Raw genomic sequence first — 56,680 nt, 5'->3', positions numbered from 1 at the left:
TGCTTGCAGTCCGCACTATCTTGCGCGCAAGGGGCGGCTGGAAACAGCGGCGGCCATCGCGGCGGCGGACCTGTTGCACGACGAGACGCGCCAGGGCTGGCAGGAATGGTTTTCCAAGTCCGGGGTCGAAGAGCGCGATGTCGGGAGCGGCCCGGTTTTTGCCGATTTCAACATACTGGCGACCGCGGTCATCGCCGGGCACGGCGTGGCATTGTGCCCGGTCGAGGTTTTTCGCGAGGAGCTCAGGCGCGGCGACCTCGTCGTCCTCTCCGATATTTCGACGGACGACGACAAGGGTTATTTCCTGACGATGTCGGCGCAGCCCTCGTCTGCCGAGGCCAGGTTCGCCGAATGGTTCCGCGATCAGGTATCGGTCAAAGCCGAGGCCTGACAGCAAGCCGGCTGGATATTCCGGCTGACGATCACGTCACGACGAAGCCATGCGCGAACGGATCGCGGTCGTCGATGAAGATGGTGTTGAGTCCCGTCATCCGCGCCCAGCCACCGATCGAAGGGATGATCGCCGGCTTGCCGGCAACGGAAACCTCTTTCTCGACCCTGCCCTTGAACAGCGACCCGATGATCGATTCGTGGACAAAACTGTCGCCCTCCTTGAGCTTGCCCTTGGCATGAAGCTGCGCCATCCGCGCCGAGGTGCCGGTGCCGCAGGGCGAGCGGTCGATCGCCTTGTCGCCATAGAACACGGCGTTGCGCGCATCGGCCTCCGCATTCCTCGGCTTGCCGGTCCACAGCATGTGCGACAGCCGGTTGATGCCGGGATTCTCCGGATGCACGAAGGAATATTTCTCGTTGAGACGCTGCCGCACGACGGGGCTCCAGGCGATGAGGTCGCCCGCCGTGTAGTCGGCCATGTCCCGGTAATTCTTCTGCGGCTCGACGATGGCGTAGAAATTGCCGCCATAGGCGACATCGACGCTGATCTCGCCGAGCACCGGGCATTCGACGGTCAGGCCCTCGGCATGGAGGAAAGACGGCACATTGGTGATGCGCACCTCCTCGACATATTCGCCGACCTGCTTGTATTCGGCGATGACGAGGCCGGCCGGCGTGTCGAGCCTGAGCACGCCCGGCGTCTTCGGCTTCACCAGACCATGCTCGATTGCCATCGTCACCGTGCCAATCGTGCCGTGGCCGCACATCGGCAGGCAGCCCGACGTCTCGATGAACAGGATGGCGATGTCGCAATCCTCGCGCGTCGGCGGATAGAGGATAGAGCCCGACATCACGTCATGGCCGCGCGGCTCGAACATCAGCCCGGTGCGGATCCAGTCATATTCCGCGAGGAAATGCGCCCGCCGTTCCATCATCGTCGAGCCTTGGAGCAGTGGACCGCCGCCGGCGACAAGGCGCACCGGATTGCCGCAGGTGTGGCCGTCGATGCAGGTGAAGGTTTTTTTGGCCATCATACTCTCTTTTCAGAAACGCCCTGGGCGGAAAGGGGTCAGATCGAGCGGCGGAGTCTGCCCGAGAACGAGATCGCGGATCAAGCGGCCGGTCGCCGCCGATTGGGTCAGGCCAAGATGGCCGTGGCCGAAAGCATAATAGACACTTGGCGCGCGCGCCGCGCCGATCACCGGCAGCGAATCCGGCAGCGACGGACGAAAGCCCATCCACTCGCGGCCGCCCGACGGGTCGAGCCCGGGCAGGAAACGCTTCGCCTTCTCCAGCATCGCTTTGGAACGGGCGAAATTGGGCGGCCGCTCGATGCCGCCGAGCTCGACGGCGCCGCCGACGCGCAAGCCCGTCTGCAGCGGCGTGATGACGAAGCCGTGCCCCGAAAAGATCAGCTGCCGCTTCACGTCGAAAGCCGATGCCGGCAGCGTCGTGTTGTAGCCGCGCTCGGTTTCGAGCGGGATCCGATCGCCGAGATTTTTCGCCAGGAGATGCGACCAGGCGCCGGCGGCGATCACAAGCTTGCTTGCCTTTCGCCTCGTGCCATCGGCCAGCACGATCGTCGCGCCGTTCGCGCCTGACTCCACGCGTTCGACCCGTGCATGCTCGAAACGGGCGCCAAGCCTTTCCGCATAGGCCCAGACCGCCTTGCCGAGCAGCTTGGGGTCGGCGACCGTCTTCCAGCCCGGCACGAAGGTGCCCTTGACGAAGCGCGGCGAAAGACCAGGCTGCAGCGCCGCCATCTCTTGGCCCTCGACATGGCGGAAACCGATGCCGAACCGCTGGCGCTCGGCCCAGCCGGGCAGCGAGGCACGGAACTCCGCCTCGCTCTCATAGAACTCTAGCGAGCCGTCCTCGCGCAGCATCGGCCGCGTGCCGGAGCGATCGAGTAGGCCCATCCACTCGGCCTCCGCAAGCTTCATCATGCCGGCCTGCGTTGCGAGGCTCGTCGCGTAATGCTTCGCCGCGCCCGCCCGCCAGAAGCGGATCAGCCAGGGCAGGAGTTTCGGCAGATAGGCCGGCGGAATGGCCAACGGCCCGAGCGGATCGGCGAGCCATTTCGGCAATTGCCGGATCATCCCCTTATGCGCCAGCGGCAGCACGTCGGAGAAGGCGAAAGCGGCGGCATTGCCGGAACTCGTCTCCTCGCAGATGCCGGTACGGTCGAAGACGGTGACGCCGCACCCGGCTTCCGAGAGCAGGGTCGCGGCGCAGATGCCGATGATGCCGCCGCCGATAATGGCAATGTCTTCCGCTTCCCCCCTTTCATGCAGGGAAGATGCCCGAAGGGCGGATGACAGGCCGCCCCCCTCCTCGGAATTTTGCTGCACGTGAAGGCTGTCCCTTATTCGGCCGCCACCAGCCTGTCCGTCGACCGAGGAGACGTCTGGAGCAACGGCAGCGTCGGCCGCAAAGCCAACGCGTCCCGGACGATCTTCTCGACCGCCTTGCGGCGTTCGCCCGACAGCGGCTGGCGCGGCATGCGCACGCGGTCATTCGTACCGATCGCCAGCACTTCGGCAAGCTTGATGTTTTGGACCAGATAGGTCGAGACATCGAGGTCGAGCAAGGGCCGGAACCAGCGGTAGATGGCCAGCGCCTCCTCGCGGCGGCCCTGCCGCATCAGCTGGTAGATCGCGACGGTCTCGCGCGGGAACGCGGTGACCAGGCCGGCGACCCAGCCGATGGCGCCGACCGACAGCGCCTCGAAGGCGAGATTGTCGACGCCGGTGAAGAGGTCGTAGCGATCGCCGAAGCGATTGATGATCTCGGTCGAGCGGCGGATGTCGTCGGAGGATTCCTTGATGGCGACGAAGCGCTTGTCGGTCGCCAGTTCCTCCATCAGGTCGACGGTGACGTCGACGCGATAGGCGAGCCGGTTGGAATAGATCATCACCGGCAGGTCGCCGGCTTCCGCTACGGCACGAAGGGCGGCGACGGTCTCTTCCGGATTGGTGTGGTAGATCGGGCTCGGCACCACCATAAGGCCGTCGGCGCCTTCCCTGGCGGCGCGCTTCGCGATGCTCGCCGCCTCACGCGTGCCCGGCTCGTTGACGGTCAAGAGCACCGGCTTCTTGCCGGCGACCTTCTGCGCCGTCTTCAGCACTTCGATCTTCTCGTCAGGCGACAGCATTGGGCCTTCGCCCAGCGAACCGCAGACGATGATGCCGTCGCAGCCGGCCTCTATCTGCAGGGTGTAGCAGCGCTCCATCTCGGCATGGTCGAGGCGGTCGTCGGCGGTGAATTTGGTCGTGACTGCTGGGAAAACTCCGGTCCACACGGCTTGTCTCTCCTCTGATATATCAGTCGTATATCTATTAAGAATTGGTGTGTCAACGCTGAATCCGTTATGATATATGAAAAATATATCAGGAGCCCGCCATTGATCTCCCCACTGATATCCGCTGATGCGAACGCCCCCTTCGAGCCGGCGGCAACCAAGGCCTATCGCGCGCTGGAGCACATGATCGTCACGCTCGAGCTGGCGCCGTCGAGCTTCGTCACGGAAGGCGCGCTGATCGATCGCCTCGGTCTCGGGCGCACGCCGGTGCGCGAGGCGATCCAGAGGCTGGCCTGGGAAGGGCTTCTCGACATAAGACCCCGCGCCGGCATCGCGGTCGCGCCACTTCACGCCGGCGACTGGCTGCGGGTGCTCGATGCGCGGCGCGGCATCGAGGTCGTGCTCGCCCGATCGGCCGCCCGCTTCGTCACACGCGAGGCCGCCGACCTGTTTCACGAGGCGGCTTTGGCCATGCAGAAGGCGGTGATCTCGGGCAACGTGCTTGCCTTCATCCAGGCCGACAAGGCGCTCGACGAGGCGCTGGCCATCGCCGCCGACAATCCCTTCGCGGCGCGAGTGGCCGCCCCCCTGCAGAGCCACAGCCGCCGCTTCTGGTTCCGCTACAAGGCCGACACCGGTCTTGCCGAATCAGCCGAGCATCATGTCGCGCTGATCCGCTCGATCCTCGACGGCGACGAGGAAGGCGCCGCCAAGGACGCCAAGAAACTGATGGCGCTGCTGCGCGGCCACGCCGAGGTCGCCGCGACCCGATAACGCCGTTAGTTCTCAGCCGGCTCTTTTTTCGCCGCCCACTTCAACAGGGCATCGAGAGCCGGGCACAGCGCCTGACCCCAGTCGGTCAGACAGTATTCGACCTTCGGCGGCACCTGGTGATGGACGATGCGGCGCACGATGCCGTCGGCTTCCATCTGCCTGAGTTGCTGGATCAGCATCTTTTGCGAGATCGCGGGAATGGCCCGCTCGAGGTCGGAGAAGCGCAGCACCTTGCCGCCGAACAGGTGAAACAGGATCACCAGCTTCCACCGGCCTTCAAGAATGCGCAGCACGTTCTCGACGCCGATCGCCGCGGACGAAGGCGTCAGAGGCTCGGGCTCACTTTCAGGTAAGTACCTTACTTTTTCGTCGGTTCTTGTCATTTTCGCAGCATACCTCATCTTAGCGGCCGACAACAGCTGCCCCCTCCTACAGACGGCGGCATCCAATTGGAGACAAACCGTGACCGTGACCCTTCCTCCGCCGTTGGCGGATTATTTCGCCGCCAACAACCGCCACGACATCGACGCGATGCTCGTGCCTTTCGCACCGGAGGCCATCGTCAAGGACGAAGGCGAGACCCATCGCGGAACCGAAGCGATCCGTCAGTGGATGCAAAGCACGACCGACAAATATCACGCGAAAGTCGAGGTGAAGGAGGCCGGTGTCACAGCCAACGCATGGCGGATCGCCGGTATCGTCTCCGGAGATTTCCCCGGCAGCCCGATAACGCTCCACTACAATTTCACGCTGGGCGGCGACCGGATCGCGAAACTGGAGATCGGCCTATGACCATCCGGCAGACATTCGCGATCGATGACCAGGAGTTCCGGGGCAAGCGCGTGCTGGTGACCGGCGGCACCAAAGGCGCAGGCGAAGCTATCGTCCATCGGCTTGCCGCGGCAGGCGCAAGGGTCGCGACGACCGCCCGTTCGCCCGACGCCGGAACACCGGCGGAACTCTTCGTGCAAGCCGACCTCGCCACTCTCGACGGTGCGGCAAACGTCGCCGCCGCCACTATCGACGGACTCGGCGGCATCGACATCGTCATCCACAGCGTTGGCGGGTCGAAAAGCCCGGGCGGCGGTTTCGCGGCGCTGTCCGACCGGATCTGGCAGGACGAACTCAACCTCAATCTGCTTGCGGCGGTGAGGCTCGACCGACTGCTGGTTCCCGAGATGATCAAGCAGGGATCGGGCGCGATCGTTCATATCTCGTCGATCCAGCGCCGCCTGCCCTTGCACGAATCCACCATTGCCTATGCGGCGGCAAAGGCCGCGCTCTCGACCTACAGCAAGGCACTATCCAAGGAACTCGGCCCCAAAGGCGTCCGCGTCAACGCCGTGGCGCCAGGCTGGATTCACACCACCGCATCGGAAGCCATGGTCAAGCGTTTGGCCGCTCATGCCGGGTCGGACGAGGAAACCGCGCGTCAGGGCATCATGGATGCGCTGGGCGGCATCCCGATCGGCCGGCCGGCATGGCCGCGAGAGATCGCCGAGCTGGTCGCCTTCCTGGTTTCGGATCGCGCATCGGCGATCCACGGCGCCGAATATGTCATTGACGGCGGTACGATACCGACGGTCTGAGCGGCGCCCTGCCGCCAGGCTCGCTGCGGCACAGCCTTCGTTCAGGCGCCCGGCATCGCCGCCCTGATCGTCGGACTGTCCCAGCCCTCGCCGACCGAGAGAACGCAGCTTTGCCCCTTCGTGTCGGAGGCAAGAACCGTCCAGCTGCCCTGATCGGAAACGAAAATCTCCAGCACGACGTTCGGATTGATCAGGCCGCGCCCGGCCTCGGTTTCGTGGAACTTGTCGCCCAGCGCCTTGATGATGTCCGCGCGGGCCGCGCATTGCGCGGCCGCGCTTGCCGGGGCAGCTCCAAGGGTGATCGCCGCTGCCGCCAACATTGCCGCCACAACAAATCGTGTCATCTGACACCTCCTCGCGCCAGACGAGAACCCCGGCTGCCACCGGCGCTGTTCGGTTGCCTGCACGCATGGCAGGAATACAGCCTAAGGCGGATACCGGTCTGTTGGTTCCATCACACGGCGATGGAATTATCGGGAGGTCCGGATGCTCTGTGGACGCGCTGTGCCGCAGACCATGTATCCGAGTAGAGCCGCCAACCCGTGAAAGCGGCAGTCCGATCGCCACATCCCGAACGCGGATCACTCCAAAAAAGAAGCGCGGTTTGCACCGCGCTTCCTCAATCTCAACTTAGACGACCATCCGGCTAGTTCATCGTCGAGCCCGCCCGCGCGCCCGCACCCGAAGGCGAGGACGCGCAAACAGGAAACCGTCAGGTTAGTTCATCGTCGGAATGACGAACTCGGCGCCGTCCTTGATGCCCGCCGCGCGCCCGCAGCCGCAACGCGGCGAGGACGCGCAGCTAAAGAAACCGTCCGGCTAGTTCATCGTCGGGATGACGAATTCCGCGCCGTCCTTGATGCCGGACGGCCAGCGCGAGGTGACCGTCTTGGTCTTGGTGTAGAAGCGGAACGCGTCCGGGCCGTGCTGATTGAGGTCGCCGAAGGAAGACGCCTTCCAGCCGCCGAACGTGTAATACGCGATCGGAACCGGGATCGGCACGTTGACGCCGACCATGCCGACCTGAACGCGCGAGGCGAAATCACGGGCCGCGTCGCCGTCGCGGGTGAAAATGGCGACGCCATTGCCCATCTCGTGGTCGTTGGCGAGCTTGATGGCGTCCTCGTAGCGCGGCGCGCGCACCACCGAGAGCACCGGCCCGAAGATTTCTTCCTTGTAGATGCGCATGTCGGCGGTGACGTTGTCGAACAGGCAGCCGCCCATATAGTAGCCGTTCTCATAGCCCTGCATCTTGAAGCCGCGGCCATCGACGACGAGCTTGGCGCCTTCCTTGACGCCGATATCGACGTAACCCTTCACCCGCTCCAGCGCCTGTGCCGTCACCAGCGGGCCGAAATCGGCGGAAGAATCCGTCGACGGGCCGACCTTCAGGCTTTCGACACGCGGCACCAGCTTTTCCATCAGCCGGTTTGCGGTGTCGTTGCCGACCGGGACCGCCACCGAGATCGCCATGCAGCGCTCGCCGGCCGAGCCGTAGCCGGCGCCGATGAGGGCATCGACCGTCTGGTCCATGTCGGCGTCGGGCATGATGATCATGTGGTTCTTGGCGCCGCCGAAGCACTGCACGCGTTTGCCGGAAGCCGTGCCGCGCGAATAGATGTAGTGGGCGATCGGTGTCGAGCCGACGAAGCCGATGGCCTTGATGTCCGGATCGTCGAGGATGGCGTCGACCACTTCCTTGTCGCCATTGACGACGTTGAGGACGCCCTCGGGCAGGCCGGCCTCGATGAAGAGCTCGGCGATACGCAGCGGCACGCCCGGGTCGCGCTCGGACGGCTTCAGGATGAAGGCGTTGCCGCAGGCGATGGCCGGCGCGATCTTCCACAACGGGATCATGGCCGGGAAGTTGAACGGGGTGATGCCGGCGACGACGCCGAGCGGCTGGCGCATCGAATAGACGTCGATGCCTGGGCCGGCGCCGTCGGTGTACTCGCCCTTCATCATGTGCGGCGCGCCGATGCAAACCTCGACCACTTCGAGGCCGCGCTGGATGTCGCCCTTGGCATCGGCGATAGTCTTGCCGTGCTCGCGCGCCAGGATGTCGGCCAGCTCGTCATAGTCGCGCTGGACCAGCTCGAGGAACTTCATCAGCACGCGCACGCGGCGCTGCGGGTTGGTGGCGGCCCATTTCGGCTGCGCCGCCTTGGCATTCTCGACCGCGGCGCGCAATTCCGCCTGCGAGGCCAGCGCCACCGTGCCGCGCACGGAGCCGTCCATCGGCTGCATCACATCCTGCTTGCGGCCGCTGGTGCCGGCGACACGCTTGCCGCCGATGAAATGACCGTATTCGATCATGGTTTCTCTCCCTGGATTTCGTGATGATGCCATTGTCCGCCTTTGCGGCGGCGATGGCAACGCGAGGAAGATCGCAACCGTTGTGCGGAAAATAGACAACGGCAGCGGAGTGTGCATTAATTGTCGCAAATGCCTGACGTGAAGGACTTCTCAGGTTGAGTTTTCTCGCGCCCCCCTCTGGCCTGCCGGCCATCTCCCCCACAAGGGGGGAGATCAGATGTCGCGTCGGTTTTCGCCAATCGCCGATGCAGGAGAAAGCGCTGCCGGCGACACTGCCAATCTCCCCCCCTGTGGGGGAGATGTCCGGCAGGACAGAGGGGGGCGCGACAGAACGCGGCCTTGATCGTTATTACCAGGACCATCCCCATGAACTGGGATGACGTCCGCATCTTCCTCGCCGTGGCGCGCGCCGGCCAGATCCTTGGCGCAGCGAAACGCCTGGGGCTCAACCACGCCACCGTCTCGCGCCGCATCGCCGCGCTCGAGGAAGCATTAAGGACAAAGCTTTTCCGCCGCCTGACCACCGGCAGCGAGCTGACGCCCGCCGGCGAGCGCTTCCTCGACATCGCCGAGCGCATGGAAGGCGACATGATCGCCGCGCGCTCGACCATCGCCGGCGAGGGCGACGACGTTTCGGGAACCGTGCGCATCGGCGCGCCCGACGGATTTGGCGTCGCCTTCCTGGCAAAACGGCTGGGCGAACTGACCGCTTTGCACCGCGAGCTCACCATCCAGCTTGTGCCGGTGCCGCGCTCCTTCTCCTTGTCGCGCCGCGAGGCCGACATCGCGATCACCGTCGAACGGCCCACCGAAGGCCGGCTGGTGGCGGGCAAGCTTGTCGACTACACGCTCGGCCTCTTCGCCTCGCGGGCCTATGCCGAAGCCAACGGCCTGCCGAAAACGCCGGCCGAGCTCGCCCGGCACACGCTGATCGGCTATGTGCCGGACCTCATCGTCAGCCCCTCGCTCGACTATGCCGCCGAGTTCAGCCCCGAATGGCGCACCAGCTTCGCCATTTCCTCGGCGCTCGGCCAGGCCGAAGCGGTGCGCTCCGGCGCCGGCATCGGCATCCTGCACACATTCGTCGCCCGTTCGATGCCGGAGCTGGTGCCGGTCGACATCGTCGCCCCGATCCGCCGCGCCTACTGGTTGGTCTATCATGAATCGGTGCGGCCGCTGCGCCGCGTCCAGCTCGTCGCCAACTTCATCACCAAGGCGGTGGAACGCGAGCGCGGCCTTTTCGTCTAATCCGCGTCGAGCACGAACGAGCTCACGATCTTGTCGGCTTGATCCGCAAGCGGCGCCCATTTGCGCGCCGCCTCTTCGGCGCTGTCGGCCGAAATCCCGCAATCGATGAAGCCGTAATGCGAGCTGCGTAGCGTCAGCGCGATGCGGGAATGGCCGTAGAAGCTGACGTTCTCGTCGGCATAGTGGAAATCCATGTCGGCGATCCGCACCGGATAGCCGTCCGGGAAATGCGCCAGCCTGTCCTGGCTGAAGCTGGCAGACTGATAGGCGACGCCGACCGTGGTCTGCCAGTTGCTCATCTGCCAGTCTTTCTCCATGAACGCCCTGACATCAGGCGGATTGTCCGGAGCAGTCGGGTCGTAGGCATTTTGCGACACCCTGCAGGCCAGGCCTTTTTCGCCGGATTTGATCTTGAGCCGGATGGTGTTGTCAAAGGCGGTTTCGCTTGCCCATTCCTCGGGATAGGTCAACGAAAAGCCGTGTTCCCTATCATGAACAGTCTTGTCCGCGGCCAGCGCCGACGCGGCGCAGGCCAGATATGCGGTCGCCGCCACTAGAAAAAGACGCATTGCAAAGTCCCCTCGCTGCCGCCGATCTTATCACAGGCAGTTGGTCCTGGCCGCCTTGCCTCCGCCACAAATTCAGCCACTGTGGCACCAGCGCGCCTGGCCATGCCGTGGCCGGGCGCCAGAGCAATTCTAGGAATTGCGTCAGAATAAAGAGATAGAGCGGTTCGCCGTGAAACGGTGAAACGCTCTGGGGGACAATCTTCGAAACACCGGCGGGGAAATGCGAGCCGTTCTTGCCATTCTTCCGCTACTTTTCCTGTCGGACTGCGCCAATCCCTGGGCAAAGGTTCCGGAGGCAGAGCTGCCGAAGCCGGTTCGCTATGCCATGTCGCGGCCCTCGCCTTTCGTCATCGGCAATTATTGCGGCCCGGGCACGCGCACCGGCGATCTGTCGGCAAGGCCCGTCGACCGCCTCGATGCCGCCTGCCGGGTTCATGACGCCTGCTACATTGCGAGGCGCAATCATTGCGACTGCGACGGCGCGCTCGTCGCTTCAGCGCGGAAAATTCGAGACGACAAGGCGGCGCCGCGCAAGATGCGAAACGAGGCCGAACTTCTGATCGCCACCTTCGCTTTTCCCGTCTGCCGGATCTTTCCGCAAGGCTTCCTGCCGCCACGCGACCCCGCCCAGCTCAATGCCGTGAACGGGGCCGCCGGATGAGCATCGGATCTGCCGTCGCCAAGGCATTGCTTGGACTGGCGCTGACGGTGCTGGCCGGCTGCGACGGCATGCACGGACACTCAGCCTGCGCCTTCTTTCCGGGCGACGACGCCTGCGACCGCCTGCCCGTCTCGGCGGACAGCAGCGGCGACGGCATCGCCATGGCGCATTACTTCGCCAGCGACGGCAACAGCGCCTACGAAAGGGAATTCCAGGCGCTGCTCGCCCAAAGCCGCCTCGATGCGCTCGACCGCGCCAACGGCACCGGCCGCTTCGGCCGCGACTGGCGCGATGTCCGGAACAGCGGCTTCCATGCGACCTATCCGGCGCTGCAACGGTTGGCGAAACCGCTCGACGACACGGAACTCGCGCCGACGCCAGGCAAGCCGGGCGAAGGCTATTTCGCGGGGCGCTGGCGCATGTCGCGCCAGACCCTCTATCTCGATGCCGCCGCGCGGCCCTCGGCGCCCAAGACCTTCAGCTTCTCCGGCCTGCAGGCGCGCTCGGTCGAGATCGTGCTGCGGCAGGCAGGCCAGCATACTGTCGACATCGGCGGCACCTGCAACGGCCCGCTCGCGATCCGCGCATCGGGCCGATCCTCCACAGTCGCCGCAGCCTCGCCATTCCATTTGAGCCTGCCGGTCGCCGAAACATCCGCCAGCCTGTTTCCGGACCAGGCGCTGACCCGCTGCGATCTGCGCATCAGTTCAACCCTGGCGCCGGCGGGCGCGCCGCTGACCTTGCTGCGCGAAGAGAGTGCCGACCCCTGGATCACGGCTCTGGACAGCCGCTACGACCGCTGCCCCGTGCCCGAGCCGGCGCGAATGGAGGAACTCGACCGCGTCTTTTATGCGAGCCGCTGGCTGTCGCAGACCTGCGCGCTGCCGCTGGGATCTCCGACCCTGCTGCGCAAGTCGCGCGACGGCTTCAATGCCAAGGTCGAGGCCCTGCTCGGCAAGAGGCTGCCCGACAGCGCCTTCGACAAAGCCGACCCGGAGCTGCCGCTCGATTTCTCCAACGCCCCAAAACTCAGGCTGATCTACCTGTCGTCGCTAGAATTCAAGGCGGATTTCTCCGGCCGCCTGATGGAGCGGCTGATCCGCCATCACGCAGCACTCGGCACCAAGGTGCGCATCCTGGTCACCGACGTGCTGGAGCGGGAGAAGGACGACGCCATGCTGCACCTGCTGGCGTCGGAATTCCCCAATGTCGAGTTGCAGGAATATCGCTGGCAGGCCGATCACGGCGCGCCGTTCGACGAGCAAATCTCACAGCTGCACAAGACCCATCACGTCAAGATGCTGGCGACGCTGGCCGAACAGCCCGGGCGCTCGCGCGTCATCATCGGCGGCCGCAACATCCATGACGGTTTTCTGTTCCACAGGCCGGTCGACCTGACCCGCTATCCGGGCCTCGAGCAATACGGCAAAACCGACGGCTTCTCGCTGAATTACTATTCCAACTGGAGCGACTTCGACATCGAGATCGCCGACCAGGCGACCGTCGAGACGCTGGCCGCGCATCTGTCGACCATCTGGCTGCGCGACGCCGACACCAATCTGTCGCGGCCGTTCTCGATTCCGGTCCGTTCCCGGGCGGCCCCGCGCGGCGTGGCGCGGCATTTCATTTCCGTGCCCTATGAGGATGGGCACGCGCTGGAGGCCTATTTCGTCGAGCTGGTCGACACCGCCGAGCATCGCATCGAGATCGTCAATCCCTATCTCAACCTGACGCCCGATATCGCCCGCGCCTTCGACCGGGCGCTGGCCAGGGGCGTGAAGATCGACGTCGTCGGCCGCATTGACCTCAAGGGTGATATCGGCGGCCGCTTCCTCACCGCGCTCAACAAGCTGTTCGTCGAGAAATATGGCGACCGCATCAACATCCGCGAGTTCAAGGCGCCGGATGTCGTGCTGCATTCCAAGATCATGATGATCGACGAAAGGCTGGTCGCCATCTCATCGGTCAACCTCAACAACCGCAGCTTCTTCCATGACTCGGAGAACGGCATGGTCGTGCTCGATCCGGCCTTCTATGCCAGGATGAAGCCGATCTACCAGGACTACGTTGCGCATTCACGGCCGGTCGCCACCAATGTCACGATCGGCTGGGCCTACCGTCTGCTGTTCAGCGACAATTGGGTCAGAGAGGCGTTCTGAGGGATTGAAGCGCGCCGTCTCGATTCCATACCGAGCAGAGCGCTTAAATAGGCCTCAGATACCGCTCTGGGCTGAGGTCGCGCGCGTTGATCTCCGGCACCCGGTTGGACATGATGTCGGCCAGCACCTTGGCCGAGCCGCAGGCCATGGTCCAGCCGAGCGTGCCGTGGCCGGTGTTGAGATAGAGATTGGCAACCTCGCTCAGTCCGACCAAGGGCGGTCCGTCCGGCGTCATCGGCCGCAAGCCGCACCAGAAGCTCGCCGCCTTGAGATCGCCGCCGCCGGGGAAAAGATCGCCGACCGAATGTTCGAGCGTGCGGCGGCGCGATTCATGCAGGCGAAGATCATAGCCCGAAATCTCCGCCGTACCGCCGACGCGGATGCGGTCGCCGAGCCGGGTGATCGCCACCTTGTAGGTCTCGTCCATCACGGTCGACACCGGCGCGGCCTCGGCATTGGTGATCGGCACGGTGATCGAATAGCCCTTGACCGGATAGACCGGAATGGGTCGTCCCAGCTTGCGCATGAATTGCGCCGAATAGCTGCCCAGCGCCATCACGAAGGCGTCGGCGGATTTCCATCCGCTGTCGGTGAGCACATTGGTGAGGCGGTTCCGGTTCCTGACGACTTTCCGGATGGTCGAGCCGTATTCGAAGGTCACGCCCCGCGCCACGCAGAGCTCAGCAAGCTTGTCGGTGAACATCTTGCAATCGCCGGTCTCGTCGCCCGGAAGCCTGAGGCCGCCGACGAATTTGTCGCGCACGGCGGCGAGCGCCGGTTCGGCGGCGACACAGCCGTCGCGGTCGAGGATCTCGTAGGGCACGCCGTATTTCTTCAGCACCTCGACGTCGCCGCCGGTGCCGTCGAGCTGCTTCTGCTTGCGGAAGAGCTGCAGCGTGCCTTTGGCCCGTTCGTCGTAGGTGATGCCGGTCGCCTCGCGCAGTGCCTTCAGCGTGTCGCGGCTGTATTCGGCAAGCGGCACCATGCGCGACTTGTTGAGCGCATAGCGCTCGGCCGTGCAGTTGCGCAGCATCTTCAGCAGCCAGGTCCACATATTCGGGTCGAACGCCGGCCGCACCACCAGCGGGCCGTATTTCATCAACAGCCATTTGACGGCTTTGATCGGAACGCCCGGCCCGGCCCAGGGCGAGGCATAGCCCGGCGACACCTCGCCGGCATTGGCAAAGCTGGTTTCGAGGGCCGGCCCCGGCTGGCGATCGTAGACGGTCACTTCATGACCGGCCTCGGTGAGGAAGTAGGCGGTGGTGACCCCGATGACGCCGCCGCCCAGCACGATGACTTTCATTCTATCTCCCTCAAAGGCCGTGCACGCCGAGGCGCTTTGGCTCGTTCATCTGTGTGCCGGATTTTGCGGCGCCCGCCAAGGGGCGTGGTCAGGCGCCGACGTAGCGGCGGTGAAAGCGCGCGCCCAGGCTGGTCAATATCTCGTAGCCGATGGTGCCGGCGTGGCCGGCCGCGTCGTCGACGCTTTGCGAGGGGCCGATGAGTTCGACGAGGTCCCCCTCGCCGAGCCTGCCTGCCGGAAGCGCCGAAATGTCGAGGATGATCGAATCCATCGACACGCGCCCGACGAAGGGCAAACGCACGCCCTCGAACCAGGCGGCCGAGGCGGCGCGCCGGTGCCAGCCGTCGCCATAGCCCAGCGAAATGGTCGCCAGCCTGAGCGGCCCGTCTGCCTGGTGGGTGTGGCCATAGCCGACGCCGGCGCCGGCGCCAATCTCACGCGTTTGCGCCACCTTGGCTTCCAGCCTTATCACCGGCAGCATCGGATTGGCTTCGTGGGGTGTCGGGTTGACGCCGTAGAGCGCGGCTCCGGGACGGGCAAGGTCGTAATGATAGGCAGGTCCGAGAAAGATGCCCGACGAGTTGGCCAAGGAGGCGGGCGCCGCGGGCAGCATCTTGCGCAACCGGTCGAATTCGTGCCGCTGCTTCTCGTTGGCCACCTGTTGGGGCTCGTCGGCGCGGGCGAGATGGCTCATCACGAAACGGATGTCGATGCCGTCGAAGGCGCCGGCCTCGCCCGCGACCGCCTCGACTTCTGCCGGCGCCATGCCGAGCCGGGCCATGCCGCTGTCGACCTGGATGGCGGCAGGCAGGCTCCGGCCCGCGCCCCGCGCGGCTTGGCGCCAGGCTTTCAGTTGGATGGCGCTGTTGACGACAGGGCAAAGTCCGGCCGCCAGGGCTTCCGGCTCCGAACCTGGCGGTAATCCGTTCAGCACGAAGATATCAGGTTCGGGACCGGTCGCCCTACGCAGCGCGATGCCCTCCCCGGGCAGCGCGATAAAGAAGATGTCGCAGCCCTCTTTCGCCAGCGCCGCCGCCACTTGGGCGGCGCCAAGCCCATAGCCGTCGGCCTTGAGCACCCCGGCGCAGCGAACGCCGCCCAGCCGCGCCTTCAACCGGCGATAGTTTTCCCGGATGGCGCCGAGGTCGATCGTCAGGATCGCACCGGCGGCGGCCTCGCTGACCGGCTGACCGCCGGTCGCGTGTCCCGTCAAAGCACGGCTGGCGTCGTCATCCATGGCGACTTCCCATCATTACGTCGAGCAACCGCTCTGAGGCTGTCGAGATTCAGGTTAGGCCGAGTCGAAAATGGTGGCTTCCGAGAACCGGAGCGCAGCGTACTTGAAGTACGTGAGCACCGGAAGCGCAGGAGGCCGCCATTTGCAGGCCGGCCTCACCTGAATATCGACAGCCTCAGGGAGCAAGATGCTCGAATGCCGCCACCACCTGCTCATAAACCTTGCGCTTGAACGGCACGATCAGCTCGGGCAGCTCGCGCATCGGCCGCCAGGCCCATTCGTCGAACTCGGCCGTGTGGCCGCCGGGCGGCGGATTGATCGCGATCTCGCTTTCGTCGCCTTCAAAACGGTAGGCGAACCATTTCTGCGTCTGGCCGCGATAGCGGCCCTTGAAGGCGACGCCGACCAGATGCGGCGGCAGGTCGTAATTGATCCAGCGCGGCGCCTCGGCAAGCAGCGACACGCTGCGCATGCCGGTTTCCTCATAGAGCTCACGGCCCGCGGCCTCGATCGGCTCCTCGCCCTTGTCGATGCCGCCTTGCGGCATCTGCCAGAGCTGCGTCGTGCCGGCGAACTCGCTGTCCGGCTCGGCGATGCGGTGTCCGACCCAGACCAGGCCGGCTCTGTTGAGGATCATCAGCCCGACGCAGGGACGGTAAGGCAGCGTTTCGGGATCGATCGTCTTGGCCATGAGTCAGCGTTCCAGGATTGAATGCAGCGAGGCGGGTAGCGTTAGCCCTTTTGCGGATCGATCGCCACAGCCGAGATCGGCACGATCTCGATGCCGCGCTTCTTCGCCTCAGTGATCCACGACGTGACCGTGTCGACGGTGATGTCGAAAGCCGAACCGATGCCGACCGCCGAGCCCTTGGCCCGCGCCGTGGCTTCCAGACTGTCCAGCTTCTTCAGGATCTCCCCGCGGTCCTGCACGGCATCGATCGCCATGTCGCCGGCGACGAACGGCACGCCGTCCTTCAGCGCCAGGTCAGGCGCGACGCTGCGCGAGGATGAGCCGTCATCGATATAGGCCAGCCCCCGCTTGCCGAGCTCGGCCATGAAAGGCTCCATCGCCGAGGCGTCGGCCGAGAAGCGCGCGCCCATATAGTTCATGACTCCAGTATAGTTCGTGGTCCTGGACAGCGCCCAATGCAGGCTCTTCAGGTTCTCGTCCGGGCTAGCCGACACCGTCAGCGTGTTGCGGCCGGGATTGACGTTGGGATAATCGAACGGCTCTAGCGGCACCTGCATGACGATCTCATGCCCGCTCTGCCTCGCCGCCTGCATCCATCGGCCGATGCTGTTGCCCTGCGGCGCGAAGGCGAGCGTCACTTCGGCCGGCAGCTTGGCGATGGCGGCTTGCGTGCCGGTCTGCGAGACGGCGAGCCCGCCAATGACGATCGCCACCCGCGCGCCGCGCGCCCCCGACCACGGCCGGGCATAGACGTCGAAGGGCCGCCTGCCGTCGGCGGAGCGGATCGGCAGCGGACCCGTGTCGCTGGCTTCGATCAGCGCCCTGTCCGGGATATGCGCGACCTTGAGGTTCTGGCCAAGCGTCGACGGATCGCGAATGACGATCGCCGCTTTCGGCGGGCTGTCGCCTTCCTCGGTCTGGACGTGGATGATCTGCGGCCCGCCGCTCTTCATCGGCGTGCTGGCCTGCGGCGTCGCGGCCGCAACCGGAGCCGGCGACGGTGCGGGTGTGGCGGGAGCAGCGACCACCTTCGGCGTGGAAACCGCCACGTCTTGCGGTTTACGGAACGGCTTGTCGCGCAACGCGATGGCGCCGGAAACGCCGATCACGGCTAGCACGGCCAGCACAGCGGCAAGCGTGCCGCCGCTGATGCCGCGCGAAGCACGCCGCTTGGGCTGGAGCTTCTGTCCAAGCGGGCGTTCGATGTCCTTGCCGATGTCTGCCAAGTTAAGTTCCCAACACGCCGTCACGTTAAACGTGAAATCCTGCGCAATCCTCGGCGCGATACCCCAGACGCGTGGCGCCTAACTCTTTGTTTTTACGCAATTCCGGACGAAAAACCGCTCACACTTTTCCTGGAATTGCTCTGGCCGCGGTCCCCGAATCAAACTGCCGGAACCTCGCGGTCCCGGCAGCATCGCATTGCTTCGCTTGGCCGGCCAGAGCCTTGCCCCGGCCGTGACGGCCTTACTGGTTCAGCACGGCCTTGTCCGGGTTCGGCGGGAAGGCCGGGTCGGTCTTCTCGCCGCGCAGCAGCTGCTCGGCATAGATCAGCTGCAGATCGTCCTTCGGATCCGGCGGCACATAGGCGGCCGACCCAGAACCGGTCGAGCTCTCGTCGGCGCCCTTGATGTGGCCCTTGAGGTCGGATTCGCCACGGGTCAGATCGCGGCCCTGCAGGTCCGGCGGCAGCGGCTGGTCGACCTTGATGTCGGGCGTGATGCCCTTGCCCTGGATCGACTTGCCCGACGGCGTGTAATAGAGCGCTGTCGTCAGCCGGAGCGCGCCATTCTCGCCGAGCGGGATGATGGTTTGCACCGAGCCCTTGCCGAAGGACTGCGTGCCGACCACCGTGACGCGGCGCAGATCCTGCAGCGCGCCGGCGACGATTTCCGAGGCGCTCGCCGAACCGCCATTGACCAGCACGATCATCGGCTTGCCGTTGATGTCGTCGACCTGCTTCGGCTTGGCGTCGAAGCGGGTGACGTCCTTCGGATCGCGGCCGCGCGTCGAAACGATCTCGCCGCGCTTGAGGAAGGCGTCCGACACGCTGACCGCCTGGTCGAGCAGGCCGCCCGGATTGAGGCGCAGGTCGAGCACATAGCCCTTCAGCTTGTCGTTCGGCACCTGCTTCTTGATGTTCTCGATGGCGTTCTCGAGATCGTCATAGGTCTTCTCGGTGAAGGAGGTGATCTTCATGTAGCCGATGTCGTTCTCGACCCGGTACTTCACCGCCTTGACCTTGATGATGTCGCGCACCACCGTCAGCTCGATCGGCTTGTCGGCGCCCTGGCGCAGGATGGTGAGCTTGATCGGCGTGTTGACCGGCCCGCGCATCTTCTCGACCGCGTCGTTGAGGGTCAGGCCGCGAACCTCCTCGCCGTCGATCTTGGCGATGTAGTCGCCGGCAAGCACGCCCGCCTTGGCGGCCGGCGTGTCGTCGATCGGCGTGATCACCTTGACGAGATCGTTCTCCATCGTGACCTCGATACCGAGGCCGCCGAACTCGCCCTTGGTCTGCACGCGCATGTCCTGCGCCTGCTCGGCGTTCATGTAGGAGGAGTGCGGGTCAAGCGAGGCCAGCATGCCGTTGATGGCGTTCTCGACCAGCGACTTGTCGTCCGGCGGCGTCACATAATTTGCGCGCACGCGCTCGAAGATGTCGCCGAAGATCGCCAGCTGCTTGTAGGTTTCCGAACCCGCAGCGTTCGCCGCCGAGCCCGGTGTGCCGTAGACCAGGCTCATTGCCGATGCGCCCATCAGCGCGCCGGCAAACAGAAGCGACAGTTTCCGCATCATTTCACGTCCTTCCAGAGAATCGATCCGCCCACCATGGGGCTGGATCGACGGGTTTTCCATCCTTGCGGAACTCTACATAGAGTTCCGACGTCGAATTTTCATTCCGCGAGGCCGAGGTGCTTGCCACCCGGGCCTCTCCCATCGCGCCGATCGGCTCTCCCGCGAGCACCGACTGTCCCGTCGCGACGCTGATTCTGCTCATCCCCGCCAGGACGACATGATACCCATCGCCCGCATTGAGGATCAAGAGTTGACCATAGGAGCGAAACGGCCCCGCATAAAGCACGTTTCCATCCGCCGGTGCGGTGACGATGGCCCCCGATTGTGTCGCAACCATGTCGCCCTGCATCGCCGCGCCATTGCCATCATCGGTGCCGAAACGCCGCTTGATCTTGCCGATGACCGGCAGCGCGATCTGGCCTTGCAGGGCCGAAAACGGCGCCGATCCCGTGAGGCGGTTGGCCTCGGGCACCGGCAGCGCGGCAAGCTCGGTCGTCGAGGCCGTCGTGTCGCTGTCGGTCGATTTCCGTTCGCCCGCCTTGGCCTGGTCCTGCGCCTTGCGCGCCTTGTCGGCTTCGAGCGAAGCGATCAGGTCCTTGAGACTGCTCGCCTTCGCCGCCAGCTCCTGCGAGTGCCGTTGCTCGGCCGCCATCGCGGTCTGGGTATCGGCCTGCAGCTTCTTCTTGGCCTCGAGCAGCATGGTGAGCCGCTTCTTCTCCGCCGTCTGGTCGGTGACGGCGGCGGTGAGTCGCGCCCGTTCCGCCTCGATCGAGGCTGTAACCCTGGTCTGCTCCTTGAGATCGGCCATCAGCCTGTCGGTCTGCTGGCGCAGTTCCGGCACGACAGCGCCGAGCAGGATGGCGCTGCGCACCGACGACAGCGCGTCCTCGGGCTTGACCAGGATCGCCGGCGGCGGATTGAGCCCCATGCGCTGCAGCGCGCCGAGCACCTCGGCCAGCACGTCGCGCCGCGAAATGAGCGAGGCGCGCAGCTTCTGCTCCTCGTCCTTCAGCCCTTCGAGCTTGGCGCCGATATCCTCGATGTCCTGGCCGAGCTTCTGCTCGGTCATCGCCGACTGGATCAGCGCCGCGGTGATCGAGGCATAATCCTTGCGCACTGAGGCGATGTCGGCGGCAAGCTTGGCCAGCCGCTCCGATGACAGCGTGATCTCCTTGGAGACCTGCTCGTATTCGGCCCGGCTCTGATCGGGATCCGGCGCCGCGTCCAGCGTGTTCTCGGCCGCCCGGACCGGCCCGAGCGCGACCACGGCGGCGACAAGGGTCAAGCCGCAGCGGCTGCGCCAGGTGCGCGTGATCGGGTACCAGCCTTCAGACATCAGGCCTCTAACCTATCCGCCGCTTCGTTAACGAACCATCAACCATGTTGGAAGCGCCCTACTCCAGCAGTGATGTTCAGCCTTTGAGGCGAAAATCCGAGCCGGGATAAGCAATCCCCAGCTTTTGGAGATGGCAAGCGCTCCTCACGACCGATGATAGGGATGACCCGCCAGGATCGTGGCAACCCGGTAGAGTTGCTCGCCCAGCATCACGCGCACCAGCTGGTGCGGCCAGGTCAGCGCGCCTAAGGACAGCACAAGGTCGGCCTGCTCGCGCAAGACCTTGTCATGACCGTCGGCGCCGCCGATGGCGACGACCAGCGCCTTGCGGCCGGCGTCGCGCAATTGGCCGATGCGGGCGGCAAGATCCTCCGACGAAAGCGACTTGCCGCGTTCGTCGAGCAGGATCAGAACGGTTCCGGCTTGCAACTGGGCCTGCAGCTTCTGGGCTTCCTCGCGGCGGCGCTCGTCGGCGTTCTGTCCGCGGCTCTCGGGGACCTCGACAATGCCGGCAAATTCCAGCCCGACCGGGGGCCCGCTCTTCGAAAAGCGCTTGAAATAGCGGTCGGCGAGTTCTCTCTCGGGGCCGGTCTTCATCCGGCCCACGGCATGAACGGTGATCTTCATCCTCGCCCCGGCGAGCTTGTCTAGCGCACACCGTGATGGTTCACGGCACGCGGATCAAGGCTCAGTGCAAGGTCTCTTCCTCGAGGTCCGGCGCCTGCCACATCTTTTCGAGATTGTAGAATTCGCGGACTTCGGGGCGGAAGACATGGACGATGATGTCGCCCGAATCGATCAGGACCCAGTCGGCGCTGGCCAGCCCCTCGACGCGCGCATTGCCGAGACCGGCATCTTTCAGCGCCTTGAGGAGATGATCGGCGACAGCCGAGACATGACGGTGCGATCGACCCGAGGCGATGACCATATAGTCGCCGAGGCTCGATTTTCCCTGGATGTCGATTGAGACGATGTTTTCGGCCTTGGAGTCTTCCAGACTGGCAAGGACTGTGTCGAGGGCGAGGGTCGCGGCGGCGTTGCCGCTGATCCCGGCCGGCGAAGGCATGATATCAGCCTTCTTCCGCAGTGCTGTTCTCAGTGTGTTTCCTTTCCCAACAAGAACAACCAAATCACCATGCAAATCAGGTGACACCACTTAGATAGGCAGAGTTCCATTGCACTTTCAAGACGACGGCCCCTTTTGCCTGGGCCGCGCCTGGTCCGGATCGCCGTTTTAGCAGTGTCTGAAAAGCGGGAACTGATCCCGGATGCGTGGGTTATCGGCGCACCGACCAACGGGATCCCTGCCATGCCCACCGACCCGCAAAGCGCCCTCATCACCATCCAGGCCGGGCTCGCGCAGCTCAGCACCTTGATCGTTTCCTATTCCTTCTCGGCCATCGGCGCCGTGATCCTTTTGGTTGTCGGCTATCTGGTCGCCGGGCTTGCCGAACGCTCGATCTATGCCGGCCTCGGCCACATCCACGGCTTCGACGAGACCTTGCGGCACTTCTTCTCGCAGGTCGTGCGCTACGCCATCCTGATCCTCGTCGTCATCATGGTGCTTGGCCAGTTCGGCGTGCAGACGGCCTCCATCATCGCCGCGATCGGCGCCGCCGGCCTCGCTATCGGGCTGGCATTGCAGGGCACGCTGCAGAACATTGCCGCCGGCATCATGCTCCTGGCGCTGAGGCCCTTCCGCATCGGCGAGAATGTCGAGGTCGGCGCGATTGCGGGCACCGTCGAGGAGATCGGCCTCTTCGCCACCAAGCTGCGCACCGCCGAAGGCGTCTACATACTGGCGCCCAACTCGACTTTGTGGAACCAGCCGGTGCGCAACTTCACCCGCAACGGCGTGCGCCGCACCGACGTGACCTTGAGCATCGGTTCGTGGAACGATATCGACCGCGGGCAGAAGACGCTTCTTGCCATCGCCGGCGCCGAAAGGCGCATCCGGCGCGAACCGCCTCCGATCGCCTTCATCGCGAGTGTCGGCGACGCGACGGTTTCGCTCACCCTGCGTTACTGGACATCGGCCGCCGACTATTTCTCGACCCAGATCGACATGACCAAGCGCGCCAAGCAGGCCTTCGACAGCCAAGGCATCTCGATCCCGCTACCGCCGCCGGAAGTGCCGGCGCCGGAAGCGCGCAAGCAGTAGCCGGCTCAATCCTGGCGGGGCTTATCGTCCGGCGTGAAGGCGAGCTCCACCGGCAGCGGCGTCTGCGCCGACATCGGCGCGAAACTGCCGCTTGTGGCCGCGGGTGTCGGCCGGCCCGCCGTCACGCGCCACAGCACGAACAGGCAGAAGGCCGACGCAATCACGATGCCGACATAGATAAAGGTCGCGGTGCCGAAGACGGCGGAAAGCGCCGTAACGATGCCGGGCACGATGAAGCCGGCCAGCGACCAGGCAAACAGCATCGAGCTCGACAGCGCCAGAAGCTCGTCCTTGGCGGCGCGGTCGGCGGCATGCGCGCTGGACAGCGCGTAGATCGATTCCGACGCCCCGTCCCAGATCAGATAGATCACCACCAGCGCCATCAGCGCGCCGCCGTCGAAGACGATGGCAAGGACACTGGCGACGGTCGCCAGCGCCGCAGCGCCGGCCAGCACGTAGCGCCGGTCGGTGCGGTCGGAAATCCAGCCGAGCGGAATCTGCAGGATCAGCGTGCCGACCGGCATCGCCGACAACAGCAGCGCCACATCGGCCTGGCTGTAGCCCTTGGCTGTGGCGTGGATCGGCGCGAAGCCGGAAACGATCATCGACAGGCCGCCGACCGCCAGCATGCCGGCGACGCCGACCGGCGAGATGCGCCAGGCGCGCCGCAGCGCCACCGACGCCGCCTGCGGCGCCGGCGGCTGCGCAAGCCTGGTCATGCCGACCGGCAGGATGGAAAGAGCGGTGAAGGTGATGCCGATCAGCGACGCGGCCGCCGAGTGGATGTCGACCAGGGCGAGCGTCGCGTAACCCACGCCCAGCCCGGCAATATAGGCGACATAGAACACCGCCATCACCCGGCCGCGGATCGAATTCGGCAAGGCATCGTTCAGCCAACTCTGTGCGACGATGAACAGTCCGCAGATGGAGAAGCCGTAAAGCGCCCGCGCGGCGATCCACAAAAGCGGGATCGGCCCGGCGCCGATCGCCGCGTTGGAAAGCGCGATCAGCGCCGAAAGCACCATGAAGGCGCGGGCGTGGCCGACGCGCCGAACCAGCGGCCCGGTCAGGATGCAGCCGGCGAGCCCGCCGGCCGAAAGCCCGGTGACGATCAGCCCGGCCCAGGTCGGGTCGAAGCCATCGGCGCCGAGCCGCACCGGGATATAGGCAAACATCAGCCCATTGCCGATCGCCATCAGCGCCATCGACACGATGACGCTGGCAATGGCGATCAGCGGCGCCGGTTGTTCGGCGCGGACGGCCTCGGTCTTGGTGGGGGTTTTCTCCAGCATCGCTTGTCAGCATCGCTTACCGGAGAGCAAAAGGCCGCCGCAAAAGCGACATCGCACGCCTTCCCTTCCCCCCTTGTGGGGGAAGGTGGATTGCCGCGAAGCGGCAAGACGGATGAGGGGTGTTCCAGCGGGGCGAGACGCCGGCGATTATGGCTTTGGACGAGCGCGTTGGCCAAGCCGGAGCACCCCTCATCCGTCTCGGCGCTGCGCGCCGATCCACCTTCTCCCACAGGGGGAGAAGGGAAAATCAGCGCTCAGCCCTTCGCGGCCTTGCGGATCGCCGTGGACGACAGCGACGAGCGCGGTCCGTGGATGAAGGTCCAGGCCGGCGCCTGCATGCGGGCAAGCAGGGGCGCGTCGCCCTCGTCGATGCGGGCATAGTCGAAGGTCTTGGCGACGACCGACGACAGGAAGGAGAGCGTCGCGCCCGGCCGGTCGATGACCGCGATCGGGAAGGTCAGCACGATCTCGCGCCAGCGCTGCCAGCGATGGAAGTCGCGCAAGGAGTCAGCGCCCATGATCCAGACGAAATCGACGCCCGGATTGCGCGCCTTGACCAGGGCCAGCGTGTCGGCGGTGTAGCGTACATGCTGCGCCGCCTCGAAGGCGGTGACCTTGATCCGGGGATTCCTGGTGATCTTTTCGGAAAGCTCGATGCGCTCGGCGAGCGGCGCCAGTTCCCGCGCGCTTTTCAGCGGATTGCCAGGCGTCACCATCCACCACAGCTGGTCGAGCGCCAGCCTTCTCAGCGCGATCTCGGCGACGAGCGCATGGCCGGCATGCGGCGGATTGAACGATCCGCCGAACAGGCCGACGGTCAGGCCCCTGGCGGCGTGCGGCATGCGAAAGTAACGCGAGGGAACCGTGGGCTGAAGGGACGAAAGCATGGTGCTAGGCCCCCCTCTCTGCCCTGCCGGGCATCTCCCCCTCAAGGGGGGAGATTGGATGTCGCCTTGGCTTTCGCCAATCGCCGAAGTCCAAGATCGGGCGCCGTCGGCGCAACTGCTGATCTCCCCCCTTGAGGGGGGTGAGGAGTGGTCCGCGCAGCGGACGGGAAGCCAATTGCTTGGCTTTCCGAACGACGAACGCCCGGAGCGACAGCGAAGGGCCGGGCCCGGCAGGCCAGAGAGGGGGGCCTGGGCGCAAGCTTCAGCCTCTTAAGGCAAGCGACATCAAAGCCTCACCTGTCCCGACCCGCGCACGCGGTATTTGAACGAGGTGAGTTGCTCGACGCCGACCGGCCCGCGCGCATGCATCTTGCCGGTGGCGATGCCGATCTCGGCGCCCATGCCGAACTCGCCGCCATCGGCGAACTGTGTCGAGGCATTGTGCAGCAGGATCGCCGAGTCGATCTCGTTGAAGAAGCGTTCCACAGCCTGCGCGTCCTCGGCGATGATCGCCTCGGTGTGGTGCGAGGAAAAGGTCTCGATATGCTCGATTGCGCCGGCGACGCCGTCGACCAGCTTCACCGCGATGATGGCGTCGAGATATTCCGTCACCCAGTCGGCATCGGTCGCCGGACTGGCTTCGGAAAAAGCCCGCAGCACCTCTTGGTCGGCATGGATCTCGCAGCCGGCGGCGCGCAGCGCTTCGAGGATGGGCACGAGATGCGTGGCGGCCACCGCGCGGTCGACCAGCAGCGTCTCGGCGGCGCCGCAAACGCCGGTGCGCCGCATCTTGGCGTTGACCGCGATCTTCACCGCCATGTCGAGATCGGCCGAGCGGTCGATATAGAGGTGGCAGATGCCTTCGAGATGCGCGAAGACCGGCACCCGTGCCTCGGTCTGCACGCGCCCGACCAGGCTTTTGCCGCCGCGCGGGATGATGACGTCGAGATTTCCCGAAAGCCCCTTCAGCATCTCGCCGACGGCGGCGCGGTCGGTGGTTGGCACCAGCTGGATGGCATCCTGCGGCAGGCCGGCGGCCTTCAGGCCTTCGACCATGCAGGCGTGGATCGCCGAGGATGAATTGAGCGAATCCGAACCGCCGCGCAGGATCACCGGATTGCCCGCCTTGAGGCAAAGCGCGCCGGCATCCGCCGTCACATTCGGCCGGCTCTCATAGATGACGCCGATGACGCCGAGCGGCGTGCGCACGCGCTCGATATGCAGCCCGTTCGGCCGGTCCCATGCTGCGATGACGTCGCCGACAGGATCCTTGAGCGCGGCGATCTCGCGAATGCCGTCGGCCATCGCCTTGATACGCGAGGTATCAAGCTTCAGCCGGTCCATGAAGGAGCCCGACAAACCGGCCTCCTCGCCATTCGACATGTCGATGGCGTTGGCCTCGAGGATCGCCTGCTCGTTGCGCAGGATGGCGTCGGCCATAGCGGCGAGCGCGGCATTCTTGGCCTTGGTGGAAGCGATAGCCAACGGTCGGGCGGCTGCACGGGCGCGGCGGCCGATATCGGCCATCAGCACAATCGTGTCTTCGCCGGATTTTTCATGCAGCTTCAGCATGGTCATCCTCCGCCCGTCGTCGTTCAATTCTTAGTCGTCGGCCAATACGTGGTCGCCGGCGACGCTTACCACAAGGTCGTCGCGATGGATCATCGCCGAACGCGCCTCATAGCCGAGCACATTTTCGATCTCGGCCGTCTTCAATCCCGCGATCCTTACGGCATCGGCGGCATCATAGGCAACAAGGCCGCGCGCGATCTCGCGGCCCTCGGGCGACAGGATCGCCACCGTGTCGCCGCGCGAGAAATTGCCGCTGACCAGCTTCACGCCCGCCGGCAGCAGCGACTTGCCCGATTTCAGCGCGCCGATGGCGCCGGCGTCGACGGTGAGCCGGCCGGCCGGCTCGAGCTGCCCGGCGATCCAGGTCTTGTAACCCTTCACCGGATTGGCGCTCGGCTTGAAGAAGGTCGCGCGCTCGCCGCGCTCGATCGCCATCAGCGGCGACAGCCTGGTGCCCGAGGTGATGATCATCGCCGTGCCGGCGGCATTGGCGATCTTGCCGGCGTCGAGTTTTGTCCGCATGCCGCCGCGCGACAGCTCGGACGCGGCGGCGCCCGCCATCGCCTCGATGTCGGGCGTGATCCGATCGACCACCGGGATGAATTTTGCTCCCGGGTCCTTGGCCGGCGGCGCCGTGTAGAGCCCGTCGATGTCGGAGAGCAGCACCAGAAGGTCGGCACCCATCATCGTCGCCACCCGCGCCGCCAGCCGGTCATTGTCGCCGTAGCGGATTTCCGAGGTGGCTACCGTATCGTTCTCGTTGATGACCGGCACCGCCTTCATCTTGAGCAGCGTCGAGATCGTCGCGCGCGCGTTTAGATAGCGGCGGCGTTCCTCGGTGTCGCCGAGCGTCAAAAGGATCTGACCGGATTTCAGCCCGTCCTTGCCGAGGGCATCCGACCAGGCGCCGGCAAGCGCGATCTGGCCGACGGCGGCCGCCGCCTGGCTCTCCTCAAGCTTCAGCGCGCGCTTGCCGAGGCTGAGAATGGTGCGCCCAAGCGCGATCGCGCCAGAGGAGACGACGAGCACTTCCGCGCCGGCATTGGCGAGCACTGCGATGTCGTCGGCAAGCGAGGTAAGCCAGTCGCGCTTCAAGCCCGTCGCGCGGTCGACGAGCAGCGCCGAGCCGATCTTGACGGTGATACGCCGGTACGATTTCAGCGATTTCATGGGTTTTGCCAACGCGTCTCGACGGGAGCCGGAACGGCGTCCCGCGATTCGGCGACGACCGCCATCAGCGCGCGCAGCACCGCCTCGACGCCTTCGCCGGTGACGGCCGACAGAAGCAGCGGCGCGCGGCCGGCGGCGCGCCTCAGCGAGGCCGCCTTCTTCTTGCGGGCGTCCGCGTCGAGGATATCGATCTGGCTGAGAGCCACGATCTCGACCTTGTCGGTCAACCCATGGCCATAGGCCTCGAGCTCGGCGCGCACCGTCTTGTAGGCCTTGCCCGGGTTCTCCTCCTGCGCCGAGACCAGATGCAGCAGCACGCGCGTGCGCTCGACATGGCCGAGGAAGCGATCGCCGATGCCGACGCCCTCATGCGCGCCCTCGATCAGGCCTGGGATGTCGGCCAGCACGAATTCGCGGCCGTCGATGCGGGCGACGCCGAGGCCGGGATAGAGCGTGGTGAACGGATAGTCGGCGATCTTCGGCTTGGCCGCGGTGACCGCCGCCAGGAAAGTCGACTTGCCGGCATTGGGCAGCCCGACCAGGCCGGCATCGGCAATCAGCTTGAGTCTGAGCCAGATGCTGAGCTCCTCGCCAGGCAGGCCGGGATTGGCGCGCCGCGGCGCCTGGTTGGTCGAGGTCTTGAAATGCTGGTTGCCGAAGCCGCCATTGCCGCCCTTGGCCAGCAGGAAGCGCTGGCCGACCACGGTCAGGTCGCAGATCAGCGTCTCATTGTCCTCGGCGAAGATCTGGGTGCCGGCCGGCACTTTCAGCGTGATGTCGGCGCCCTTGGCGCCGGTCATGTTGCGGCCCATCCCGTGCATGCCGGTCTTGGCCTTGAAATGCTGCTGGTAGCGATAGTCGATCAGCGTGTTCAGCCCGTCTACCGCTTCCGCCCAGACATCGCCGCCTCGCCCGCCGTCGCCGCCATCCGGGCCGCCGAACTCGATGAATTTCTCGCGCCGGAACGACACCGATCCGGCGCCGCCGTCGCCGGAACGTATGTAAACCTTGGCTTGGTCGAGGAATTTCATCGGATTTTCAAGTTTCTGCTGATGCCCATGAGCGATTGCTCTAAGGCATGCCTTAAACCAAGGCGGAGCTAAGGGCGAGGCCCGTTTTGCGACTAAAGCGCCTGATGCCCTTTAGCCGGGGACGCGGTAGCACTGTCGCGGGGAGTGCTGGAGGGGCACGGGAATGAAGATCGTCACCTACAACATCCAATACGGCATCGGCCTCGACGGTAGATACGATGTCGGGCGCATCGCCGACGCGGTGCGCGGCGCCGATGTCGTCGCACTGCAGGAAGTGACCCGCAACAACCCGCGCAACGGCGACCGCGACATGGTGGCCGAGATCAGCGAGGCGCTGCCCGATTATTTTGCCGCCTATGGCAGCAATTTCGAGGTCAATATCGGCTCGCGCCTGGAGAACGGCCGGGCCATCTCGACGTCCTTTCAGCTCGGCAACATGGTGCTGTCGAAGACGCCCATTCATCTGTCGCGCAATCTCCTTCTGCCGCGCAGCCGCAGCCTCGAGACCATGAACTTTCAGCGCGGCGCGCTGGAGGCGCTGATCGAGACGCCGCTCGGCTTCATCCGCTTCTACTCCACCCATCTCGATCACCGCAGCCCGGTCGAGCGCCAGGGTCAAATCCGTTTCCTGCGCCAGCGCCTCCTGAACTATGCGCTGGAAGGCGGCGGCCTGTCGGGCATTCCCGAGATCGGCCTTCCGGACCTGCCCTATCCGGAAGCCTTCATCGTCATGGGCGACTTCAACATGCTGCCCGGCTCGCCCGAATATGTCGAGCTGGCCGGCCGGCCGGATCATGAGTTCGGCATGCCGCTGACCGCCGACCTCGCCGTCGATGTCGCCCAGCGTCTGGCGGTCGCCGACCTCGTCACCTGGGTGGATCCTGAGCGGCCCGACGACAAGAGCCGCCACAAATGCATCGACTACATCTTTACCAGCGCCTCGCTCGCCAGATCGCTGCAGCGCCTGTGGTCCGACCGGGACGCCATCGGCTCCGACCACCTCCCGCTCTGGGCCGAACTGGACTGAGTCGCGGTACTCCCCCTCATCCGGCCGCTTCGCGGCCACCTTCTCCCCCAGGGGAGAAGAGGTTGGCGCCGGCGCTCGCCTGCTCCTCTCCCCTTGGGGAGAGGTCGGATTGCCCCGAATTGCCCTTCGCAATTCGGTTGGCAATCCGGGTGAGGGCGCGCCGCTCCACCTTCCGAAGCACCGATCAATAGTGGATCCAGTTGCGGAGACTGTTCCACGTCTTGCGATCCAAGCGATAACGCTCGACAGGCACCTGGCCGGCGACGATCGAATTCAGCATGCCCTGGCCGGCATACTGGAAGCCGCATTTGTGGATCACCCGCCGCGAGGCCGGATTGATCACCCGGGTCGAGGCATGCAGCACCTGGATCGAGGTCCGCTGGAAGGCGAGGTCGACCAGCGCATGCGCGGCCTCGGTGGCGTAGCCGCGCTTCCAAAAAGGCTCGCCGATCCAGTAGCCCAGCTCCAGGCCGCGATCGGTCGTGTTCAGGCCGGCGCAGCCGACGAAAGTGTCGCTGTCCCTGAGCGTCAGCGCATAGACGATGCCGGCGCGCCGCGACGCCGCCATGGCAAGGAAGGTGCGGCCCTCGGCCTCGCCATAGGGATGCGGCATGCGGGCCAGCATTTCGGCGACATGTCGGTTGTCGGCAAGCGTGACGAGTTGCTCGAGATCGCTCTCGCGCGGGGCGCGCATGACCAGCCGCTCGGTGGCCAGCGCCGGGCAATCGATCGCATAACTTTCGTCTTCGGTGTCTTCCGCTTCGGCAACCATTTTAGTCCTCCAGGGCAAGAAAAATGAAAAAGGAGAGAGGGCGAGCCCATCTCTCCTGATCCTTTTCCTGGCCTGGCCAGACACCGGCTCCCGAGATGGGCGCCGGTGTTATGGTGCGGAACCGGCTACTCCGCTGCTTTGGTAATCGGGTTCACCGATACGTAGGTTCGGCCGTTGGCTTTCTTGTTGAAGGTGACTGCGCCAGCTTCGAGCGCAAAAAGGGTGTGGTCCGTGCCCATGCCAACATTGGTGCCCGGATGCCATTGCGTGCCGCGCTGACGAATGATGATGTTGCCGGCGATGACGGCTTCGCCGCCGAACTTCTTCACGCCCAGACGCTTGGAGTGCGAATCGCGACCATTGCGCGACGAACCGCCAGCTTTCTTGTGTGCCATTTGACTAACTCCGATGCGCCCTGAGGCGCTTGAATGGTCTTATGAACGCGTTCGCGTTCCGTTTCAAGTCCGTACCGGCGACGATCGTCGCCGGAAAAATTACTTCTTCGCCAGTTCCTTGGCCTGCTCGCGCCAGTCCTTGATCTGGTCGGCGCTGAACGGCATGTGCTCGTCGATCTTGGCGACATCCTTGTCGGTGAGCTTGGCGAGCTGCGCGAAGGTGATGATGCCCTGCTCGGCGAGGTCCTTCGCCGCCACCGGGCCGATGCCCTTGATCACGGTCAGGTCGTCCGGCTCGCCCTTCGGCGCCTTGAACAGCGGCGCGGCCTTTGCCTCTTCGCCGGAAGCGGCCTCGGCCTTGGTTTCCTTCTTGGCCTTCGGCTCCTTCGCAGCCACCTCGGCCTTCGCCTCGGCGGCGACTTCAGCCTTCGCCTCTGCCTTGGCTTCCGGCTTCGCGGCAGCCTTCTTCGACGGCTTGGCGCCACCCAGCAGGATCTCGGCGATCCGGACGGTGGTCAGAAGTTGGCGGTGGCCGATCTTGCGGCGCGAATTCTGGCGGCGGCGCTTCTTGAAAGCGATGACGGTGCGGTTCTTGCCCTGCTCGACGACTTCCGCCGTAACCAGAGCCCCATCGACGAACGGTGCGCCGAAGGTGACATTCTCGCCCTCGCCATGGGCGAGCACATTGCCGATCTCGACGATATCGCCGACCTTGGCTTCGAGTTTCTCGATCTTCAGGAGATCGTTGGCGGCGACGCGATACTGCTTGCCGCCCGTTTTGATGACTGCGAACATTTTTTGCCTTTCGCTGTTCGGTCGGCCTCGATGAACCGCCTCGGGCGGTTCGGCCGTCTTTTTGTCAGTCTGCGGGTTCAAAAAACAAGCGGCGCGGAAGAGCCTCCACGCCGAATGCGGGCTGTCCCTAACCGAAGGTTGCGTTGGAGTCAAGGCAAACAGACCTGCCCCGGACGACACGCCGAGCCATGCCGCCGGCAAAGGAGGCGGGTGCGCCGTCGCCGCTGCTTTTCGCGGAAGCTGGAATTCGCTCGAATAGGGCCTTGTAACTCCGGCAGTCAGCCGTTATCTAGTGCGCCGCGCCGGCAACGGCCGACCATGACCTCGCGGAGAGGTGGCAGAGTGGTCGAATGCACCGCACTCGAAATGCGGCATACTCGCAAGGGTATCGGGGGTTCGAATCCCTCCCTCTCCGCCATTTAGCTTCCATAATAATCGTTTCCTTTCAAAAGCTTCCTTGTTGCGCTTGACCAGCGCGAAGCGAAACTTATCTTAGACTGTGTAACAAACTGTGTAACATTAGAGAAAGATAATGCGACGTTCCGCAGCGCCAAAGCCGCATAAACGTGAAGGCATCTGGTATCTCGTCCGCAGGGTGCCGAAGGAATTCGCGGCGTTTGATCGCCGCTGCCTAGTACGCATTTCCACGGGCGTCGCCGTGGCTGACGATCCCCGCGGTGTACGGGCGCGAGATGCAGTGCAAAGCCTCGGCGCGGGGCTGGAGGCGTATTGGCGTAGACTGCGGGAAGGCCAATCCGCCGAGGCGGGGCTGCGTTTCGAAGCCGCGAGGAAGCGCGCGCGGTCATTTGGATTGGCCTATCGCTCTAACGAGGAACTAGCAGCGGGGCCGCTCGACGAACTCATGGCCCGTATCAAGCTGCTCCTCGACAAAAAATCGATCGAGGACGCGCAGGACGTCTCGGCCGTCATGGGTGGGGAGAAGCGGCCAGCGGTCCGCCTGAGCGGTCTTATCAAGGAATTCGAGACGATCGAGCAACAGAACTTGCTGACCATGTCGCCTAACCAAATCAAGAAATGGCGTAACCCCAAAAAGCGCGCAGTTGCCAATCTGGTTGGAGTCATTGGCGACAAGGAGATCGCAAGCCTCACTCGGGACGACGCAATCGCGTTCCGCGAGTGGTGGCAAAAGCGGATCGTTGAGGATGGACTTGATATCGGTACGGCCAACAAGGACATCGGCCATGTTTCGAAAATGCTGCGCGTCGTCGATCTGACTCACCAGCTCAAGCTGGAGCCGGTTTTTCGAAACCTGCGTCTTTCCGGCGCCGTCCCCGGGCAACGCGCTGCGTTCACAGCGGAGTTCATTCAGGAGAAGATACTCGCTGAAGGCGCGCTCGACGGACTCAATGACGAAGCCCGCCATCTAATCTATGTGATTGCCGATACCGGACTCAGGCTTTCTGAAGCGGCAAACCTCACCACCGAAACAATCCACCTCGATCAAGAAATCCCGCATGTGCGGGTGCGCCCCAATGGCCGTCGCTTGAAGACCGGTCATTCAGCCCGTGACATTCCCTTGGTTGGCGGCGCACTTGCAGCCATCAAGCTCCATCCGGACGGCTTTCCTCGTTATCGCGACAAGGCCGCGTCACTTTCAGCGCTCGTCAACAAGGTGCTCGCCAGCAAGGAACTTCTGCCGACTTCCGAGCATAGTCTTTATAGCCTGCGACACACTTTCGAGGACCGGCTGACGGCAGTTGAGGCGCCGGAGAAGGTAATTGCTTCTCTGATGGGCCACAAATGGATCCGGCCCAAATACGGCGCGGGACCTTCGTTAGCGCAAAAGCGCGAGTGGCTTCAAAAAATCGCTTTTACCCCGCCCGGGCGAATGTGATTGCGGCGCCATCCAGGCCTTGAGAACCAACCTCACGGCTCCAGCTGTCCGAGCCATTTAGGTTGAGCGTGGCCAGCACGCGCTGCGCTCGCTCGCGATTTCCGAGCTTCCGCCGCATTTGTTCGACCTCGTATTCCAGCCTTTCGAAGGTCGGTATATAGGCATCTCCATGCCGGATGACCAAGTAGGCGGCAACAGCTAGACAGCATTCTAGCTCCGTGGCCGATGGATCGGAAAAAGGGGCGACGCCATACCAAGACGAGCAACGCCTCTCGAGGGCTTCCGAACTAGGCAAACGGCCAGCATGTGGCATGGGATACAAACCTATGCCTGATCGACGAACCTAAAGTGCTCACGAAGCTTGACCGGTACGCGGGCCATCGGAGGGTTCTGCCTAAAACCGCCAAAAATTTTGAAACACCCATTCATCCGGCTCGAATTCAAAGGGATCGGCGATTTTTGGGTTATGGCTTGCAAGCATAGTTCAGCCCAGACAAGAACGCCTGATATCTTGTCGTTCACTGTCACCCTGCCAAATATGGTGCCGGTGACAACGGCAGTTTGGCGAGCAGAAGAATTCCCGAGACTGAGACGTTCTACGGCTTGGCCCATGTTCGCGCTCCTCCTCGATTGGAGACAGGATGGGCCATATGGAAGCGAATAAAAGGAGGTTGGTGACGAGTCTCGGTAGTGGAGTAGAAACGGGTGGAAAAGCTTGCGCTATTCGCCGTCGGCGCCGCTAAGCGCATTTGAGAGAAGGGGCAACGATCGCCAAGAGATGACGTCCGATCGCAAGCCGGCTAGAAATGCGACAGTGACGCGCCTTTTTTGGCACGACCTTAGCACCCGATCGGGCCTCAGCTGGTCGTCGTTGCGCAGCCGATCGGGTGCGATTTTTATAAAGCTCTCTTGGCTTTAGCTTTGAGAGCCCGTCATCGAGACAAATGCAAGGGAACGGTCCCGCCCCCTGGGGACATTCGACATGCCGTGGCAGCTTCCTATGGTGAGCCAGCGCATTCCGATACACGTTTTCCGCGCTCTACCGTTGCTCCAGCACCTGTGCTGAGGCTGAGCGCTTGATCAGGACCCGACCGCTGCTGTTGCGGGATGGTGACTGGGTTGAGGTCGCGAAAACCTTGACCGCGGGTACGTTGTTCATCCAGATGAGCGCTGAGCCGAGAAGCAGCCAAGAACGCTTCCCGTAATCGAATCCTACGGGAACCGCGAAACCAGCGTCCAAGGGACGCAATTCTCCGACGTCGTTCACTCAAGCTCATCTCGCAACTTGAACGCTTGTATGAAGCCGCTGCATGTGCGCCGGTGGACCGGATTGCTGCTATCCAAACCACGTGCTCAGTTTCGCCCCCGTAATAACTCTACCGTCCGAAACGGCTTTCGCGCGTCAGGTCCACCCCACATGAAAGTTCCGCGAGCAGCACGGACGGAGAGGCCGGTCACAACTCCTTCGCGTGCTCTTTTACTACCGAATCAAGTGCCAAATGGAGAGGCACTGCCTTAGAGAACAGGAAGCCCTGCGCGGTTCTGCAGCCAAGCTTGTACAGAGTTTGCCGATCTGCCTCTGTTTCAACGCCCTCGGCCATGACCTCGATCCCGAGCGTCCTACCAAGGTCAATCACCGCTTTGACAAGCAGCCGATTCTCCCGGGACTTGGCTAAGCCGCGAATGAAGCCCTGATCTATTTTCACTTTCCTGATCCGACTGTCCTTGAGCGATGCCAACGTCGAAAAACCGGTGCCGAAGTCCTCGAGCGCGATAGAAATGCCAGCATGTGAAAGCTGGCCGAGCTTTTCATCCACTCTGTCCGGATCCACTGGGGCTTCTTCGGTAATCTCGATGTCGAACATCGTTGCAGGGAGGTCTTTTGCCGCCAGACCATTAAGAATCATCTCGTCAATATCGCCAGCTTCCAACTCGCGCGGTGAAACATTCATCGCCACACGAACATCACGACGGTCAGCTTTGACCAAGCCCTCGATAAGAGCGCAACAGTCGGCGAATACCGTTTGAGTTAGCAGCTGAAGCATTCCAGTTTCGCGTGCCGCTGTCATGATCTCGGGCGGAGAAATGGGACCGTGAAGCGGGTGAGACCATCTTAGCAAGGCTTCAAAACCGACGACGCTTCAGTTTCGAGTCTTACGATTGGCTGAAACCAAGCGACCAAGCTTCTCATCGTTATCGCCGAATGAAGATCGCGTTCGATTGACTGGCGGCGTTGCAGTTCCCGGGCTAGCTCGGCACCGAACAGACAAAATTCATTCCTGCCGCGGCGCTTAGCTGTGTAAAGGGCGATGTCGGCCCGCAACAACATTTCCGTCAGTCCGGGGTTTTCAGCCAAGTAGATTCCTATAGACGCTCCAATGCGGACGGATGCGATCCCAGGATAGGGGCGAGCAAGCTTGGCTATGAGATTGGACGCGAGATTGGTGGGAGAAGGAGAATTCTTTCGCGAAGAAAAAACCAGCACGAATTCATCCCCACCGATGCGGGCGAGCGTTGAGCCCTCCGGTGCTTCTTCCTCTATTCGGCGGGCGATCCTGGCAAGCAGCTCGTCACCCGTTCTGTGACCGTAGGTACCGTTGACAGATTTGAACCCGTCCAGATCAATCAGCATGGCCACAAAGGGTCCATCGGTGTTCTCAAACTGATCGATTGCATGTTCGAGGCCCCGCCTGTTGAGGAGCGCGGTAAGATGGTCCTCCCTGGAATTGCGCTCCATTTCCGCGGCAAGCCGCTCGGCTTGATGTCTCAGGCGGCTCGCGTCACGGAAGCGCGCTTGTCCAACGAACGAGGATCGAACCAGGCCGCCCTCGAAAAGCAGGACGGCAAAAGCCAGAATGTAGTTTTCCGGGGCTCCCTTCGTCAGCAAACATGCGGCGGCAATGAGGAGTGGCGGTGTGATGAAGCATATCGCTGCCGCAGCATATGAGCTGCCGTACGTGACCGCGCCAGCTGAAATGCCCGCCAGAATTATTAGATGCAGCGATGCTTGAGACGTCGTGTATCCAGCCGTTAGGATGGCAAGGAATGACCAGGTGAATCCCGCCAGAAGAGCAAGCCTGCCAAACCAGCGAAGCCGCAGCCAAACCCGTGTCAGATCATCCTGGACTCCGGGTTCCTTCAGCTGATGACGGGCGAGTGCAAGGCGGGCGGCATTTATCGCATTAACGACCGAAAACCAGGCCGCGCCAGCAAGACCGTTCCCGGAAAGGGCCTGCACGGTCAAAATCAGCCCGGACAGCACAATGCTTATCGGCATTGAGACGAAAAGGCCTGCCCTCAGATCAGCGAGCTGGTCCTGAAGGATTCTCGCCTCCAGCGGATCTTCTTTTCCAAGGCTGGACGGGTCAGCTTGCTTACTCCTGCTTGTCCGCAGCCTATGCAGCCCCCCTGAAGGACGGGTTAATTCTTCAATCGGAGATCAGCGTCGGGGAGCAGGATTACTCCGGTGCATCATGCACTCTCTCCCATCGCTCGCCCAGCACGCGCAAAAATGCGACTGCTGGTGCAGTATCACCGCTGGAGCTCCGCCGATATCCCATGCCGGACAAGGGGAACATGTTGGGCAAAGCGAAGCCCCAGATGCCTTGCAAGCCGTGCCGCCAGGTGGTCTCTGGAGTAGAGTCCAATCAATATGTTCGTTGCATGGTAGAGCGGCGCCGCCGACAGGCGCAGCCGCCTTTCGTATATATGCAGCATGTCGGGGTCGCCAACATTGCGGCCGTCGCGGCACGCAGTCATGATTCCACGGGCGAGTTGCTTCTGGCTGCTGAGACCGATGTTGAATCCGTGAGCGGTCACCGGGTGCATGCCGATGGCAGCGTCGCCGATGAGTGCGGCGCTCGGCGCCCGGAATTTGTGCGCCCAGGTCGTGACCAGCGGATAGGTGTGGCGCTTGCTTGCCAAGGTCATTTTTCCAAGGCGCCCTCGACACCGTTTCGTCAACTCCGACAGGAACAAATCATCATCGAAGGCAAGCAGTCTATAGGCCTCGTTTGAGCGCAATGTGAGCAGCAGCGACGACATGCCCTCCGCGAGGGGCAACATCGCTATCGTCTGATGGTGATCGAACCATTCGATGGCGATCTGGTGGTGGGCGCGCTCGTGCCTCACTCGGCAAATCAGCATCGAGTGGCCAAGCCGGTTGATATCGGCGCCGATGCCTAGCAGATCACGCGTGGCGGACAAACGCGAATCCGCGGCAACAACCAGCCGAGCAGTTAAACGCGCGCCATTAGAGAGCGTTACGACTGCTCCTTCTTGGCTGTTTGTTGCATCGACGACCGAGTGGCCGCACAACAGCCGGGCGCGATCCTGCAAGCGGACGATTTTGAACAGCGCCTCGCGGATCCGGCAATTTGGAACCAAAACCCCAGCGGTTCTCCAGAGTTGCTGGGAGGATCGAAACGAAGAGCGAATGCGCTCGAGCCGTTGAGCACGCGCGCGCCTTGAAGTGCTGATTTGTCCGAAGCCGGGATGACATCCCAGGCGCCGAGCTCGCGAAGGGTTCTGATCGAAGCGTTGGTCAGCGCGATTTCGCGACCATCGAAAGCCGGATTCGCCAGACTATCGAATGTGTTCTGTTCAACAACTGCCACCTTGAGTTCGCTTTGGGCAAGCGACGCAGCGAACGAAAGGCCGACCGGGCCGGCTCCAACGACAACGATGTCAAAATTATCGTCAGAGCCCATCAGCGTGCCGCCATCCGGTCGCCTATCCTCGTGTAACGGTGGAACTGAGCCGAGTGACATGAGCTCCGTGGCCGCCGCATTGCCTAAAGGCGCTGGGCCGGGAGATTCGCATCGATCGGCAACGAAGCACTCAAAGCGCTCAGAGGTGGATGCGGCTAACCGATCCCGCCCTTTGGCCGCGCAGCCGCGCAGATCGCCGCCAGCAAGCGAGACACTCGCGACGCTGGTCAGCCACGGCCGCGCCGCATCGATCGCCACATTCCACCTGGAACCCTTGCGCATACTACTCACGCTCCACGACGTCGAAGCGGGCTCTCTTGCGAGGGTATCGAACGTAGCGCTCTCTCTCGTCATCCCAGCCAAGGTAGCGGAAACTTTTATCCACGACCGCGCATATCTCATCAAGAACCTGCTGCATGGCTTCGATGTCGATGTCCTTGCAATTCAGTCGCCGATAGAGCAAAGCCCACGCGGCGACATAGTCGTCGAAATAGCGCGCGTCACTCGAACCAATGATCAACTTCGGACGGTTGATCGATCTCGAAAACGCACGTCCCAACCCCGATGATGCTCCGCAGCACGTTGACATCACGAGGATCTTCGGCGCTGGATGCGAGCCCTGGAACATTTCTACGAAGTCAGCCCAAAGAAGGCCACTTTCGACGCACACAACCCATCAAAGGCGAAAGCTGTTGATCGGCCCCCGTGTCCGCGCAGCCACGCGGATGGTCAGCCAGCAAGCGAGATACACACGACGCCGGTCAGCTAATGGCTGCGCCGTAAGCACAAGGCATGGCCGACCACACGACAGAAAACCCAGAACCGTGAAGGTGCTGATAATGACGACCAATCTTTCCGTAAGTCATGCATTTCTCCGTCGAAGACTGGTCAATAGAACACACCGATGAGTATGACCCTGATCTGGATCAGCCAGACATGACCAATCGGCACTGGCGGTTCACGGTCAGGTGATCGACCGTGACGTTCCACTTTGGAACCCGTGCGCACATGGCCAAGCTCTCGTCCGGCCACGCGAGGTACTCTCGTGGCATCAGCCGCCTCATACTGGGTGCAATGGGAGGCAGTCCTTCGCACGACAGAGGCTTTTCACAAATGTAGTGTGCAGCTTAGGTCAAGATGGTCATGGAGCATGGAGCATGGAGCATGGACAGCTTGTTCCCGACCGAGCCGGCTCGACTGACGAGCGCGATCCGCGCATCTTATGCACAGCGGATTGAAATCAGCGTTCCGGTTTGTCGTCCCGATCAATTAGTATCCGCTCGGCGGCTCCGTCGAGATCTTCGTATTGACCGCTTCGCAATGCCCAGACGAAGCCGGACACACCCAGTGCACCCAGAAAAAGGGCCACTGGTATGAGATAGAGCAACGTCGTCACGAGGATTATGCCGAATAGCTGACTGCGGAGCGTCCGACTTTTTGAATAACTTGCAGCGTCGCATTCGCCCCGAAGCCGTGCAAGCGCAATGCGTTTCCAATAACAAGCACCGATGAGGCAGACATGGCAATCGCCGCTAACAAAGGCGTGGCGTGCCCGAGGATGGCGATTGGTACTGCCACCGCATTGTAGACGATCGCAATCGCGATGTTCTGGCGGATCAGGTGTCCCGCCTTGCGCGAGACGTCCAGCGCGAGAGGCACTGCCAGAAGGCTTTCGCGCAGGAATACGAAGTCGGCGGCATTGCGGCCAATGTCGGCGGCGGTAGCTGGAGCGATCGAGACATGCGCCGCGCTGAGCGCCGGCGTGTCGTTGAGGCCGTCGCCAACCATCAGAACCTTGTGTCCGTCTTTCGCCAGGGTCTCGATGCGCTCGACCTTGCCGGATGGCAGCAGGCACGGAACGAAGTCCTTGACACCCAGCATTTCTGCGACTTCACCGCAGGCACCCGCAGTATCGCCCGACAGCATTTCCACTGACACCCCGGCATGGCTCAATTGCCCGATCGCCGCCTTGGCGTCTGCGCGCAGCGCGTCCTCAAAATCGAAGGTCGCGACAATGAACCCGTCTTTTGTCAGCACGGTTCCGCCATGTTTGCCTTCACCACCGGTCCGGGCTCTCCATCCAGCCCATCCGCGTCGGCCTAGCCGCCAGGTGCTTCCGGCTCCAGTGGCTTCGATTCCAAACCCTGGATGCTCGGTGACGGCATCAAATTTGTACTGCCCGCCGGGATGGGCAAAACCGGCTATGGCCTTTGAAAAAGGATGGCGGGAATGCGTAGCCATGTCTCCCGCGACTGCCAGCATGGCCGGATCGATCGACGATGCATTGACCAGCCGGGGCTGGCCGAGCGTGAGCGTTCCGGTCTTGTCGAACACCGCTGTATCAATCGTCGCCAGGCGCTCCATGGCAGAACCGTCCTTTACCATGATGCCGTTCTCAAACAGGCGCCGCGCGGCGACCACCTGAACGATCGGTACGGCGAGGCCGAGCGCGCACGGGCAGGTGATGATCAGAACGGCAATGGCGATGGTTATCGCCCGGTGCCAGTCGCCGGTCACCGCCATCCAGCCAAGGAACGTCGCGAAGGCTGTGAGATGAACCACCGGGGCATAGAGCGCTGAAACGCGATCGGCGATCCGGCGATAATGCGCGCGGCCGCCCTCTGCGGCTTCCATAAGACGAACCATTTCCGCCAGAAACGAATCCTTCGCGGCGGCTGTCGCCTCAATCGTCAGCGGGCCGGTAAGATTGAGCACGCCGGCCTGAACTGCTTCGCCCGGCGCCACGTTTTTCGGCGTGCTTTCGCCTGAGGCCAGCGAGCAGTCGAGATCCGACGTTCCCTGGATGATCTTGCCGTCGACGGGGATCCTCTCACCGGCTGCGATCAACAACCGCATGCCTGGTTCGATCTCGCCGACCGGCAAATAGTCGCGCGCGCCGTCGCTGCGCAGCACCATGGCGCCATGTGCGGCCAACTGGGACAGGCCTTTCACAGCGGTCCGGGCACGTTCGCGCATCACGTGATCCAACGTGCGGCCGATCAACAGGAAGAACAGCAGCGATACCGACGCGTCAAAATAGGCGTGATCGCCATGGTTGATCGTCTCGTAGAGGCTCATGGCGTAGGCGAGCGAAACACCGACCGCGATCGGCACGTCCATATTCATGCGGCCATGGCGCAAAGCATTCCAGGCCGAACGGAAGAAGATGCCGCCGGCGAAGGCGAGGGCAGGAATGGCGATCAGCGCCGAGACCCAGTGAAACAGGTCGCGGGTAGCACCTTCGGCGCCGGACCAGACCGAGACCGAAAGCAGCATGATGTTGCCCGCCGCAAAGCCGGCAACCGCGACCGCGCGGATCAAATCCGATAACGTCCTGTCCTTGTCGCCGACCTCGGAAGGGAAGAGATGCGCCTGGTAGCCTAGCCGCCCAAGCGCGACGACGAACGGTGGGACCTCGTCACCACGCCACCGGACAGAGACCCGTTTCGTCGACAGGTTGACGCGGGCGCTCTCGACGCGATCGAGCTTTCCCAGCGCCGTCTCGATCGTCTGGATGCAGCCTGCGCAATGAACCGTCGGTACTGAAAGATCGGTCTGGTGAAGATCATCGCCAAGCGATCGGCTCGCCAGCCTGATCTCCTGGCTGGACGGCAGGACCGATCCGGTGTTGACCAGATCAAGCGCCATTTCGGCGCCCGGTGCACAACAACTCATTGCAGCGCTCCATTGGAAATCATGATCCGGCGGACGTCGCGATACGGTTTGTCCAGACCGGCGTCGGCGTCGACTTCGACAATCCAGACGCCGTCCTTCGGCATGTGCTGGGCTGCGAATTCCTGGCCCGAGGCGGGTGCGAGGGTGACCGACTTGTCCTCCTTCTCGTACGCGGGATGGCGAAACAGCACCTTGACGCCGTGCAAGGGAACCGGCTTGCCGGCGACGTCGGCGAGGCCATAGCGAACTTCGCCCCATGCGATGGTCAGCTTGCCGGTCCAGCCAAGTGCTGCCTGCGCCCGTCCTTCCTCGGCCTTCTTGTTGAATTGCTGGCTCGCCACATAGGTGTTTTCGACGACGAGGCCAGTCCAGCTTGTGCTGGCGAGCGTTGCCATGGTCAGATTGACTGCGATGACCACGCCGAAAAAGGCCAGGATGATGACCAGCATGTGCCTGCCGGTGAATTCACGAGGCTTTTGTACATTGGCAGTCATCTGAGGGGCTCCGGCGCGTTGAAGGTGGCGGTGTACTCGTTCGACTCAAAGCTGGCTCTGTCCTCGACGCGGAACTTGAAGGTCTGTGCCGGAGCGCGGATCTGGTCCGCCGGCTGGCGAACGAAGACCCTCAGCATTTTCAGGCGGTCGGGTTCGACCGGAATGGCGAAGGAACGGCCTGCGGGGATGTCGTCGCCGACGACGACCATGTCAGCGCCTTCAAGGCCCTGCATGGTTACGACGATCGTCCTCGGCTCGGGGATCATGTTGAGCAGCTTGACGGTATAGCCATTGCGGATGGATCCGTCGGTCAGCGTGACGAACTGGGGATTGCGATCATGCAATACGTTCAGTTCGAGCCGATCGCGCGTCAGCAGCGAATAGAGCAGGCCGAGGCCGATCAGCGACCACAAGCCCATGTAGACGTAGGTGCGCGGCCGAAAGATCTTGCGGATGTGAAAATGCGCCACCTTGTCGGAGAACAGGCCATCAGCGGTCCTGATCAGCGATGGATTGACTGAGCTGGACCCGCCTGCAGTCGCCAGCATCATGTTGGCGTTGTAGTCGGAGAGCGTCGCATAGGCGATCAGCCCACGCTCCTTGCCGAGCTTGTCCATGACGCCGTCACAGGCGTCGATGCAGAGCGCGCAAGTGATGCATTCGAGCTGCTGGCCGTCGCGAATGTCTATCCCCATCGGGCAGACCGCGACACAGGCATTGCAGTCGACGCAGTCGCCCACGGGCTGGCCTGCGGCCAGCACCTTCTTGGCGTGGCGCGAACGCGGTTCGCCGCGCCAGTCATTGTAGGTGACAGTGAGGGAATTTTCATCGAGCATGGCCGCCTGGATGCGGGGCCACGGGCACATATAGGTGCAGACCTGTTCGCGCATCAGACCGCCGAACGTGTAGGTGGTAGCCGTCAGGACGGCGACAGTGATGTAGGCGACGGGCGCCGCAGTGCCGGTGAAGAGCTCGCCGAGCAGCGTCGGTGCATCGGCAAAGTAGAAGATCCAGGCGCCGCCAGTCGCCGCCCCTATGACCAGCCAGATGGTGTGCTTGGACACACGCAGCATGAGCTTGCGCGCGGTCCAGGGACCTGCGTCAAGTTTCATGCGGGCGTTGCGGTCCCCCTCGATCGCACGTTCGACGACGAGGAACAGATCGACCCACACCGTCTGAGGGCATGCATAGCCGCACCAGGCACGGCCGACAGTCGAGGTGATCAGGAAAAGACCGACGCCCGCCATGACCAGGAGGCCGGCCACATAGAAGAATTCCTGGGGCCATATCTCGATGAAGAAGAAGTAGAAGCGCCGGTTCGCGAGATCGAGCAGGACTGCCTGGTCCGGGGCAAATGGACCGCGAGCCCAAGGCAGCCACGCAGCCAGGTAGTAGATGCCAAGTGTGATCGTCATCACCAGCCATTTGAAGCGACGAAAGTTGCCCGAGGCGCGCTTCGGAAAGATCTTTTGACGCGCGGCATAAAGCGGCTTGCGGGTTTTGGCGGAATTGACAGTTTCTGTTTCGAGCCGTGTCAACTGCGTCTTATCACGCATGTGCAACTCCACTTTCCCAGCCAATGTCAGGGGCACCTGTCGTAAAGCCTCGCGGTAGGATAGCCTTGCCGGGTTGTGCAGATCGCATTAGGGATGGTGTCGAGGCCCGGCTCACGCCGGGCCTCGTCCGCTTGGCAGGGGGACCGAAGAATAGGACTTCCATTCCTATTCTCCGCCGCCAAGCGAATGGACATAAACTGCAAGTTCCTTGACCTTGATCTCGCCGAGACGGCCAACCCAGGCCGGCATGACGCCCTGTTTTGGCGCACGGACCTGTGCGGCGATGGCTGTCTCACCGGATCCATAGAGCCAGATCGCATCGGTCAGGTCGGGGGCGCCGAATTCCCTGTTGCCTTTTGCATTGTCGCCGTGACAGGCGACGCAGTTCTCGGCAAAGACCTTGGCGCCGGGTTGGATCAGACTTGCATCGCGGACCTTGCCGGAAAGGCTGGCCACGTAGGCGCTGACTTGTGCGATCTGGTCGGCGGTAATGATGTCGCCGAAGGCCGGCATTTCCGACAGGCGCGTGTCCGGATCGGATGCGAAGCGGATGCCGTGCGTAATCGTCTGCTGGATCTGCTCGGCCTTGCCGCCCCATAGCCAGTCGTCGTCGTTGAGATTGGGAAAGCCCTTGGAACCTTGGGCGCCGGAGCCGTGACATTGTACGCAATTGACCTTGAAAGCGGCGCCACCGGCGGCGATTGCGAATTCGCGCAGGCCGTCGTCCGCGGAGATCTCCGAGACGCTCTTGGACTCCACCGCCGAGATATATTTGCCCTTGGCGGCCTCAGCCGCAGTCAGCTCGTTCCTGACCTCGTTGCGGCTGGAATAGCCGAGCACACCCTTCGTCGCCGAGTGCAACAGAGGCCATGCTGGATAGGCGATGGTGTAGCCTATCGCCCAGACAATGGTGACGTAAAAGGTGATAACCCACCATCTGGGAAGCGGGTTGTTCAGCTCCCGGATGCCATCCCATTCGTGGCCGGTGGTCGAGACGCCAGAGATTTCATCGATATGCTCGTCGCTCATGATCACTCGTCCTCGAGCGGAATGCGGGCCGCTTCGTCGGCCAGCCTTCGGCTGCCGGGGCGTAGGGCAAAGGCGATGCACCCCACGAAGAACAGCGCCATCGCAACCAGGCCCCAGCTGTCGGCAAACGCCCGCATCAAATTGTAGGTCATCAGCGTTCTCCTCAGCGGTAGCCGGCGGCTTCGTCGTAATTTTTGAAGTCGACCAGTGTGCCAAGCATCTGCAGGTAGGCGAGCAGGGCATCCATTTCGGTGACCTGTTGCGGGTTGCCGTCGAAGTCGCCGATCTTGGCTTTTGGGTAACGCGCCTCAAGGCCTGATGTGTCGGCATTGGGATCGGCCTGCGCCGCCAGATCCGCATTGGCGTGGACGATCATGTCATCGGTGTAAGGGACGGCTACAAGCCTGTTGGCGACCAGATGCGTTGAGAAATCCTTCACGTCGATCGGCGTGTCTTTCAGGAACCCATAGCTCGGCATGATCGATTCCGGCACCACCGAGCGCGGGTCGGTAAGATGCGCGACATGCCATGCATTCGAGTAGCGGTCGCCAACTCTGGCGAGATCCGGCCCGGTGCGCTTCGATCCCCACTGGAAGGGGTGATCGTACATGGACTCGGCAGCTAGGCTGTAGTGGCCATAGCGCTCAACTTCGTCGCGGAACGGCCTGATCATCTGGCTATGACAGAGGTAGCAGCCCTCGCGCATATAGATGTTGCGCCCGACAAGTTCGAGCGGCGAATAGGGGCGCATGCCTTCCACCTTCTCGATCGTATTGTCGAGATAGAAGAGAGGCGCGATCTCGACGATGCCGCCGACCGTCACCACGAGCAGCGAGCCAACGAGAAGAAGCGTGGCGTTCTTCTCGATGATTGCGTGTTTGTCCATCAAGCCCATTACCTGGCTCCTGATCGCGCAGGTCGGATGGCGACGGGGCTCGGCATCGGCTCCTCCTCGCGCTGGTGGCCGAGGATGGTCCTGGTGATGTTCCAGGCCATGATCAGCGCGCCGGAGAGGTACATGGCCCCACCGATGGCGCGCATGACATAGTAGGGGTGCATGGCGGCGACGGTCTCGGCGAAGGAGTAGACCAGGAAGCCCTGCTCGTCGTATTCGCGCCACATCAGGCCCTGCATGACGCCGGATACCCACATCACCGCGGCGTAGACAACGATACCAAGTGTCGCCAGCCAGAAATGCCAGGTGACCAGCCGCAACGAGTAGAGCCGTTGCCGGTTCCAGAGCTTCGGCACCATGTAGTAGATTGCGCCGAACGAGATCATGCCAACCCAGCCGAGCGCGCCCGAATGGACGTGGCCGATCGTCCAGTCGGTATAATGCGACAGCGAATTGACCGCCCGGATCGCCATGATGGGGCCTTCGAAGGTCGACATGCCATAGAAGGCGACGGCCATCACCATCATGCGTATGATCGGATCGGTGCGCAGCTTGTCCCAGGCGCCGGACAGCGTCATCAGGCCGTTGATCATGCCGCCCCAGGACGGCATCCACAGCATGATCGAGAACACCATGCCGAGCGTCTGCGCCCAATCGGGCAAGGCGGTGTAGTGCAGGTGATGCGGCCCGGCCCAGATGTAGAGAAAGATGATCGCCCAGAAATGGACGATCGACAGCCGGTACGAATAGACTGGCCGGTTCGCCTGCTTGGGCACGAAATAATACATCATGCCGAGGAAGCCGGCGGTGAGAAAGAAGCCGACCGCGTTGTGGCCGTACCACCATTGCGTCAAGGCGTCCTGGACCCCTGAAAAGGCGGAGTAGCTCTTGGAGCCCAGGAACGAGACTGGTATGGACAGGTTGTTGACCACATGCAGCATCGCGATGGTGACGATGAACGACAGGTAGAACCAGTTGGCCACGTAGATATGCGGTTCCTTGCGCTTCAGGATCGTGCCAAGGAACAGAATGAGGTAGGCGACCCAGACGATGGTCAGCCAGACATCCACATACCATTCGGGTTCGGCGTACTCGCGGCCCTCGGTGATGCCGAGCAGGTAGCCGGTCGCGGCCATGACGATGAACAGCTGGTAGCCCCAGAAGACGAACCAGGCCAGATCACGGCCGAAGAGGCGGGCGCGGCAGGTGCGCTGCACGACATACAGAGACGTGCAAAGCAGCGCGTTGCCGCCGAAGGCGAAGACGACACCGGATGTGTGCAACGGCCGCAAACGACCGAAATTGAACCAGGGCTGGATGTTGAGATCGGGGTAGGCGAGCTGCAGCGCGATCACCACGCCGACCAGCATGCCGACGACACCCCAGAACACGGTGGCGATCGCGCCGTAGCGGATCGGACCATCCATGTAAGCGGATGGGTCAATCGGAGCTGCTGGCTTGAACTCCGTGTTGCGCAACAGGATCGCAGTGAAACCAGCCACTGCGAAGAACAACACCCACATGTGTCGGCGGAAAGGTTCATCCACGCCGAAGCCGGCGGCCACCAGGGCCGCAAAAGCGAACACGCTTAGAAGGACGATCTCTGTGCCGAATTTCATTGCAGATCCCGATCTCGAATCTGGTGGATGCCAAATCCGCAGCGCACTAATCGCGCAGCCGCCGCCCCCTCGCCCTGATCTATGTCAGGCCGCAAGATTTTGTGTCGGCGGCGCAATCAGCAGGTGGCGAATGAACGAGGAACGCAGCGCGGGCTCACCCCCCTCATGGAAGGCGTTCCCTGGGTTGGGCGGGCGCAGACGCGATCGCTGAGGCGAAAGCTGAGGCCCTGCGCGCGTTGGATGCTATTGCCGATGCCCTGCCAAACGTTGTTCGGATCCCATTGGAAACGAACGCGATCGTTCCGCCGAGCCGTGGCAGATTAAGGACCATGCTTCGCCGGTATGTGCCGAAACACACCTGGCGATTGGTCACGTTCCTATCAAAGCCCGAAAGCTGTTTGTCTCGACCGTGACGCCGCTTCGTCGAAGGCGCGGCAACATCGCATTAAAAGGCAAACACGGCCCGCCCCGGAGTCATGCGACATGGCCTCGCCGCTTAGGGCCGCTCGCGTCCGCCGCCACAGCGCTTCTCCAGACGGCTTATGCTGTCCACCGTCACATGGCGTGCGTTCTCAATCCGAATCACCCCGTCAGCCCGCAATCGCGTCAGTTGGCGGCTCACGGTCTCGTTGGTGATTCCAAGGAAATCAGACATTTCGACACGCGTCAGCGGCAGATCGAAGGACGCCGACCCGGAAGCCGCATCGAGACTGGAATCGATATTCCGGGCCATCATGAGGAGAAAAGTCGCTACCTTTTCCGGAGCTGTCTTGCGCCCCAGCGTCACCATCCACTCGCGCGCCTCATCGAGTTCATTCAGCGTCTGTTTGAGCAGGCGATGCTCGAATTCCCGTGACGCCTTCATCATCCGTTCGACGGCCGCTCGCGGAAACGAACACAGCGTGACTGCTGTTGCCGCTTCCGCATTGATCGAGCTTTCCACCTTGAAAGGACGTCCCAGAAAATCCGGTGCAAACTGGAGACCGACGATCTGCTGGCGCCCATCCGACAGGCTCTTTGATAGCTTTACAACGCCTGAAAGCACGTTGGAGTAGCTGTCGACGTTCTGTGCCTCGCCGGTCAACTCCATTCCTGACTCGATCCGGCGACGCGAGCAAGTCTTGGCGAGCCCAACCAAATTGTCTGGATCGAGCGCACCGCAGACACCGCGACGCCGTGCCTCGCAAGGGAAGCAAAGAACAGGAATGCCGGAACTATGAATGTCTTGCCGAAAGGTCATGCGTTCGCCTTACCCGATCCTAACTGCCGGCAGGATACCCATCCAGGGTAGAGAAATCCTGCGGCGGTTTGTCCATGAGCGCGGCTGATCGAGATCAGGGTCTGCTTCAGCGATGCGTGCAGTGTTCCGGCGGGCAACACGGTGAACGCGAGATGCAATCGGAAATAGCTGTCAAACTCAGCGAGAACGTCCCACGCTACACCAGCTATCCGACGGCGCCGCATTTCCATTCGGGGATCGATGCTGCCATTTACCGTGGCTGGTTGGAGACGCTGGAAAGCGGCGACGAAATCTCGCTGTACCTGCACATTCCTTACTGCGACAAGCTCTGCTGGTTCTGCGCCTGCCACACCAAGCAGACGCACCAATATGAGCCGGTGGCCGCTTATCTGCGCTCGCTGAATGCCGAAATCGTCACGATTGCCGGTCTGCTGAGCGGCAAGGCACATGTCCGTGCAATCCACTTCGGTGGCGGTTCGCCAACTATTCTGAGGCCCGATGATATGGTTGCTCTTGGAGCGGCCTTGCGGGACAGCTTCGACTTTCTCCCGGATGCTACGGTCAGCATCGAAATCGAAACCAACGACATGGACAAGGCGCGCCTTGATGCACTTGCTCAAATCGGCGTAACCCGGGCGAGCCTCGGCGTGCAGGATTTCGATCCGCAAGTGCAAAAAGCAATTAATCGTGAGCAGAGTTTTTTGCAGACCAAGGCAGTCGTCGACGGGGTTCGTTCGCGGGGCGTCGAATCGGTCAATCTGGACCTGCTCTACGGGCTCCCGAATCAGACACGCGAGACGATCTGTTCCACGGTGGCGCAGGCACTGACCTTGGAGCCAGACCGGATGGCCCTGTTCGGCTACGCACATGTGCCCTGGTTCAAGAAGCATCAGACGATGATCGACGAGGCATGGCTGCCGAGTCCCACTGAGCGTTTCGCCCAATCTCAACTCGCGGCGCGGGCAATTGTCGCCAAGGGATATGAGGCAATAGGACTCGATCATTTCGCGAAGCCCGACGATGCGCTGGCCATAGCGGCCCGCGCAGGGGTTTTGCATCGCAATTTTCAGGGCTACACTGAGGATCGCTGCCCGACACTGATCGGACTTGGCCCTTCGTCCATCGGTCGTTTTCGCCAAGGCTACGTGCAAAACATGGCTTCGACTGCCGGGTACGGGCGCATGGTTGCGGATGGCGGGTTGGCTGCCGTCCGCGGCGTTGCCCTTTCCGACGACGATCGCGTCCGTGGCTGGATCATCGAGCGGCTGATGTGTGATTTTGCCTTCTCGGCAGTCGATCTGGTGGAGCGGTTCGGCAAAGCCGGCGAGCAGCTCCTTCATCGCTCGAGGTCCATCGCACTCCACGATCCTGCCCGAGCGCTTGAATTCGATGGTGACAGTTTCCTCGTACGGACTGAAAGTCGCCCCTTCATTCGAACCATCGCGGCCAAGTTCGATACATATTTCAAAGGGGGAACGGCGAGGCACTCGGTGGCGGTCTGAGCAAAGCACAGTGCGCTCGCCGTTTGGTCGATCGGCGAACCAGCTGCGTTCGTTTTGACCGCTCATAGGCGACTACCGCATCAAATCGAAAATGCAAACTTAGGCTGTTGCGCGGTATCTCCTTCCACATCCTCTCTTGCGCATACCTACATTCCAAGGGGTTTGATCCTATGCTTCGCGAGGAGCAGGTAGGTCGCGACAGCTAGGCAATGTTCCAGCTGCCCTAGCGGAGGAGTCACGATTTTCCGGCAAGCTCCGTCGGCAGACGTTCTTTTCTGGCCCTGGCAAAGGCTCGGTCGCCTTCCAGAAACGCCGCCAGCATGAAAGGGATGAGTTCTGCCACGGTTTCAGACTGACCATAGGTCTGACGGTAAAGTGCAGCATACTCCTTGAGTGTTTGGCTCAGCTCCGCGCTGACGGTAATGGTGATCTTCGAAGCTGTTCGGTCCGGAAGTTTTCCAAGTTTCAGGTCAGCCATGATAACTCCTGCTCAACTGGCGTATGGCCGCAGCACGATGTCCTTGTGCACGATGACGCGCAGTGGCCAACCTGGGCGGACGACGATGGTGGGCTGGATATTGAGGTTTTTTTCGGTGATGCGCTGGCCGGCTCGACTGGCGTTCTGCTGGGCTGATTCCCGGATCGCCTTGACCAGATCGCTCTCGTTTTCGCCGAGGCTGAATTCTGTGCCGACACCGAGCAATGTGGCAAGCGCCACTCCCTTGATCATCTGCCAAGTGTGGAAATCGACTTTGTCTTCCAGCCCTGCGTAGCCGGCGGTGTCGCTCGCGGGCAGATTGTCGATTTCGGCCGACGAGCCGTCGGGCAGCAGAATGCGCTGCCAGACCAGCAGCGCTCGCTTTTGCCCGAACGCGACGACGCTGTCGTAGACGCCGATAAGACGTGAGCCCTGCGGAATCAGCAATATGTTGCCCGTGACCGTGTCGTGCACATTTTCGGTGACTTGCGCGACGACAAGGCCCGGCAAATCGGAATTGATGCCGGTGATCAGGCTGGCGGCAATCACGCTGCCAGCCATCAGTTGATATGGCGAGATCGGCGTCTGAAGCGCATGCGGATTGTAGATCCCGCCAGTGCTCCGCTGGCTGAGAAAATCAAGCTTTCGCTGCTGATTGTTCTGGTCGCCTTCCGCCGCCGCCACCGAGGCTGACGCGCGTCCTGCTTCGGATTGGGGAAGCGCCTCAAATGGATGCTGAGCAGTTTGCACGCTCTCTCCGACATCTGTCTGTTGAGCTCGATTTTCGACGCGGAAAAGCACCCGCGATTCACGCGCTTCGATCGCCTGCTGCGCTAGACGCTGCTCCTCGGCCGAGATGTCTTGGCCCGGCACGATGCCGAGCTGGCGCTGCCGCTCGAGGATGGGGCGGCCGAGGTCGCCCGGCAAAGGTAGCCCAAGGACGGGAGGCTTTGGCTTCATGCCGGAATAGTCATGGGGAAGCGTATCGAGTCCCTCGGCGGTTGGTTTGCGCTCAGTGTTGTAGAGATCTTCCGCCTGATCCCTGATGCGAAGGGCCGGCCCCTGGAGGGCGATCATGGTAACGCCGAAGACAGCGCCGGATCCGAGCGCTGCGATAGCGATGATCACACCGCGCCTGAACCGCACCACGCGGCGGGGAGAGGCCCGAAGCTGCAGTTCCTCGGGATCCAGTTTCGGCGGGATGCCAGAGCGGGAATTTTCGATCATGAGCCCTCACCTCGCCGGCTGCCGCGAAAGAGCGAGATCCGCCGTTGCGGTTGCCTGCCGTCAATCCTGCTGATGCGGATCACCTGCTGCCGCTTGGTGCCGAGGCGAAGTTCGGCCGCGGCGAAGAGCCGATCGACGATGTAATAGTTGCCGCGCACGCGATAGTTGACGAGCTCGCTGCTCCCATCTGCGCCGACGATGAAGAGTGGTGGCGCCTCGCCCTGATCTATGCGACGAGGGAACTCAATATAGACCTTGCTGCCGTCGTCGAAGGCTCGCGTCGGTCTCCAGGGCGGTGTGTCGCCACTGATTGAGTAGCGAAAGCGAAGGTTTTCGAGCGCGATGTTCGACGCGACCGGTGTAACTGCCTCGGCTTGAGCATTGCGCTGGCGAAGCGCGATGATCTGGTCTTGGCTGTAGGTCCAGGAGATTGCCGCCATTGCGGTCTTCTCGGTGCTTTGAAGCTGCAAATGATAGGTCCGCCGGTCCGTCGTAATGACGACATTGGTGGCAAGACCCGGCGCGAAGGGTTTTACCAGAACATGGGTGCGCTGATTGTCACCGGTGCCGCTTGCGGTATCGCCAATGACCCAGCGCACGGTGTCGCCAGCCGACACGGCGGTTAGTTTCTCGCCCGGCTGCAGAGCGATGTCGGTCACGCGCTCCGGCGCGGCATAGAGTTGATAAAGCGCGCCATCGGTGAAGGGGTAGACTTGCACTGCATTAACATACCCGTACTTGGTGGGTTGCTGGGTCGCGGCTTTGTTGGCATCAGCGACGCGTTCTTCAGGAGGGCGCTTGTCCTCGGCCTTGCCGGGCTCGGGCTGCATTTGGCCAGGCAGCGGCAGTGGTTTTGGCACCTCGACAATTCTAATCGGCCTCTCCGGCGCTTTTTCGATCGCGGCCGGTTTGAAGTCGGCAGCGTCATAGGAAATCTCAGGCGGCGGCACCTTCTTCGATGCACAAGCGGAAACGACCGCTGCCGACACCGATAGGATCAGCACGGCACGAATCGGTGACATTTTACCTTTCATTGGTGGACTCCGTCGGAGAAAGGGGGGCTGGGACGGCGCTGTCGAGCTCGCGTGACCAGTCAATGGCATTGATGAAGACGCCGAGCGGATTCTTGCGCAGCTGATCCGTATTGCTTGGCGAGCGGATCACGATCGTGAGGATCGCAGTCCAGCGCATCGTGCTGGCAAGGCTTCCGCGCTCAAACACCTGCTCGGTCCATTTGACCTGGAATGAACTTTCGGAGGCTCTGACCACGCTGGTGACCTGTACCGAAACACTGCGCGTTCCGATCTGACCGAAGGGGTCGTTCGCCTTGGCGTATTCGTTGAGGAAGAGCGCTGCGCGATCGCTAGCAAAGTCGTACGCTGCCAACCAGTTCTGCCGAACCAAAACCGGATCGGTGGAAACGGAACGGACATTCTGGATGAAGCGGCCGAGATGCCAGGCGATCTGAGCATCCGAGGGCTCATAATTCCGGACCGCCGGCGCGACGGCGCGCGTCTCGCCGAAGCCATCGACCTCGACGACATAAGGCACGACACGGCTTTGCATCGACTGCCATACGAGTCCGCCGGAAAGCCCGGTCGCCAAGGCCAGGCAGCCAAGGGCCATGATCCGCCAGTTCCTGGCCTGCAGTCGAGATGAGCCGATGCGCTCGTCCCACAGTTGGGCGGCTTTTTGATACGGCGTGACCGGTTCGGGTGTTTTGCCGTAACGGTGCACGGGTCGCTTGAAGAGCATCTAGTCATCCTTGTCGTTGAGAGAGGGGTTGGCGCTGCCTCCCGGCCGGTCTCCGTCTCGGACAGCTTGCATGGCAGCGTGGCGATTTGCCCGGGCGGTCTGTTCAGAACGTAGGCGCCTTGCCCACGTCGGCGCCGAAACAGTGGCCGAACCGGCAGAGCGTTCGGTCATTGACGCTGTCGGCGCGCCGCCGGTCGCGGTCCACGCGGCATCGCGCCCGGCATCGGCGTTGCGCCCAACACTTGCAGTGGCGGATCGCGCTATGCGTATAGCGGCGCCGCCAGCTGCACTGGTTACACCATGCATTCCAGCAGCCACACCGGAGAGGCCAGCGTCGGGCGAGGTTGCGCGCCCGATCTGCCATGACGTGGAAGCAGCCGATCCCATTGTTGTGCCGGCTCGGATGGCGGCGAGACCGCCGCTGGTTGCCATACGCGCGCCAGCAAATGCTGTGCCTCCAGCAACGAGTGATACACCCGCTGCCGCCGCGGTCGTGCCGAGGGCGGCGCCCGCCCCAAGCTGCGGTGCGCCTGAGACAAGACCCGACGCGATCCCCGGCCCAAAAATGCCAAGGCCAAGCAGTGCCAGTGCGCCCAGTACCTGGGACATGGCACCGGCAAGATCCGGCTCCTTGCCTTGCAATGCGGAAGCGAACTCCCCGAAGAGCGTGGAGCCGATACCGACAATGACGGCGAGCACCATCACCTTGATGCCTGACGAGATAACATGGCCGAGCACGCGTTCGGCCAGGAACGCTGAACGGTTCCAAAGTGCGAATGGAACCAAAACAAAACCTGCCAGCGTGGTGAGCTTGAACTCTAGGATGGTGATGAAAAGCTGGATGGAAAGGATGAAGAAGGCGATGATAACCAGGAACCAGGCCATCAGCAGCACGAAGATGGTCAGTGCGTTGCCGAAGATTTCCGGGAAGCCCAGGAGCTGACTGGCTTGGTCAAGCATTGGCCAAGCACCTTCGAAACCGGTCGCGGCAATGCGGCCCGGGCGCAAGAGATTGTCTGCCGACAGATTGCCGGCCGACGCCTTAATCCCGAGACCGGCAAAAGAACGATAAACGATATCGGCGAGGTTCTTGAAATTGTTCAGAATGAAGGCGAAGACGCCAACATAGAGCACCTTGCGGACAAGCCGGCCGAGAACGCTGGTTTCGTCGCCGAGCGCCCACGCCAGGCCGGCAAGTGTGATGTCAATGCCGATCAGAATGGTAGTGAGGAAGGCGAGGTCGCCCGATAGCAGACCGAACCCGCTGTCGATGTAGCGGATGAAGGTCTCCATGAAGCGATCGATGACGCCAAGGTCGTTCATGCCGCTGCCTTTCTCGTCGTGATGAACTCGTGATTAATTGCCGGGATAAGCCGAGCCGGTACCCAAGAACCGCTTCGTCATCTCGCGGGCGGCTTCGTCTGACTGGGCCTTGCGGGCGGCATCCTCGGCCTCAGCTCGAAACTGCGTTGCGAGCAGCGTCTGGATCTGCATCTGCTGTTTTGTCGAAAGCGCCATCAGCTGGTTGGTGGCCTGGCTTGCCTGAAGCGCACCGGCCGCCCCTTGGCTGCGGTTGACGAGATCGGCGAGCAGATCGCCGTCGGCGCGGACGTTCTCGACGATTTGCGACTGGACACCCATGGTCTGGCGGAACGCCTGCATGGCGGTTTGCCAACGCTCCCGCGCAGCACTCGCCACATCGCTGACTTTGATCGTGGCGTCGTAGCTTTCCGGATATTGGCTGCGCCACTGGTCTTGAAGCTTGCCCAGATCAAAGCTGAGGCCACTCGCCTGGTCCATCAAGCCGTCGATGCGATGGAGCGAACCGGTGAGTTGGCCAACGGAAGAGAAATCCAGACGCTGAAGATTGCGCGCCATGTTCTGCAGCATGGTCGCCTGATTCTGCAGCGACTGGATTTGGTTGTTGATCTGCTCCAATGCGCGCGCGGCCGTCAGCACGTTCTGCGCATAATTGGACGGATCGAACACGATAAGGGCGTACGCGGGCTGCACATAGTCGGCCATAGGCTTGGCGATCAGGGAAACGGTGATCAGGCCGGAGAGAAGGCGTCGCCGCATCATGAGAATTGCTCCTTGTCTGGTTGAGGGAATTGCTTGAGAAGTTCGCCGGCCCAATCGAGGCCGCGCGCGATCAGGAACTGCGAGGCAAAGCTGCCTTGCCCGTCTTCGGACATGATCCTGTCGATCAGAGTCTGCGTGGCCGGATCGGAAGCACCGCAAAGCGCAAGAGCGATGGGGCCAAGCTCGAGCTCGAACAGACGGTTGCCGCGGCGCGATTGCAGATAATACTGACGCTTCGGCGTGGCGCGGGCGATCAATTCGATCTGCCGCTCGCTTAAACCGAAGCGCTCGTAGGCTGTGCGCGCCTGGGGTTCCACGGCACGATCATTGGGAAGGAAAATGCGCTGCGGGCAGCTTTCGATGATTGCCGGCGCTATGCCAGAGCCCGCGATATCAGCCAGCGACTGCGTAGCGAAGACAACCGACACGTTCTTCTTTCGCAGCACCTTCAGCCATTCGCGGATGCGGGCGGCGAACAGCGGATTGTCGAGATAGACCCACGCCTCGTCGAGCATGATCAGCGTGGGCCGTCCGTCGAACCGTTCCTCAAGTCGCTGGAACAGATAGGTAAGCACCGGCAGCAAAGCGCCTTGGCTGTGCATTAACTCCTCGGTCTCGAAACACTGCACATCCGACAAGGCCAGCCCATCATGATCGGCATCGAGCAGGCGGCCGAAGGGACCGTCGAGCGTGTAGGGCATCAATGCGGTCTTCAGCGCATTGGATTGAAGCAGGACCGAAAGACCGGTCAGTGTGCGTTCCTGCGCCGGCGCGGTGGCAAGGCTGGCCAGCGCTGACCAAATAGCCTCCTTCACCTCCGGCGTGACGGTGACGTTCTCGTGGGCAACAAGGCTGGCGATCCATTCGGCCGCCCAGCTTCGGCTAGCCTGGTCGTTGATGCTGCGCAGTGGCTGAAAGGCAAGGGAACCGTCCGCTCCTAGCGCGTGGTGTTCTCCACCCATGGCAAGTGTTGCAGCACGGGCCGAATTGCCTTTGTCGAAGACATAAACCTGGGCGCCGGCATAGCGCCTGAACTGCAGAGCAATCAGAGCAAGCAGAACCGACTTGCCGGCGCCGGTCGGA

Annotated in this window: 52 protein-coding genes, 1 tRNA gene and 2 pseudogenes (2 of these 55 running past the window's edge); 12 read left to right on the top strand and 43 right to left on the bottom strand. The window is 62.8% G+C overall.

Annotated elements, in window-relative coordinates:
* Window positions 1-391 carry the 3' portion of a LysR substrate-binding domain-containing protein gene (locus EJ069_RS28330; protein ID WP_126063956.1) on the top strand. The gene continues 491 nt to the left of window position 1, outside the view, so 391 of the gene's 882 nt are visible here — the last part of the coding sequence; the start codon falls outside the window, past its left edge; its stop codon occupies window positions 389-391.
* 31 nt (window positions 392-422) lie between these two features.
* Here the strand turns inward: EJ069_RS28330 and EJ069_RS28325 are convergent, their stop codons facing one another.
* Genes EJ069_RS28325 through EJ069_RS28315 form a run of 3 tightly spaced genes read right to left on the bottom strand, consistent with a single transcriptional unit; the run spans window position 423 to window position 3,694 of the window.
* Window positions 423-1,424, bottom strand: coding sequence for a 4-hydroxyproline epimerase (locus tag EJ069_RS28325; protein WP_126063955.1), 1,002 nt, complete (start codon window positions 1,422-1,424; stop codon window positions 423-425).
* A 12-nt stretch (window positions 1,425-1,436) separates the two neighbouring features.
* Entirely contained in the window at window positions 1,437-2,714 is a 1,278-nt protein-coding gene (locus tag EJ069_RS28320) for an FAD-binding oxidoreductase (RefSeq protein ID WP_245456723.1), read from the bottom strand.
* 44 nt (window positions 2,715-2,758) lie between these two features.
* A complete protein-coding gene (locus EJ069_RS28315) occupies window positions 2,759-3,694 on the bottom strand; it encodes a dihydrodipicolinate synthase family protein (RefSeq protein ID WP_126063954.1) in 936 nt (311 codons plus the stop codon).
* Window positions 3,695-3,763: 69 nt separating this feature from the next.
* Here EJ069_RS28315 and EJ069_RS28310 point away from each other — a divergent pair, with 69 nt between their 5' ends.
* A complete protein-coding gene (locus tag EJ069_RS28310; RefSeq protein ID WP_245456342.1) occupies window positions 3,764-4,468 on the top strand; it encodes a GntR family transcriptional regulator in 705 nt (234 codons plus the stop codon).
* 5 nt (window positions 4,469-4,473) lie between these two features.
* Here EJ069_RS28310 and EJ069_RS28305 read toward each other — a convergent pair whose 3' ends face one another.
* Window positions 4,474-4,851, bottom strand: a complete 378-nt coding sequence (locus EJ069_RS28305; RefSeq protein WP_108703008.1) for a helix-turn-helix domain-containing protein — start codon at window positions 4,849-4,851, stop codon at window positions 4,474-4,476.
* A 79-nt stretch (window positions 4,852-4,930) separates the two neighbouring features.
* Between EJ069_RS28305 and EJ069_RS28300 the strand changes: the two genes are divergently transcribed.
* Together EJ069_RS28300 and EJ069_RS28295 are read left to right on the top strand one after the other, a co-directional pair.
* Window positions 4,931-5,260: a nuclear transport factor 2 family protein gene (locus tag EJ069_RS28300; RefSeq protein WP_126063953.1), complete on the top strand. Its 330-nt coding sequence runs from the start codon at window positions 4,931-4,933 to the stop codon at window positions 5,258-5,260.
* Window positions 5,257-6,057, top strand: a complete 801-nt coding sequence (locus EJ069_RS28295; protein ID WP_126063952.1) for an SDR family oxidoreductase — start codon at window positions 5,257-5,259, stop codon at window positions 6,055-6,057. Before EJ069_RS28300 ends, EJ069_RS28295 begins: the two co-directional genes overlap by 4 nt.
* Before the next feature lie 41 nt (window positions 6,058-6,098).
* On the opposite strand, the gene EJ069_RS28290 is transcribed toward EJ069_RS28295, so the two are convergent.
* Together EJ069_RS28290 and EJ069_RS28285 are read right to left on the bottom strand one after the other, a co-directional pair.
* Window positions 6,099-6,401 (bottom strand): hypothetical protein, encoded by a 303-nt coding sequence (locus EJ069_RS28290; protein WP_126063951.1) that lies wholly within the window; start codon window positions 6,399-6,401, stop codon window positions 6,099-6,101.
* Window positions 6,402-6,876: 475 nt separating this feature from the next.
* Entirely contained in the window at window positions 6,877-8,373 is a 1,497-nt protein-coding gene (locus EJ069_RS28285; RefSeq protein WP_126063950.1) for a CoA-acylating methylmalonate-semialdehyde dehydrogenase, read from the bottom strand.
* Window positions 8,374-8,739: 366 nt separating this feature from the next.
* Between EJ069_RS28285 and EJ069_RS28280 the strand changes: the two genes are divergently transcribed.
* A complete protein-coding gene (locus tag EJ069_RS28280) occupies window positions 8,740-9,621 on the top strand; it encodes a LysR family transcriptional regulator (RefSeq protein ID WP_126063949.1) in 882 nt (293 codons plus the stop codon).
* Here EJ069_RS28280 and EJ069_RS28275 read toward each other — a convergent pair.
* Entirely contained in the window at window positions 9,618-10,190 is a 573-nt protein-coding gene (locus tag EJ069_RS28275) for a hypothetical protein (protein ID WP_126063948.1), read from the bottom strand. The two genes, EJ069_RS28280 and EJ069_RS28275, sit on opposite strands and share 4 nt — an antisense overlap.
* 220 nt (window positions 10,191-10,410) lie before the next feature.
* Here EJ069_RS28275 and EJ069_RS28270 point away from each other — a divergent pair, with 220 nt between their 5' ends.
* A complete protein-coding gene (locus EJ069_RS28270; RefSeq protein WP_126063947.1) occupies window positions 10,411-10,851 on the top strand; it encodes a hypothetical protein in 441 nt (146 codons plus the stop codon).
* Window positions 10,848-13,010, top strand: coding sequence for a phosphatidylserine/phosphatidylglycerophosphate/cardiolipin synthase family protein (locus EJ069_RS28265; protein ID WP_126063946.1), 2,163 nt, complete (start codon window positions 10,848-10,850; stop codon window positions 13,008-13,010). Before EJ069_RS28270 ends, EJ069_RS28265 begins: the two co-directional genes overlap by 4 nt.
* A 43-nt stretch (window positions 13,011-13,053) precedes the next feature.
* On the opposite strand, the gene EJ069_RS28260 is transcribed toward EJ069_RS28265, so the two are convergent.
* The 8 genes from EJ069_RS28260 to rsfS all read right to left on the bottom strand — a co-directional run bounded on the left by EJ069_RS28260 (window position 13,054) and on the right by rsfS (window position 21,445).
* Entirely contained in the window at window positions 13,054-14,316 is a 1,263-nt protein-coding gene (locus EJ069_RS28260; protein ID WP_126063945.1) for a D-amino acid dehydrogenase, read from the bottom strand.
* Between the two features lie 88 nt (window positions 14,317-14,404).
* Window positions 14,405-15,553 (bottom strand): alanine racemase, encoded by a 1,149-nt coding sequence (alr, locus tag EJ069_RS28255; RefSeq protein ID WP_126063944.1) that lies wholly within the window; start codon window positions 15,551-15,553, stop codon window positions 14,405-14,407.
* A 175-nt stretch (window positions 15,554-15,728) separates the two neighbouring features.
* Window positions 15,729-16,244 (bottom strand): RNA pyrophosphohydrolase, encoded by a 516-nt coding sequence (locus EJ069_RS28250; protein ID WP_126063943.1) that lies wholly within the window; start codon window positions 16,242-16,244, stop codon window positions 15,729-15,731.
* Window positions 16,245-16,285: 41 nt separating this feature from the next.
* Complete coding sequence (locus EJ069_RS28245; RefSeq protein ID WP_126063942.1) at window positions 16,286-17,470, bottom strand: divergent polysaccharide deacetylase family protein; 1,185 nt, start codon at window positions 17,468-17,470, stop codon at window positions 16,286-16,288.
* 241 nt (window positions 17,471-17,711) lie between these two features.
* Window positions 17,712-19,043 (bottom strand): S41 family peptidase, encoded by a 1,332-nt coding sequence (locus EJ069_RS28240; protein ID WP_042645671.1) that lies wholly within the window; start codon window positions 19,041-19,043, stop codon window positions 17,712-17,714.
* A 1-nt stretch (window position 19,044) separates the two neighbouring features.
* Window positions 19,045-20,379 (bottom strand): murein hydrolase activator EnvC, encoded by a 1,335-nt coding sequence (locus EJ069_RS28235; protein WP_126063941.1) that lies wholly within the window; start codon window positions 20,377-20,379, stop codon window positions 19,045-19,047.
* A 144-nt stretch (window positions 20,380-20,523) separates the two neighbouring features.
* A complete protein-coding gene (rlmH, locus tag EJ069_RS28230) occupies window positions 20,524-21,006 on the bottom strand; it encodes a 23S rRNA (pseudouridine(1915)-N(3))-methyltransferase RlmH (protein WP_126063940.1) in 483 nt (160 codons plus the stop codon).
* Between the two features lie 61 nt (window positions 21,007-21,067).
* The gene (gene rsfS / locus EJ069_RS28225; protein ID WP_112128543.1) at window positions 21,068-21,445 is read right to left on the bottom strand and encodes a ribosome silencing factor; all 378 of its coding nucleotides are present in this window, start codon (window positions 21,443-21,445) and stop codon (window positions 21,068-21,070) included.
* Window positions 21,446-21,688: 243 nt separating this feature from the next.
* Here rsfS and EJ069_RS28220 point away from each other — a divergent pair, with 243 nt between their 5' ends.
* The gene (locus EJ069_RS28220; RefSeq protein WP_126063939.1) at window positions 21,689-22,540 is read left to right on the top strand and encodes a mechanosensitive ion channel domain-containing protein; all 852 of its coding nucleotides are present in this window, start codon (window positions 21,689-21,691) and stop codon (window positions 22,538-22,540) included.
* A gap of 5 nt (window positions 22,541-22,545) precedes the next feature.
* On the opposite strand, the gene EJ069_RS28215 is transcribed toward EJ069_RS28220, so the two are convergent.
* The 5 genes from EJ069_RS28215 to obgE form a co-directional block, all read right to left on the bottom strand.
* Window positions 22,546-23,832: an MFS transporter gene (locus tag EJ069_RS28215; protein ID WP_126063938.1), complete on the bottom strand. Its 1,287-nt coding sequence runs from the start codon at window positions 23,830-23,832 to the stop codon at window positions 22,546-22,548.
* Between the two features lie 254 nt (window positions 23,833-24,086).
* Complete coding sequence (locus tag EJ069_RS28210; protein ID WP_126064895.1) at window positions 24,087-24,674, bottom strand: nicotinate-nucleotide adenylyltransferase; 588 nt, start codon at window positions 24,672-24,674, stop codon at window positions 24,087-24,089.
* Window positions 24,675-25,004: 330 nt separating this feature from the next.
* Window positions 25,005-26,291, bottom strand: a complete 1,287-nt coding sequence (locus EJ069_RS28200; RefSeq protein ID WP_126063937.1) for a glutamate-5-semialdehyde dehydrogenase — start codon at window positions 26,289-26,291, stop codon at window positions 25,005-25,007.
* Window positions 26,292-26,321: 30 nt separating this feature from the next.
* Window positions 26,322-27,461 (bottom strand): glutamate 5-kinase, encoded by a 1,140-nt coding sequence (proB, locus tag EJ069_RS28195; RefSeq protein ID WP_126063936.1) that lies wholly within the window; start codon window positions 27,459-27,461, stop codon window positions 26,322-26,324.
* The gene (gene obgE / locus EJ069_RS28190; RefSeq protein ID WP_126063935.1) at window positions 27,458-28,492 is read right to left on the bottom strand and encodes a GTPase ObgE; all 1,035 of its coding nucleotides are present in this window, start codon (window positions 28,490-28,492) and stop codon (window positions 27,458-27,460) included. The genes proB and obgE overlap by 4 nt, the downstream gene beginning before the upstream one ends.
* 163 nt (window positions 28,493-28,655) lie before the next feature.
* On the opposite strand from obgE, the gene EJ069_RS28185 reads away from it, so the two are divergent.
* Entirely contained in the window at window positions 28,656-29,519 is an 864-nt protein-coding gene (locus tag EJ069_RS28185) for an endonuclease/exonuclease/phosphatase family protein (protein WP_126063934.1), read from the top strand.
* A gap of 184 nt (window positions 29,520-29,703) precedes the next feature.
* On the opposite strand, the gene EJ069_RS28180 is transcribed toward EJ069_RS28185, so the two are convergent.
* The 3 genes from EJ069_RS28180 to EJ069_RS28170 all read right to left on the bottom strand — a co-directional run bounded on the left by EJ069_RS28180 (window position 29,704) and on the right by EJ069_RS28170 (window position 31,481).
* The gene (locus EJ069_RS28180) at window positions 29,704-30,291 is read right to left on the bottom strand and encodes a GNAT family protein (protein WP_126063933.1); all 588 of its coding nucleotides are present in this window, start codon (window positions 30,289-30,291) and stop codon (window positions 29,704-29,706) included.
* A gap of 125 nt (window positions 30,292-30,416) precedes the next feature.
* On the bottom strand, window positions 30,417-30,686 hold the full coding sequence (gene rpmA / locus EJ069_RS28175) for a 50S ribosomal protein L27 (protein WP_095767205.1): 270 nt from the start codon (window positions 30,684-30,686) through the stop codon (window positions 30,417-30,419).
* 99 nt (window positions 30,687-30,785) lie between these two features.
* Window positions 30,786-31,481 carry a 50S ribosomal protein L21 gene (locus EJ069_RS28170; protein ID WP_126063932.1) on the bottom strand — a complete coding sequence of 232 codons (696 nt, stop codon included), beginning with the start codon at window positions 31,479-31,481 and terminating at the stop codon, window positions 30,786-30,788.
* Between the two features lie 328 nt (window positions 31,482-31,809).
* Between EJ069_RS28170 and EJ069_RS28165 the strand changes: the two genes are divergently transcribed.
* A tRNA-Ser gene (locus EJ069_RS28165) sits at window positions 31,810-31,899 on the top strand.
* Window positions 31,900-32,013: 114 nt separating this feature from the next.
* Complete coding sequence (locus EJ069_RS28160; protein ID WP_126057794.1) at window positions 32,014-33,336, top strand: integrase; 1,323 nt, start codon at window positions 32,014-32,016, stop codon at window positions 33,334-33,336.
* A gap of 1,454 nt (window positions 33,337-34,790) precedes the next feature.
* Here EJ069_RS28160 and EJ069_RS33575 read toward each other — a convergent pair.
* The 13 genes and pseudogenes from EJ069_RS33575 to EJ069_RS28100 form a co-directional block, all read right to left on the bottom strand.
* A complete protein-coding gene (locus tag EJ069_RS33575) occupies window positions 34,791-35,456 on the bottom strand; it encodes an EAL domain-containing protein (protein ID WP_245454739.1) in 666 nt (221 codons plus the stop codon).
* Entirely contained in the window at window positions 35,450-36,613 is a 1,164-nt protein-coding gene (locus tag EJ069_RS33570) for a GGDEF domain-containing protein (protein ID WP_245455339.1), read from the bottom strand. Before EJ069_RS33570 ends, EJ069_RS33575 begins: the two co-directional genes overlap by 7 nt.
* A gap of 254 nt (window positions 36,614-36,867) precedes the next feature.
* Window positions 36,868-38,048: pseudogene (gene ubiM, locus EJ069_RS28150) on the bottom strand (5-demethoxyubiquinol-8 5-hydroxylase UbiM).
* A gap of 280 nt (window positions 38,049-38,328) precedes the next feature.
* Window positions 38,329-38,673 (bottom strand): hypothetical protein, encoded by a 345-nt coding sequence (locus tag EJ069_RS28145; RefSeq protein WP_126057793.1) that lies wholly within the window; start codon window positions 38,671-38,673, stop codon window positions 38,329-38,331.
* Between the two features lie 612 nt (window positions 38,674-39,285).
* Window positions 39,286-39,441, bottom strand: a complete 156-nt coding sequence (ccoS, locus tag EJ069_RS28140; protein ID WP_081714250.1) for a cbb3-type cytochrome oxidase assembly protein CcoS — start codon at window positions 39,439-39,441, stop codon at window positions 39,286-39,288.
* Window positions 39,442-39,446: 5 nt separating this feature from the next.
* Window positions 39,447-41,720 (bottom strand): cation-translocating P-type ATPase, encoded by a 2,274-nt coding sequence (locus EJ069_RS28135; RefSeq protein ID WP_126059322.1) that lies wholly within the window; start codon window positions 41,718-41,720, stop codon window positions 39,447-39,449.
* The gene (locus EJ069_RS28130; RefSeq protein WP_126057792.1) at window positions 41,717-42,214 is read right to left on the bottom strand and encodes a FixH family protein; all 498 of its coding nucleotides are present in this window, start codon (window positions 42,212-42,214) and stop codon (window positions 41,717-41,719) included. The genes EJ069_RS28135 and EJ069_RS28130 overlap by 4 nt, the downstream gene beginning before the upstream one ends.
* A complete protein-coding gene (ccoG, locus tag EJ069_RS28125) occupies window positions 42,211-43,770 on the bottom strand; it encodes a cytochrome c oxidase accessory protein CcoG (RefSeq protein ID WP_126057791.1) in 1,560 nt (519 codons plus the stop codon). The genes EJ069_RS28130 and ccoG overlap by 4 nt, the downstream gene beginning before the upstream one ends.
* A gap of 165 nt (window positions 43,771-43,935) precedes the next feature.
* Window positions 43,936-44,799 (bottom strand): cytochrome-c oxidase, cbb3-type subunit III, encoded by an 864-nt coding sequence (ccoP, locus tag EJ069_RS28120; RefSeq protein ID WP_126057790.1) that lies wholly within the window; start codon window positions 44,797-44,799, stop codon window positions 43,936-43,938.
* A 2-nt stretch (window positions 44,800-44,801) separates the two neighbouring features.
* Window positions 44,802-44,951, bottom strand: coding sequence for a cbb3-type cytochrome c oxidase subunit 3 (locus EJ069_RS28115; protein WP_024502864.1), 150 nt, complete (start codon window positions 44,949-44,951; stop codon window positions 44,802-44,804).
* An 11-nt stretch (window positions 44,952-44,962) separates the two neighbouring features.
* Complete coding sequence (gene ccoO / locus EJ069_RS28110; RefSeq protein ID WP_126057789.1) at window positions 44,963-45,694, bottom strand: cytochrome-c oxidase, cbb3-type subunit II; 732 nt, start codon at window positions 45,692-45,694, stop codon at window positions 44,963-44,965.
* A complete protein-coding gene (gene ccoN / locus EJ069_RS28105) occupies window positions 45,694-47,313 on the bottom strand; it encodes a cytochrome-c oxidase, cbb3-type subunit I (RefSeq protein ID WP_126057788.1) in 1,620 nt (539 codons plus the stop codon). The genes ccoO and ccoN overlap by 1 nt, the downstream gene beginning before the upstream one ends.
* A gap of 496 nt (window positions 47,314-47,809) precedes the next feature.
* Window positions 47,810-48,553 carry a Crp/Fnr family transcriptional regulator gene (locus EJ069_RS28100; RefSeq protein ID WP_126057787.1) on the bottom strand — a complete coding sequence of 248 codons (744 nt, stop codon included), beginning with the start codon at window positions 48,551-48,553 and terminating at the stop codon, window positions 47,810-47,812.
* A gap of 152 nt (window positions 48,554-48,705) precedes the next feature.
* Between EJ069_RS28100 and hemN the strand changes: the two genes are divergently transcribed.
* Window positions 48,706-50,055, top strand: a complete 1,350-nt coding sequence (gene hemN, locus EJ069_RS28095; RefSeq protein ID WP_126059321.1) for an oxygen-independent coproporphyrinogen III oxidase — start codon at window positions 48,706-48,708, stop codon at window positions 50,053-50,055.
* A gap of 235 nt (window positions 50,056-50,290) precedes the next feature.
* Here the strand turns inward: hemN and EJ069_RS28090 are convergent, their stop codons facing one another.
* From EJ069_RS28090 to trbE, 7 genes and pseudogenes are all read right to left on the bottom strand, one after another.
* A complete protein-coding gene (locus EJ069_RS28090) occupies window positions 50,291-50,533 on the bottom strand; it encodes a DUF2274 domain-containing protein (protein ID WP_126057786.1) in 243 nt (80 codons plus the stop codon).
* Between the two features lie 12 nt (window positions 50,534-50,545).
* The gene (locus EJ069_RS28085; RefSeq protein WP_126057785.1) at window positions 50,546-51,760 is read right to left on the bottom strand and encodes a TrbI/VirB10 family protein; all 1,215 of its coding nucleotides are present in this window, start codon (window positions 51,758-51,760) and stop codon (window positions 50,546-50,548) included.
* A complete protein-coding gene (gene trbG, locus EJ069_RS28080) occupies window positions 51,757-52,782 on the bottom strand; it encodes a P-type conjugative transfer protein TrbG (RefSeq protein ID WP_127232321.1) in 1,026 nt (341 codons plus the stop codon). The genes EJ069_RS28085 and trbG overlap by 4 nt, the downstream gene beginning before the upstream one ends.
* Window position 52,783: 1 nt before the next feature.
* The gene (gene trbF, locus EJ069_RS28075; RefSeq protein WP_126063930.1) at window positions 52,784-53,515 is read right to left on the bottom strand and encodes a conjugal transfer protein TrbF; all 732 of its coding nucleotides are present in this window, start codon (window positions 53,513-53,515) and stop codon (window positions 52,784-52,786) included.
* Complete coding sequence (trbL, locus tag EJ069_RS28070) at window positions 53,516-54,838, bottom strand: P-type conjugative transfer protein TrbL (RefSeq protein WP_126057783.1); 1,323 nt, start codon at window positions 54,836-54,838, stop codon at window positions 53,516-53,518.
* A 33-nt stretch (window positions 54,839-54,871) separates the two neighbouring features.
* Window positions 54,872-55,597, bottom strand: a complete 726-nt coding sequence (gene trbJ / locus EJ069_RS28065; protein WP_024502854.1) for a P-type conjugative transfer protein TrbJ — start codon at window positions 55,595-55,597, stop codon at window positions 54,872-54,874.
* Window positions 55,594-56,680, bottom strand: a pseudogene (gene trbE, locus EJ069_RS28060) (conjugal transfer protein TrbE); it runs 1,362 nt beyond the window's last position. The gene trbJ and the pseudogene trbE overlap by 4 nt, the downstream one beginning before the upstream one ends.

Source organism: Mesorhizobium sp. M2A.F.Ca.ET.043.05.1.1 (genome assembly GCF_003952445.1).
In the GTDB taxonomy this organism is placed as follows: Bacteria; Pseudomonadota; Alphaproteobacteria; order Rhizobiales; family Rhizobiaceae; genus Mesorhizobium.
Note: the sequence above shows the minus strand (reverse complement) of the source record. Positions and strands in the feature narration are given on the sequence as shown.

Bases quoted from the DNA above. Each gene is read 5' to 3' on its own strand.
- EJ069_RS28090 (WP_126057786.1), bottom strand. From the start codon at position 50,533: ATGGCTGACCTGAAACTTGGAAAACTTCCGGACCGAACAGCTTCGAAG.
- EJ069_RS28180 (WP_126063933.1), bottom strand. From the start codon at position 30,291: ATGGTTGCCGAAGCGGAAGACACCGAAGACGAAAGTTATGCGATCGAT.
- EJ069_RS28275 (WP_126063948.1), bottom strand. From the start codon at position 10,190: ATGCGTCTTTTTCTAGTGGCGGCGACCGCATATCTGGCCTGCGCCGCG.
- rlmH (WP_126063940.1), bottom strand. From the start codon at position 21,006: ATGAAGATCACCGTTCATGCCGTGGGCCGGATGAAGACCGGCCCCGAG.
- EJ069_RS28100 (WP_126057787.1), bottom strand. From the start codon at position 48,553: ATGACCTTTCGGCAAGACATTCATAGTTCCGGCATTCCTGTTCTTTGC.
- ccoN (WP_126057788.1), bottom strand. From the start codon at position 47,313: ATGAAATTCGGCACAGAGATCGTCCTTCTAAGCGTGTTCGCTTTTGCG.
- trbL (WP_126057783.1), bottom strand. From the start codon at position 54,838: ATGAACGACCTTGGCGTCATCGATCGCTTCATGGAGACCTTCATCCGC.
- EJ069_RS28115 (WP_024502864.1), bottom strand. From the start codon at position 44,951: ATGACCTACAATTTGATGCGGGCGTTTGCCGACAGCTGGGGCCTGGTT.
- rpmA (WP_095767205.1), bottom strand. From the start codon at position 30,686: ATGGCACACAAGAAAGCTGGCGGTTCGTCGCGCAATGGTCGCGATTCG.
- EJ069_RS28210 (WP_126064895.1), bottom strand. From the start codon at position 24,674: ATGCCGCACGCCGCCAGGGGCCTGACCGTCGGCCTGTTCGGCGGATCG.
- obgE (WP_126063935.1), bottom strand. From the start codon at position 28,492: ATGAAATTCCTCGACCAAGCCAAGGTTTACATACGTTCCGGCGACGGC.
- EJ069_RS28240 (WP_042645671.1), bottom strand. From the start codon at position 19,043: ATGATGCGGAAACTGTCGCTTCTGTTTGCCGGCGCGCTGATGGGCGCA.
- EJ069_RS28200 (WP_126063937.1), bottom strand. From the start codon at position 26,291: ATGCTGAAGCTGCATGAAAAATCCGGCGAAGACACGATTGTGCTGATG.
- EJ069_RS28135 (WP_126059322.1), bottom strand. From the start codon at position 41,720: ATGAGTTGTTGTGCACCGGGCGCCGAAATGGCGCTTGATCTGGTCAAC.
- EJ069_RS28285 (WP_126063950.1), bottom strand. From the start codon at position 8,373: ATGATCGAATACGGTCATTTCATCGGCGGCAAGCGTGTCGCCGGCACC.
- ccoG (WP_126057791.1), bottom strand. From the start codon at position 43,770: ATGCGTGATAAGACGCAGTTGACACGGCTCGAAACAGAAACTGTCAAT.
- EJ069_RS28270 (WP_126063947.1), top strand. From the start codon at position 10,411: ATGCGAGCCGTTCTTGCCATTCTTCCGCTACTTTTCCTGTCGGACTGC.
- EJ069_RS28260 (WP_126063945.1), bottom strand. From the start codon at position 14,316: ATGAAAGTCATCGTGCTGGGCGGCGGCGTCATCGGGGTCACCACCGCC.
- EJ069_RS28160 (WP_126057794.1), top strand. From the start codon at position 32,014: ATGCGACGTTCCGCAGCGCCAAAGCCGCATAAACGTGAAGGCATCTGG.
- EJ069_RS28085 (WP_126057785.1), bottom strand. From the start codon at position 51,760: ATGATCGAAAATTCCCGCTCTGGCATCCCGCCGAAACTGGATCCCGAG.
- EJ069_RS28295 (WP_126063952.1), top strand. From the start codon at position 5,257: ATGACCATCCGGCAGACATTCGCGATCGATGACCAGGAGTTCCGGGGC.
- EJ069_RS28305 (WP_108703008.1), bottom strand. From the start codon at position 4,851: ATGACAAGAACCGACGAAAAAGTAAGGTACTTACCTGAAAGTGAGCCC.
- EJ069_RS28290 (WP_126063951.1), bottom strand. From the start codon at position 6,401: ATGACACGATTTGTTGTGGCGGCAATGTTGGCGGCAGCGGCGATCACC.
- hemN (WP_126059321.1), top strand. From the start codon at position 48,706: ATGCAATCGGAAATAGCTGTCAAACTCAGCGAGAACGTCCCACGCTAC.
- trbJ (WP_024502854.1), bottom strand. From the start codon at position 55,597: ATGATGCGGCGACGCCTTCTCTCCGGCCTGATCACCGTTTCCCTGATC.
- EJ069_RS28145 (WP_126057793.1), bottom strand. From the start codon at position 38,673: ATGTTCCAGGGCTCGCATCCAGCGCCGAAGATCCTCGTGATGTCAACG.
- EJ069_RS28310 (WP_245456342.1), top strand. From the start codon at position 3,764: ATGATATATGAAAAATATATCAGGAGCCCGCCATTGATCTCCCCACTG.
- trbG (WP_127232321.1), bottom strand. From the start codon at position 52,782: ATGTCACCGATTCGTGCCGTGCTGATCCTATCGGTGTCGGCAGCGGTC.
- proB (WP_126063936.1), bottom strand. From the start codon at position 27,461: ATGAAATCGCTGAAATCGTACCGGCGTATCACCGTCAAGATCGGCTCG.
- EJ069_RS28220 (WP_126063939.1), top strand. From the start codon at position 21,689: ATGCCCACCGACCCGCAAAGCGCCCTCATCACCATCCAGGCCGGGCTC.
- rsfS (WP_112128543.1), bottom strand. From the start codon at position 21,445: ATGCCTTCGCCGGCCGGGATCAGCGGCAACGCCGCCGCGACCCTCGCC.
- EJ069_RS28325 (WP_126063955.1), bottom strand. From the start codon at position 1,424: ATGGCCAAAAAAACCTTCACCTGCATCGACGGCCACACCTGCGGCAAT.
- alr (WP_126063944.1), bottom strand. From the start codon at position 15,553: ATGGATGACGACGCCAGCCGTGCTTTGACGGGACACGCGACCGGCGGT.
- EJ069_RS33570 (WP_245455339.1), bottom strand. From the start codon at position 36,613: ATGCCGATAAGCATTGTGCTGTCCGGGCTGATTTTGACCGTGCAGGCC.
- EJ069_RS28185 (WP_126063934.1), top strand. From the start codon at position 28,656: ATGAAGATCGTCACCTACAACATCCAATACGGCATCGGCCTCGACGGT.
- ccoP (WP_126057790.1), bottom strand. From the start codon at position 44,799: ATGAGCGACGAGCATATCGATGAAATCTCTGGCGTCTCGACCACCGGC.
- EJ069_RS28170 (WP_126063932.1), bottom strand. From the start codon at position 31,481: ATGTTCGCAGTCATCAAAACGGGCGGCAAGCAGTATCGCGTCGCCGCC.
- EJ069_RS28215 (WP_126063938.1), bottom strand. From the start codon at position 23,832: ATGCTGGAGAAAACCCCCACCAAGACCGAGGCCGTCCGCGCCGAACAA.
- trbF (WP_126063930.1), bottom strand. From the start codon at position 53,515: ATGCTCTTCAAGCGACCCGTGCACCGTTACGGCAAAACACCCGAACCG.
- EJ069_RS28250 (WP_126063943.1), bottom strand. From the start codon at position 16,244: ATGGCCAAGACGATCGATCCCGAAACGCTGCCTTACCGTCCCTGCGTC.
- ccoO (WP_126057789.1), bottom strand. From the start codon at position 45,694: ATGGGCTTGATGGACAAACACGCAATCATCGAGAAGAACGCCACGCTT.
- EJ069_RS28130 (WP_126057792.1), bottom strand. From the start codon at position 42,214: ATGACTGCCAATGTACAAAAGCCTCGTGAATTCACCGGCAGGCACATG.
- EJ069_RS28235 (WP_126063941.1), bottom strand. From the start codon at position 20,379: ATGTCTGAAGGCTGGTACCCGATCACGCGCACCTGGCGCAGCCGCTGC.
- EJ069_RS28265 (WP_126063946.1), top strand. From the start codon at position 10,848: ATGAGCATCGGATCTGCCGTCGCCAAGGCATTGCTTGGACTGGCGCTG.
- EJ069_RS28280 (WP_126063949.1), top strand. From the start codon at position 8,740: ATGAACTGGGATGACGTCCGCATCTTCCTCGCCGTGGCGCGCGCCGGC.